Genomic DNA, 55,364 nt, shown 5'->3' with positions numbered 1-55,364 from the left:
CCCGTCTCGCAGATCTCACGCTGGACATCAACGGTGTCGAGCGAGCAGGGCGATGACGAGGCGGCACCTCGGGCGCATCACCGACCCAACCAAGATCGGTGACGGATGGATGGTGCACCAGTGAGCGAGCGCGAGGAGGACGCGACCCGTCCCATCGGCCCGTCCCGGCCCCTGCCCCCGCCCCCCGAGCCGCCCGGTCGGTCGCGTCGCCACTTCCCGGCCGCCCTGGGGCTGACCGTCCTGGGCGCGCTGGTCCCGGGGACGGCGTTCCTCGCCGCCGGCCGGCGCCGGCTCGGCGCGGTCACCCTGCTCGGTTTCCTGCTCCTGGTGGCCGGCGTCGTCTGGCTGGCCGGACCCGGGCGGCGGACCGCGGCGCGGATCGCCGTCGACTCCACCTCCCTGACCTGGGTGCTCGCCGGGGTCGTGGTGGTCGCGCTGCTGTGGACGGTCGTCGTGGTGGCCGGCTACCGGGTGCTCGTCCCGCCGCGCACGTCGCGCGGGCAGCACCTGGTCGGCGCCGTCGTCGTCCTGGCGCTGCTGGCCGGGCTCGCCGTCCCGGCCGCCACGGTGGTCGGGGCCGCCCTGGCCCAGCGGGGGCTGCTCGCCGCTCTCTTCGGCGACCACGAGTCGGCGACCGTGGTGGACCGGCCCGACCCGTTCGGCGACAAGGCGCGGGTCAACGTGCTGCTGCTCGGCGGGGACGGCGGGGAGGGGCGGGAGGGGGTGCGCACCGACACCGTCATCGTGGCCAGCATCGACACCGACACCGGCGACACCACCCTGTTCAGCCTGCCCCGCAACCTCGAGGACCTGCCGTTCCCCCCGGGCAGCCCGCTGGCCGAGGTCTACCCCGACGGCTTCGACGCCGGCAGCGAGAGCGAGAGCCTGCTCAACGCCGTCTACCGCAACGGCCCGGGGATGTACCCCGACATCCTCGGTCCGACCGACGACCCGGGGGCGGACTTCCTCAAGCTCGGCGTCGGCGAGGCCCTCGGCCTGACCATCGACTACTACGTGCTGGTCAACCTCGACGGCTTCGCCCGGCTCGTCGACGCGCTCGGCGGCATCACGGTGAACGTCAACTACTACGTGCCGGTCAACGGCGACCCGGGCACCGGCGAGCTGCCCGACGACTACATCGCGCCGGGGCCCCACCAGCACCTGGACGGCTACCTCGCCCTGCAGTTCGCCCGCGGCCGCTACGGGCTCACCGACTACGACCGGATGGCCCGCCAGCGCTGCACCATCGCCGCGATCATCGACGCCGCGGACCCGGTCACCCTGCTGCGCAAGTACCAGCAGCTGGCGGCCACGACGCAGGACATCGTGCGCACCGACGTCCCCCGGTCGGCCCTCGACGACTTCGTCGACCTGGGCTTCCTGGTCAAGGACGCCGAGGTGCGCAGCGTCGTCTTCGACACCAGCGTCATCGACCCGGCCTACCCGGACTACGCCGAGATGCGCGCCATCGTCTCCGAGGCCATCGCCCCGGCCGCGGACGGCGCCGCGACCACCCCGGCCGCCGACCACGCGGCCGCGACCACCCCGGCCGCCGACCACGCGGCCGCGACCACCCCGGCCGCCGCGCCGGCCGTGCCGTCCGGTCAGACGCCGGCACCCGCGACCACGACCCCCATCGCCGACGTCGGCGACGCCTGCGCCTACGACCCGGCCCTGGCCCAGGCCGCGCTGGCGGCCGGCGAGCCGCCCAACAAGGCCGGCTGACCGTCCGGCCCCGTCCGGGTCCTCGTGTCCCGAGCCTGCGAGGGGGGCGGCCCCCTCCCGGGTCCCGCCCCGAGCCTGCGAGGGGTGGGGAGGAGGGGGTCCTTACTCGGTGAGCAGGTCGCGGCGGCGGAAACCGGCCGACCCGGCGGCCAGCAGCACCGCGGCGACGGCGAGCAGGCCGAGCGCGGAGCCCGCCGTCGCCGCCTCGGCCGGGACCGAGGGGGTCCACGCCAGCGGGGAGGCGTCGCTGACCCACCGGGGCCAGTCGAACGACTCGGCGAACAGCGTGACCACCACGACGTAGGCCACCGCCGCCCAGGCGAGGGCGGCCGCCGCCCGCGGCAGCAGGCCGAACAGGGCCGCGGCCGCGCCGGCGAGCACCCACACGGCGGGGACGTAGGCCAGGGCCCCGCCCACCAGCCGGCCGGCGAGCGCGCCGTCACCCACCGCCGCCGCGGCGGCCAGCCCCATCGCGGCCCCGCCGACGACCAGCAGCGCCGCCGAGCCGGCCAGCGCGACGGCGAGGTGGCTGGCCAACCAGCGCACCCGGCCGGTGGCGGTCGCCAGCACCGGCTCGGCGCGGCCGGAGGCCTCCTCCCCGCGGGCCCGCAGCGCCGCGGCGACCGCGTACGCCCCGGCGAGCAGCGCGGTGATCGACAGCGTCGTGGCCAGGTAGGAGTCCACCAGGTCGGCCGAGCTCGGCAGGAACTGCCGGATGGCGGCGTTGCCGGCCAGCAGGTCCTCCACCGATCCGGCGAACCAGCCGTAGACCAGGCCGAGGACCACCAGGCCGACCGCCCAGCCGGCCAGCGCACCCCGTTGCAGGCGCCAGGCCAGCCCGAGCGGCGAGCCCAGGGCCCGGGTGGCCGTGGGCCGCCCGGGGCGGGGCTGCAGCAGGCCCGCCCCGAGGTCGCGGTGGTCGAGCAGCGCCCGCGCGACGACCGGCAGGACGACGGCCGCCGCCAGGGAGAGCAGCAGCGGGGTCCACCGGTCGTCCGACCACGGGTGCGCCGCCTGCGACCAGCCGATCGGCGAGGCCCACGACCAGCCGTTGCCCTCGATGTCGCCGACCGCGCGCAGGACGGCGGCGATGCCGAAGACGGTCCCGGTGAGGCCGAGGGCTGCGCGGGCGGAGCCGGTGACCTGGGCGGCGACGGCGGCGACGCCGGTGAACACCAGCCCCAGCGCGCCGATCGAGGCGCCGAAGAGGAACGCTCCCCCGGCGGGCAGCCCGGTGACGGCCGCGGCGACCCCGAGCCCCAGCGCCAGCGCGACGCAGCCCAGTGCTGAGAGCGCGACGGCGGCCAGCAGCGGTGCGTGCCGGCCGACGCGGGTGGCGCGCACCAGCTCGGTGCGGCCGGCCTCCTCGTCGGCCCGGGTGTGCCGGACGACGGTGGTCATCGCCATCAGCGCGGCCACCAGGGTGAAGACGAACGAGCTGCGGAAGGCCACGACGCCGCCGATGGTGTCCAACCCGACCGGCGGCCCCCCGAGCGCGATGGCCGCGGCGTTGCTGCCGATGGTCGCGCGGAACGCCGCCAGCTCCGCGGGCGTGCCGAAGACCGCCTGGTTGCCCGTCGACTGGACCGCCATGAGCACCGCCCCGCCGGCCACCCACACCGGCAGCCGCACCCGGTCGCGGCGCAGCGCGAACGCGAGCAGCGTGCCGCTGCCGGTCCGCGTCCCCTCCCCGGTGCTCACGAGCGCACCGCCTCGGGCGCGTGGTCGGGGGCGGCCTCGGGGAGGTCCTCCCCGTAGTGGCGCAGGAAGAGCTCCTCCAGCGTGGGCGGCGAGCTGGTCAGCGAGCGGATGCCGAAGCCGGTCAGGTGCCGGACGACGCCGTCGAGGGCGTCGGTGTCGGCGTCGAAGCGCGCCCGGGACCCATCGGCCCGCAGGTCGTGCACGCCGGGCAGGTCGGCCAGGCCGGTGACCGGGCGGACCGTCTCGACGGCCATGGCGGTGCGGGTGAGGTGGCGCAGTTCGCTCAGGCTGCCGCTCTGCACCGTCCGGCCGTGCCGGATGATGCTCACCCGGTCGCACAGCGCCTCGGCCTCGGCGAGGATGTGGCTGGACAGCAGCACCGTCCGGCCCTCGTGGCGCAGCCGGCGGACGTCGTCCCGGAACGCCGCCTCCATCAGCGGGTCGAGCCCCGAGGTGGGTTCGTCGAGCACGTACAGCTCGGCGTCGGAGGCCAGCGCCGCCACCAGCGCCACCTTCTGCCGGTTGCCCTTGGAGTAGGTGCGGGCCTTCTTGCGCGGGTCGAGGTCGTAGCGCTCGAGCAGCTCGGCGCGGCGGGTCGGGTCGAAGCCGCCCTGCAGCCGGCCGAGCAGGTCGATGGCCTCGCCGCCGGTGATGGCGGGCCAGAGCGTCACGTCGCCGGGCACGTAGGCCAGCCGGCGGTGCAGCGCCACGGCGTCGTGCCACGGGTCGCCGTCGAGCAGCCGCACCCGCCCGGCGTCGGCCCGCAGCAGGCCGAGCAGCACGCGGATCGTCGTCGACTTGCCCGCGCCGTTCGGGCCGAGGAAGCCGTGCACCTCGCCCGTTCCCACCTCGAGGTCCAGGCCGTCGAGGGCCCGGACCGAACCGAAGGTCTTCACCAACCCGGACACCGAGATCGCGGTGGTCATGCCGGCGAACCTACGCGCCTTTCACGAAATTGTGAACGGTGTTGAACATCCGTCGGATCGGTTACCTTGGGCTCTCTCCGGCGGGTGAGGGGGACGGGCGTGGACAGCGACGTGGACGGTGAGCGGATCGCCCTCCTGCGGTTCGTGGAGCGCTTCGCCCTCGCCCTGCGCGAGGCCGGCATGGCCCCGATGCCGGCCCGGGTGATCGCCTTCGCGCTGGCCGACGACGCCGACCGGTACACCGCGGGGGAGCTCGCCCGCGGCCTCGGCGTCAGCCCGGCGGCGATCAGCGGCGCCGTCCGCTACCTGGTCCACGTCGGCCTCCTGCTGCGCGAACGCGAGCCGGGCACCCGCAGCGACCTCTACGTGCTCGACGACCGGGACCTGTGGTCGCGCTACATGACCGCCGAGCTGGCCCTGCTGCAGCGTTTCGTCCAGATCCTGGACGGCGGCATCGAGGCCATCGGCCTCGACCGCCCCGGCGGCCGGCGGTTGGCCGAGACCCGGGACTTCATGGCCTTCCTGGACGAGGAGATGGGCGAGGCGGTGCGGCGCTGGCCGGCCGAGCGCGACCGCCGCGCCGCCGCCCGGTCGGCCGAGGCCTCGCCCGCCGGCTGAGCAGCGGCGGTCGCTGCCGACCCGGCCGAGCGCGGGTCACCGTCCCGGGCACGGCGCCACACCGGGAGCGACGTCGGTCCCGTCGAGGCCGACCCGAAGACGTCGACCTGGCTTCACGTGCCGGCGATCTGGACGAGGTTGCCGCAGGTGTCGTCGAGGACGGCGGTGGTGACCGGCCCCATGCCGGTCGGCTCCTGGGTGAAGACGACGCCGAGGCCGCGCAGCCGCTCGTACTCCTCCTGCACGTCGTCGACGGCGAACGAGGTGAACGGGATGCCGTCGGCGACGAGCGCCTCCTTGAACGGTTTGGCGGCGGGATGCCCGTCGGGCTCGAGGACCAGCTCGACGCCGTCCGGGTCCTCCGGCGAGACGACGGTGAGCCACCGGTGCTCCCCCAGCGGGATCTCGGTCTTCTTCACGAAGCCGAGCACCTCGGTGTAGAAGCGCAGGGCCTTGTCCTGGTCGTCGACGAGCACGCTGGCGAGGTTGATGCGCACGGGTCCCTCCTCAGGGGTCGGGCTCAGGGGTCGATGCGCCACCGGTCGGTGATGGCGCGCAGCGGCGAGGTGTCCAGGTCGTGGAACTTGTACCGGCCCTCGCGGCGGGTCCGGACCAGGCCGGCGTCCTCGAGCACGTCCAGGTGCTGGGAGACGGCCTGCCGGGACGAGGTGAGCCCGTGCCGGGTGACCAGCCGGGAGCACAGCTCGAACAGCGTCTGACCGTTCCGCTCGGAGAGCTCGTCGAGGACAGCCCGCCGGGTCGGGTCCGCGAGGGCCTTGAACACATCGCCCACGACAGGACCATAGGCAAGTCACCGCTTGCCTGTCTAGGGTCGTCGGCATGACCTCGCCCGGGGAGCGTCGCGAGCGGCTCGTCGCGCTGCTCGTGGCCGGTGTCGCCGTCGTCCTGCTGGTGTCCTCGCCGACCTGGTTCGCCAGCGACCAGGCCGGCGTGGGCGTCGCGCAGCTGTTCCTGGGCGTCGTCCTCGCCGGGGTGGCGGCCTTCCTGTACCGCCGCGCGCAGCGCCGCTGACGCGCTCAGTCGGCCGTCGCGGTCAGCGGCGCCTCGGCCACCACCCGACCGGCTCCGTCGAGGACCCGTACGGAGGCCGGGGCCGGTGGCAGCAGCTCGTCCGAGCGTGCGGCGACGAACGCCTCGCAGGCCGCCTCGTCCCGCGTTCCACCCGGACCCTCCCCGCCGTGACCGGATCGTGACGCGGCGGCGCGACGTTGCGGGTCCGGGTGACCGCCATCACGCTGGAGCGCGTTCATCGACGGCCGAGTGGAGGTCAGGCGTGAAGCTGGACAAGCAGGAGCTGCTGCGGGTGCTGCGCACCGAGGGCGACAACAGCACCGCGGAGAAGGTCGAGGCCCAGCTGCCCGACCAGATCGACACCGAGCGGGACGGCGACGCGTTGGCGGCCGTGGGGCTGGACCGCACCCAGCTCATGGCCAAGCTCGCCGCGGGCGGCTTCGGGTCGAGCCTGACCGCCTGACCGGAGGGGATCCGTGGGCGGTCCCCTCCAGGGCCTCGTCGAGCCCCGCCCCCTCTTTCAGCCCGCGTACGGGCGCTCCCGGCCCAGCTCCTCGCGGGCGACCGAGCGCAGGTGGACGGCGTCCGGGCCGTCGGCGATGCGCAGCGTGCGGGCCGAGGCGTAGAAGCGGGCCAGCACGGTGTCGTCGCTGACGCCGGCGCCGCCGTGCACCTGGATGGCGCGGTCGATGACGTCGCAGGCCACCCGCGGGGCGACCACCTTGATGCCGGCGATCTCGGTGCGGGCGCCCTTGGCCCCGTACCGGTCGATCAGGTCGGCGGTCTTGAGCACCAGCAGGCGGGCCTGGTCGATCTCCAGCCGGGACAGCGCGACCATCTCGCGCACCGTGCCCTGCTCGGCCAGGGGCCGCTTGAAGGCGACCCGCGCCTTGGCCCGCTCCACCATGAGCGCCAGGGCCCGCTCGGCCATGCCGATGGCCCGCATGCAGTGGTGGATGCGGCCGGGACCGAGCCGCGCCTGGGCGATCATGAAGCCGTCGCCCTCGCCGGCCAGCAGGCTGGTCACCGGCACGCGGACGTCGCGCAGCACGACCTCGGAGTGCCCGTGCTGGTCCTGGTACCCGAAGACCGGCAGGTGCCGGACGATCTCCAGGCCCGGGGCGTCGCGGGGGACCAGGACCATCGACTGCTGCCGGTGCGTCGGCCCGTCCGGGTCGGTCTTGCCCATGACGATGAAGACCTGGCAGCGCTCGTCGGCGGCGCCGCTGGTCCACCACTTGCGGCCGTTGATGACGTACTCGTCGCCGTCACGGACGATCGAGGTCTGGATGTTGGTGGCGTCGGACGACGCGACGTCGGGCTCGGTCATCGCGAAGGCGGAGCGGATCTCGCCCTCCAGCAGGGGCTGCAGCCAGCGCTCCTTCTGCTCGGGCGTGCCGAACAGCATGAGCGTCTCCATGTTGCCGGTGTCCGGCGCCCCGCAGTTGGTGACCTCGGGGGCGATCGTCGGGCTCCAGCCGGTGATCTCGGCGACGGAGGCGTACTCCAGGTTCGTCAACCCCGACAGCTCGGGGTGGAACAGGTTCCACAGGCCGCGCTTGCGGGCCTCGGTCTTCAGTTCCTCCAGCACCGGGGGGTGCTCGTGGTCGTCGTGGCCGCGGGCGGCGCGCCACTGCTCGTAGACCGGCTCGGCGGGGAAGACCTGCTCTCGCATGAAGTCCCACATCCGGCCGCAGACGTCCTCGGCTCGGGCGGACAGGGCGAAGTCCATGCCCGCAACGTAGAGGGCGGCGGGACGTGCGTCTCGCCGAGGGATCGCGGGGTGTCCGTTTCGGGCCCGGTCGACGTCGTTCCGGGGGCAGGGAGTCAGACGGGCGGAGCGGACGGCGGCGGGTCGTCGCCCGGCGGGAGGGGCCCGGGTCCGTCGGTCAGGCACCACCGGCTGACCGCCAGCGGGCAGCCGAGCAGCAGCAGCACCGCCATCACCCCGAACGCCCGCGGGCCGACGAGGAAGGGCGCGCCCACCGCCACCACGGCGCCGGCCACGAGCAGCCACAACAGGCCGCGGCCCGGCGGGCTCCGGCGTCCGGTCCCGGCGCCCGGCCCGGCGGTGAGCCGGGCGGCCAGGTCGGGGTCGTCGCGCGCCAGGTCCTCGCCCAGGGCGCGCAGGACGGGGTCGTCGTCCACGCCACGGTCCTCCCGGTCCGGCACGGGGCGGATTCAGACGCGCGTCGTGCGTGCGCGGGCGGCCGCCTGCACCGGCACGAGCGCGATCGCCAGCCCGACCAGTGCGCTGACCAGGTGCAGCCAGTTGTCCGCCCCGTTGAGGTCGAGGACGTCCCACGACCTGCCGACGGCGACGAGCCCGTAGACGAAGGCCGCGCCGTAGCCGACCGCGAGCAGCCAGCCGTAGGTGCGCGCCCCGCCGAGGGTGCGGGCCAGCGTCAGGCCGGCGACGCCGACCAGCAGGTGGACGACGTTGTGGAACGGGTTGACCATGAAGCCGAGCAGGCGGTCGCCGTGGTGGCCGAAGAAGTCGCCGACCCCGGTGACGAAGAACCCGGCGATGCCGGTGATCGTGTAGACGGCGCCGACCACCAGGGCGAGGACCTGCGGCGCGGTGGCGCCGCGGGGAGTCGGTCGATCGGGAGCGGACATGTCGTCCTCCTGGACGCCGAGGGTCGCGCCGTCAGTAGGCGACCGCTTCTCCAGGCCGTCGAGTGTCCCAGGTCACCGTGTGGGCAGGGACGTTGGGCGGTGCGCCCGGTGGCGGGGACGTCGGAGGCCGGGTCCCGTGCGGAACCCGGCCTCCGGATGATGCGTGGCGGTGTGCTCAGACGCGGGTGGAGCGGTCGGTCACCGCACCGCGGACCGGGCCCAGCGCGATCCCGAAGCCGACGATCGCACTCAGGATGTGCAGCACGTTGTCAGCAGCGTTGATGTTGAGGACGTCCCAGGACTCGCCGGCGGCGAACAGGCCGTAGACGAACAGTGCGCCGTAGGCGACGCCGAGCAGCCAGCCGTAGGTGCGGGCGCCGGCCAGCGTGCGGGACAGCACGATGCCCAGGACGCCGACCAGGACGTGCGCCACGTTGTGCAACCCGTTGACGTGGAAGCCCAGCAGGCTGTGGCTGTGGTCCATCCCGAAGAAGTTGCCGCCGGTGACGAAGAACCCGGCGAGGCCCACAAGCAGGTAGACGACGCCGAACACGAGCGACAGCGTCTGCGGCCAGGTCCGGCCCGCGGTGGTGCGGTCTGCAGCTGCAGCCATGTGAGACAACCCCCATGAGGTCAAGCCCGGCCGTGTCTCGGCGGGGCGGCCCCATGGTTGCCCACTGGTCACTCGGAGAAGTCTCCCGATGACGAGAGGTCATCAGTACGGGTGAGCCCCACGGCCTGTCGTCCCCGACCGGTGACCTTTCGCCGGCCGACGGCGGTGGCGCGGCTGAGCAGGCTGACGTCACGACCGCCCGCGGCGGGAGCAGGCGGACGCCGGGAGCCGGAAGGCCTCCGCGTCCCGGCGTCCACGGACGACCCGGGTCAGGGTTCGGGGTCGGGGGTCGGGGTCAGTTCGGGCGCGGAGTCGGCCGGGGCCGCCGGACGACGAACGGGCCGATCGCCAGCAGGTCCACCGGGGCCGAGCCGAAGCACTCCAGCGCGTCGCGCGGGTCGTCGACCATGGGCCGGCCGGCGGTGTTCAGGCTGGTGTTGACCACCACCGGCAGGCCGGTGCGCCGCTCGAAGCACTCGAGCATGCGGGCCACCAGGGGCTCCTCGGTGCGGTCGACGGTCTGGATGCGCGCCGTCCCGTCGACGTGGGTGACGGTCGGGATGCGCTCGCGCCACTCGGGGTGCACGTCGTGGACGAAGAGCATGTACCGCGACGGAATCGGCCCGCGCCCGAAGATCTCCGCGGCCCGCTCGGCCAGCACCATCGGCGCCACCGGGCGGAACTGCTCGCGGCCCTTGACGTTGTTCATCCGCTCCAGGTTGGCCTCGTGGCCGGGGTGGGCCAGCAGTGAGCGGTGGCCCAGCGCGCGCGGGCCGTACTCGCTGCGGCCCTGGAACCAGGCGACGATCCCGTTGCCCGCCAGCACCCCGGCCACGGCGTCGGCGACGTCGCGCGGCCGCTCGTAGTCGATCGCCGCGGTGATCAGCCAGGACTCGATCTCCTCGTCGGTCCAGCCGCGGCCGAGGTCGGCGCCGGGCATCGGCGCGGTGGTGTCGCCGAGCTCGGTGGCCACGGCCATGGCCCCGCCCAGCGCCGTCCCCGCGTCGCCCGCGGCCGGCTGCACCCACACCTGGTCGAACGGGCCCTCGGCGTAGATGCGGCTGTTGGCCACGCAGTTGAGCGCGACGCCGCCGGCCAGCGTCAGGGTGCGGTCGCCGGTGCGCCCGTGCAGCCAGCGGGCGAGGTCGAGCAGCGTCTCCTCCAGCCGCAGCTGGACGCTGGCGGCGAGGTCGGCGTGCGCGTCGGTCCAGTCGTCGCCCGTGCGCAGCCGCGGGGCGAACTCGGCGAAGTCGATCCGCTCGGTGCGGAAGCCGCCGTCCCCCGTGGCGTGGACGTACGGCTCGAGCTCGGCGGCGAACCGCGGCTTGCCGTAGGAGGCCATCGCCATGACCTTGTACTCGTCGGAGCTGCGCAGGAAGCCGAGGTGGTCGGTGAGGTCCTCGTAGAGCAGGCCGAGGGAGTGCGGCAGCGCCTGGCTGGCCAGCACCTCCAGCTGCCCGTCGGTGTACCGGCCGGCCAGGTGGCTCACCGCCTCCCCGCGGCCGTCGAGCACCAGCACGGAGTTGGTCGGGTACGGGGCGGCCAGGCCGGCGGACGCGGCGTGCGCGACGTGGTGCGGCACGTAGCGCACCTTCTGCGGGTCGAGGCCGGGCAGGTGGTGGGCGAGGAAGGACGGCGCCTTCTCGGCGTACGTCTTGCGCACGACGTCGCCCTCGTCGTAGAGCCCGGTCTCCTCCGGGCTCGGCATCAGCCGCGGGTCGAAGGAGTAGGCGACCGCGTCGAGGTCGGCGGGGGTCAGGCCGGCCTCCGCCAGCACCCAGGCCGCCGAGAGCTCCGGCAGCTCCCACGCGCTCCACGGCAGCGGCCGCTTGCCGTGCTTGCGCCGGCTGAACCGCTCCTCCTCCGCCGCGGCGACCACCTGGCCGTCGACCACCAGGGCCGCGGCCGGGTCGTGGTAGAGCGCGTTGATGCCGAGGACCTTCACCCGTCAACTCCTCCCGCCGGGCTGGTCCGCCCGGTCTCCTGCGTGATCATCCCCGGGCCGCCGCCGACTGCGCAGCCCGGCATCCCCCGACCGTGCACGTCCTCAGGTGCCCCGGTGGTCAGCCGTCCCGGCGGGTCAGCAGGTCGTTGTCCAGGACGGCGGCCAGCGCGAGGGTCTTGTAGCCGACCTCCTCGAAGAGAACGGTGATCCGGTCGTCCTCGACCCGCATGACGATGCCCGGCCCCCACTCGGCGTGCTCGACCGGGGCCTGGACGGGGAAGGGGGTGCCCGCGTCGGCGACCGTGGCCCCTTCCTGCGAGCGCCCGGCCGAGCAGTTGTCGCAGTTGCCGCACGGCTGCTCGAGCTGCTCGCCGAAGTAGCCGAGCAGGAACTGCCGCCGGCACTCGGTGGTCTCGGCGTAGCCGCGCATCATCTCCACGCGGCTCTGGTCCACCCGCTCGTGGTGCTCGGCGAGCTCGCGAGCGGCGGCCGCGGCGGCCGCGGGACCGGGCGCGCCGTCGGCCGGGTGGGCGGCTCCCTCCTCGTCGAGGACGACGGCCGACACCTGCTCGAGCAGGTTGAGGTCACGGGCCAGCGGGGTGGCGCCCCGGCCGGTCTCCTCGCGCAGCTGCCGGACGTCGACGCCGTCGTCGATGCCGGCGGCCTCGGCCGCCCCCACCAGCCTGGCCACCTGCTGCAGCTCCTCCTCGGCCGGGACGCCGGCGGCGAAGAACCGGCGCAGGCCGAGGTCCTCCTGGCGGTAGACCAGCAGCGCCAGCGCCGGCTGCCCGTCGCGGCCGGCGCGGCCGATCTCCTGGTAGTAGCTGTCGACGGAGTCGGCCGGCTCGGCGTGGACGACGAACCGGGTGTCGGGCTTGTCGATGCCCATGCCGAAGGCGGTCGTGGCGACGACGACGTCCAGCTCGTCGTCCATGAACGCCCGCTGGGAGTCCTCGCGGTCGGCCTTCCTGAGGCCGGCGTGGTAGGCGCAGGCGCGCAGGCCGCGGTCGGTCAGCTCGGCGGCGATCTCCTCGGTGCCCTTGCGGGTGGCGCTGTAGACGATGCCGGGGACCTGCCCGTCCCCGACGAGCTCGAGCACCCGGTCGACGACCGCCCGGTCCTTGGCCGACGCGTCGGCGTGCTGCTCCACCTCCAGCCGGATCTCCGGCCGGTCGAAGCCGGCGACGACGACGCAGGGGGCGCGCATGCCCAGGCGCTCGACGATCTCCGCGCGCACCGGCGGCGCGGCGGTGGCGGTGAGCGCGAGCACGGTCGGGTGGCCCAGCTGCTCGACGACCGCGCCGAGGCGCAGGTAGTCGGGGCGGAAGTCGTGCCCCCAGGCGGAGACGCAGTGCGCCTCGTCGACGACGAACAAGGCAGGCTCGGCCTCGGCGATCGCGTCGACGACCTCCGGCTTGGTCAGCTGCTCGGGCGCGAGGAACAGGTAGCGGACCGTTCCGTCCGCAAGCCCGTCGAGGGCGGCGCGCTGGTCGCCGACCGACAGGGCGGAGTTGAGCTGGGCGGCCTCCCCGCTGAGGCCGTCGAGGTCCTCGAGCCGGTCGACCTGGTCGCGCTGCAGCGCGATCAGCGGGGAGACGACGAGCACCGGCCCGCCGACGAGCTGGCCGGCGACCTGGTAGACGGCGGACTTGCCCGCCCCCGACGGCAGCACCGCGAGAGTGTCCTGCCCGGCGACGACGGCCTCCATCGCCTCGCGTTGGCCGGGGCGGAAGTCCTCGAAGCCGAGCAGGTCGCGGGCGACCTCCTGGATGCGGGCTGTCGAGAGGGTGTCGGTGGCGCGTCGTGGCACCGGCTCCCGCTGCCCGGACCGCGAGATCGGCAAACGGTGGGCTGGGTCCGTGCGCGTCCCCGCGGGAACGCGGCATCGCGACCGGCACGCCCGTCGGTCGGCCGAGGAGGTCGGCCGAGGAGGCCGGCCGACCGATGGGTAGGGGCGGGCGGGTCGGCATCGCCACCCCTGCCAACCGACGCGTTCCCGCGGGAACGCGCGGTCGCGCTGTCGGCACGCTCGGCCGCTCAGGGCTGCAGGGTGACGCCGGGCTGCAGGGTGACGCCGGGCTGCAGGGCGACGCCGGGCTGCAGGGCGACGCCGGGCTGCAGGGTGACACCGGCCTCGGCGGCGAGGCGGCGGACGAGGTCGCGATGACCCATGAGGACCCCCACGGCGTAACGCAGGTCCATCCGCTCACCGTTGACGGGCATCGACTCGGGGAGCGGTGGCTCACCGGACGGGAACAGCGTCCTCCCCAGCGCGGTGACCATCTCCTCGGCGGTCACCGATCGTTCGACCGGGGCCGGTCGCAGGGTCCGGCTGGGGCCGCGACCGGTGCGGCGACTACCTCGGGGGCCTGAGGAGCCGGGGTGTGTCGGAGCGGCATGGGGCCGGGCTGCGGGTCGCCCTCCTGGCACTGCCGTCGCTGCACGTCGGGGGCGTGCGGAGCCGCGGCGGGAACGGGGGACGTCGTCCGCCCGTGCCGGTGTCGTTGCCGACGACGTGGCGGGACGGCGGCCGAACGCGGTGTCGATCGGGTGGACGCCGGTGTACGGGTCGGCAGTGGTCACGCGCGGTTGGTCGTCGTGAGGGTCGTCGTGGGCGTCCGGTCGAGCGTCGAGGCCGGCCAAGCCGGTGGTGAAGGCGGCATCGGCGGTGCCCCAGACGTGGCGACCGTCGGGCGCGGTGACCACCAGCCTCCCCTCGAGGCGGCTCATCACCAGGTCGAGGTCGTGGACCAGGCCGTGGTCGGCGTCGCAGAGCAGGACGAGGTTGTCGAGGTCCGTGCGGCCGCCAAAGAGCCAGTGACGCACGTGGTGGGCGTGCAGGCGCTCGATGCGGGTCTCCGGGCAGCCGGGGCGGGCGCAGCCGCCGTCGCGGCGCAGCAGTGCCCGGAGTTGGGCCTTGCTGGCGCGGCGCCGCTTGCGGCCGAGGGCGAGGGGTTCCCGGCCCCGTTCCAGCATGGTGACCACGGTGGCGTCGCACAGCACCCGCCGAGCCTGGGCCGGCGTCAGCGCGGGGCCGCCCTCGACGTAGGCCTGGCCGGCGGAAGCGTCGTCGGCGAGGACGTCGGTGTCGACGTGGATCACGACGTCGCGGCGCGGCGGGTCGCCGGGGCGGCGGTCCAGGTCGACGCGGGCCCGGGCCAACGAGGCGAGCGCGTCCAACCGGCGGGCGGTGGTGCGCTCGCGGGCGAGCCCGGCCAGCTCCTCGTCGTCGGCGCAGCGGCGGTCGAGCTCCTGCTCCTCCCGCCAGTCGGCTCCGCCGTCCTGGCCGGCGCCTCGGGGTGGGCGGGCGGCGCGGGCCTTCTCGTTCTGGGCGCGTTCGCGGCGGGCCTCGCGTTCGGCGACCGACTCGATGGCGGCGATCAGGTCGGCACCCGGCTCGGGTCGCATCCGCAGGTTCGCGTTGAGCATCCCGTCGTCGTCCCACCAGTACTCGAAGGACTCCCTGGCCTCGGGCCGGTCCGACGGGTCGTCGTCGCCGGCGTCGGCGCGGCGCCAGGAGCGGACGAAGCGTTCCAGTTGGGCGGCGGTTGTCTCGACGGCGAGGTCCAGCAGCGACTGCTCGGTGTCGGGTTCGGCGATCCGGGTCAGGGCCCGGACCTTGGAGTAGGACAGCCGTCCGTCCGCGAACGCCGCCTCGGTGTGGGGCAGGGTGCGCGGGGCGCGGGCCACGCGGACGTGCTCGCGTGCAGCGCCCGGCGCGAGCCCGCACTGCCAGGAGAGCCAGTGCCCGCAGGACCTGATATCCCAGCCCTCCCAGCCGCCGCGTTCGTCGAACTCGGCGACCAACCGCAGCCAGGCGGCGGTGGCGGCGGCCAGCCGGACCGCGCCGGCGGTTATCGCTCGGGCCAGCTCGGGCAACGGGCTCCCCGAGAGATGGGACGCGGTGGTGGGGTCGGGCACGGCACTCCTCCTCGATCAGGTGTTCGAAGAGTAGGACTGCCTGCTGACAGAAGCCGCTGATCACGGGTGTTCGCCGTCGTAGCCGTGGCGCACGGTGGACGGTCATGCTGCCCACCACGACGTCCCCTCGGTCGGTGCGCTCCCGCGCAGATACGCGCCGGGCCGGTCGCGACGCCCCGGGGTACTCGGCGCATCCGAGTGAGGCGCTCCCGCGGAGACGTCTCCGCGGGAACGGGCCGCGGCGCCCCGAGGCCGGCGTCCTCGCGGGAACGCCGGCCTCCGGGCGACCGGTCAGCGCAGGCGCGAGCGTCGCGACCCGACGTCGGCGGACTCGGCGGCCGCGCGGCCGGCCCAGTAGCCGCCGGCGTCCATCGACGAGCGGCTGCGGGTGCTGCGGACCCGGGGGAACAGCTCGGTGAAGACGTCGTCCACCGCCTCCTGCCGGGAGCGCAGGACGGGCAGGAGGTCGACGCCCCGCTCCGCCGCGGCCGTCGCGGTGGCCTGCTCCCGGGCGCTGCGCAGCCGCTCGCCGATGCGGACCGCGTAGCCCAGCAGGAAGGCGCGGCGGAACGCGCGGGAGGCCGAGCGCCGTCCGGCCGCGCGCTCGGCCGCACCGAGGGCCCGGCCGACCTGGAGCAGCAGCGAGGTGAACAGCAGCTCGACCGCGTCGAGGTCGGCGGCCACGCCCACCAGGTTGGCGATGCCCAGGCTCTGGTACCAGACCAGCCGGACGCCGTTGGCGTCGGCGACCGCACCCAACAGCTGCACCTTGGCCCACACGTACGGGTCGTCGACGTGCACCCGCCGGGTGTCCACGCCCGCGCGTCCCGGGGCGCCGCCGCCGAGGTCCAGCAGCGCCACGTCGACGGCGTGGCGGGTCATCAACTCCTGCGCCTTGGCGGTCAGCGCCTCGGCCTCGTCGGGGAACTCCGTCGACTCGGCCTTGACCAGCAGTGCGCGGATGCGGCGGAGCGCCCGCGCGCCGTCGTCTGCGGAGACGGCCTGCTCGCGGGAGGGACCGGCACGCCAACGGGACGGCGGCGGGACCAGCCGGTCGATCCGCGGCAGCGTGCGCAGCATCGTGGCCAGCGTCAGGACCTCGCGCCACGCCTCTCCGACCGGCCGTCCCCCGGCCCGGTGCCAGGACGCGACGACCGTGGCGGCGCCGGCGGTCAGCGCGCCCAGGTCGCGCAGCTGGTCGACCCAGACCTCGGGCGCGCGGGATGCGGCGTCGGTGACGCGGGCGTCCTCGGCGATCAGGGCGACGACCAGCCGGGCCGCCCGGGCGGTCCCCTGGCGGTGGACGGCGTGCGCGACGTCGGCCGGCTGCCAGCCCCGCTCCCAGGCGTCGGCGAGGGCGGACAGCAGTGCGCGGGTCGCGCCGCCGGAGCCGTCCACCCCAGGGTCGCGTGCAGCCAGGACGGCGGCCATCCCGTCCGCATCGTCGCCGTCGGGATGCCAGTCGCCCTGGAGCAGCAGTTCGCGGAGCCAGGCGTCGTCCGCGGTCGTGGAGGTCATGTCGGGGATGCTCTCCCACTGCTCCGACGCCGACCGGCGACCCCCTGTGGACGGCGGTGGGCCGTCCACAGGCCCGCGGCCGCGTCGCGATCGTCGTCGGTACACGACACCAGGATCGAGTCGAACACGCCCCGAGGAAGGCGGAGCTGCTGTGGCCTCGACGGAGTTCATGGCGCTGCCCCCGAAGCCTGGAGCGACCCTCGGTGCGGTGTGGTTGCGGCAGAGCAACCCCGGGAGCAGCTCATGGTGTCCGACTGGACCGAACCTGCAGCTGATACCCGCCCGACGTGGAGGACACCGCCGTCGAGCTCGTCCTCGAGCAGGCCGAGCAGTACGCCCTGACAGCTCGACGACGCCAGCCGCAGTCGTCGGGCGGCTCACCTCGGACGGCGCAGCCACTCCCGCTCGATCTGCTCGGCGGCCGCCGGGTGGCCCAGCAGGAAGCCCTGGGCCTGCGCGCAGCCCAGCTCCCGCAGGCGCTGCAGCTGCTCCTCGGTCTCCACGCCCTCGGCGGTGACGGTGGCGCCGAGGTGCTCGGCGAGGGCGAGCACGGCGGAGACGATCGCGTCGGTCGGGCGGTCGTCGGGCAGCCGGGCGACGAAGGAACGGTCGAGCTTGAAGGCCTGCGGCGTCCGCTCGCGCAGCGCCGCGAAGCTGGAGTAGCCGGTGCCGAAGTCGTCCACGGCCAGCGTGACGCCCGCGGCGGTGAAGCGCTGCAGCGCCGCCCGCGCCCCCGGCTCCATGGCGCAGGACTCGGTCATCTCCAGCTCGAGGGCGTCCGGGGGCAACCCGACCCGGTCGAGCAGCGCCAGCACCCGGGCGGGGAAGTCGGCGGGCAGCAGCTGCCGCGTGGAGACGTTGACCGCCACGCGCGGGGCGGCGACGGGACCGAAGAGCCGTCGCCACTGCGCGGCCTGGGTGCAGGCCTGCTCGAGCACCTGCATGCCGAGCTCGTGGATCAGCCCGGTCTCCTCGGCTGCGGCGATGAACTCCGCCGCCGGGACCTCCCCCCGCTGCCCGTCGCGCCACCGGGCGAGCGCCTCCACGACCACGAGCCGGCCGTCGGCCACCCGCACGATCGGCTGGTAGACGACGGTCACCGCGCCGGCCCCGACCGCCCGGCGCAGCGCGGCGCGCAGCCCCAGCCGGTCCCGGGCCTGCCGGCGCAGCGGTTCGTTGAACAGCTCGTAGCGGTGCCCGCCGGTCGCCTTGGCCCGCTGCAACGCCAGGTCTGCGGCCCGGAGCACCTCCTCGGCGTGCCCGTCCTCCCGGGACCCGACCGGGTCCTCCCGCTCCCCGCGCAGCTGCGGCCCGGCCAGGCCCTCGGCGTCGGCGACCGCCACCCCGATGCTCACCGTGACGACGACCTCCCGACCGTCGAGCGCGTACGGCTCGGCCAGCGCCGCGAGCAGCCGCTCGGCCACCCCGGCCGCCTCCTCGACGCCGGTCACGCCGTCGAGCAGGACGGCCAGCTCGTCGCCGCCGAGCCGGCTGACCAGGTCCCCGGGCCGCACCGCCTCCTCGAGCCGGCGCGCGACCGCGACGAGCAGCTCGTCCCCGGCGTCGTGCCCGAGCAGGTCGTTGACCCCCTTGAACCCGTCCAGGTCGCAGTAGAGGACCGCGAACCGGGCCTCGGGGGTGCGCTCGGCCCGGTGCGCCGCGGCGGCCACGCGGTCCATCAGCAGGACCCGGTTGGCCAGCCCGGTCAGCGAGTCGTGGACCGCCGCGTGCTCGGCGGCCGCGATGTTGGCCTGCCGGCCGGTGACCAGCGCGCCGAGGGTCAGCCCGGCCAGGGTGAGGGTCACCAGGCCGAGCTGCAGGCGCAGCGGGCTCTCCACGACGTCCCGCCCGACCAGGGTCACGGCGAGGGCGTTCGCGACCAGGACGGCGAACGCCGTCCGGGGCAACCCGCCGCGGACGGCGATCCAGATGAGCGGGACGTACACCAGGTAGGCCAGGTCCAGTCCGCTGACGTCGAGCTCGCCGTAGGCGAGGTACACCGTGGTGAGCAGCAGCGCGGCCTGGCCGACCAGCTCGAGCCGGCCGTCGTGCAGCCGGTCGACCAGCCGGCCCAGCCACCGCGGCCGGAGGCGGTCCGGCCAGGCGGCGCCCTGCGCCGTCCGCCGACCGCCGACGCGGGGAGGGCCGGGCAGCGGGGGCCGGTCGCGCCAGAGCGCGGGCAGCCGCCGGCTGGCGATGAGCAGGGCCGGCGCCAGCACCCCGACGCCGGTGGCGCGGCCGGACCAGAAGCCGAGGACGCCCCGGAAGAACTCGCCCCAGGTCAGCAGCCCTCCGACGGTGTACTGCAGGACCTGCCCGACGGCGACGACGAGCGGCCCCGCGACGGCGGCCAGCCCCAGGAACCAGGCGACGTCGCGCTGACCGGGCAGCCGGGGGTCGATCCGCAGCCGGCGCAGCAGCAGCCAGGCCACGGTCGTGTAGACGGCGGTGCCCAGCGTGCTGCTGAGCCACTCGCCGAGCCAGCTCACGTCCGGACGTCCCCGCACCAGTGCGTTCAGCGGCTCGGTCAGCAGGAGCAGCGGGGCGTAGCGCAGCCCGCACACGAGGAGCAGGACGAAGCTCAGCCCGGTCGGGGGGTACCACAGCGACACCCCCTGCCGGGCCTGGAACACGCTGGCGATGGCGTCCAGGCCCAGCCAGAGCCCCAGGTACACCACCGAGACGATCAGCGGACCGCGCCACCGGCGCATGCTCGTCGCGCCTCCTGTCCCCGACGGCCGCACGCGCCGGATGCTCCGCCACCCTGCCCCAGGCCCGGCGTCCTACACCCCGGGGCGCGCGGTCCGTCGGCGATCGGCCCGCCCGCGCCCCGGCCGAGGGAGGGCTGCCGTGCGCCGAGGAGCTCCGGCCGGGTGCCCGACGGCCCGCTGTCGGCAGCGTGGTGACGGCTCGGCCTCCCTGGGGAGCGCCTTAGCCTGCTCCGGTGACGACCAGCTACCGGATCGCCGAGGCCGCCGAGCTGCTCGGCGTGAGCGACGACACGGTGCGCCGCTGGATCGACAGCGGTCGGCTGCCCGCCCACCGCGCCGGCGGCCCGGCGCAGGTCGACGGCGCCGACCTCGCCCGGTTGGCCACCCGCCTGCACGAGGCCCCGGAACCCGGCACGACCCGGCACTCGTCGGCCCGCAACCGGCTGACCGGGATCGTCACCCGCGTCCTGCGCGACACGGTGATGGCCCAGGTGGAGATCCAGGCCGGCCCGTTCCGGGTGGTCTCGCTGATGTCCCGCGAGGCGGCCGACGAGCTCGGTCTGGACGTCGGCGTCCGGGCCGTCGCCACCGTGAAGGCGACCCAGGTCAGCGTCGACGTCGGCTGACCGCAGGGGCATTGCAGCGAGCGCCGACAAGCGGGAGCGGCCCCCTCCCGGGCACCGCCGGCCCCGTCCCGGCGGCCCTCCTGCAGGTGGAAGGACCCCCTCCTCCCCACCGCTCGCACGCTCGCGGCGGTGCCCGGGAGGGGGCCACGAGTGGCGGGGGCAGGGGGGTCCTTGTTCAGTCCTCGACGGCGAGCATGACCTCGGTCGACTTGACCAGGACGACCACCGGGTCGCCGACGCCGATCCCCAGGTCCTCCACCGCCTCCCGGGTCACCGCCGCGGTGACCTCCTGGCCGGACACGTCGACCTTCACCGTGGCCATCACCGACCCGGGGTTGATCGCGGTGACGGTGCCGGTGAGCTGGTTGCGGGTGGACAGGCGCACGGGTCCTCCTCGGGTCAGGGCTGGTCCGGTAGCCTACGCACCTTCGGAGACCGAGGGCGACCCGAGTGCGCAGACGCGCAGAGCCATGGGCTACTGTCCCGCAGTCGCGGATCGTCATCCGGGCCGGTCCGGGCGAGCGGGAGGTCCCATGTCCAGGCGGGTTCGGCTGGCGCTGTCGGTCGCTGCGGTGCTGGCCCTGACCGCCTGCGGCGGGACGTCGGCCGGCGACGCGGCGTCGAGCGCCTCGTCAGCGGCGGCGTCGTCGGCGGCGTCGTCCTCAGGGGAGGACCTGACCGGCACGCTCACCGTCTTCGCCGCCGCCTCGCTGACCGACGTCTTCACCGACCTCGGCGACCGGCTGGAGGCCGACCACCCCGGCCTCGACGTGCAGTTCAACTTCGCCGGGAGCTCCCAGTTGGCGACGCAGCTGACCCAGGGGGCGCCCGCGGACGTCTTCGCCAGCGCCAACGAGGCGCAGATGGAGGTGGTCACCGACGCCGGGCTGCAGGCCGCCGACCCGACGGTCTTCACCGAGAACGTCCTGGAGATCGCCGTCCCGAAGGGCAACCCGGCGCACGTGACCGGCCTGGCCGACTTCGCCGACCCCGACCTGACCCTCGCCGTCTGCGCGCCCGACGTGCCGTGCGGCGCCGCGGCGCAGGAGGTCTTCCAAGCGGCCGGGATCGACGCGCAGCCCGACACGCAGGAGGAGGACGTCAAGGCCGCGCTGACCAAGGTGCAGCTGGGCGAGGTGGACGCCGCGCTGGTCTACGCCACCGACGTCCAGGCGGCCAGCGGCGACGTCGAGGGCATCGAGTTCCCCGAGGCGGAGCAGGCGGTCAACCAGTACCCGATCTGCACGCTGGAGGCGGCGCCGAACCCCGACGCGGCCCAGGCCTTCGTCGACCTGGTGGACTCCGATGAGGGGCAGCAGGCGCTGGAGGACGCCGGCTTCCGCGCACCCACCTCGTGAGGCGTCCCGGCGGGAGCGGCGTCCCGCTGCCGCTGCTCGTCCCCGCGGCGATCGGCACGCTCTTCCTCGTGCTGCCGCTGCTCGGGCTGGTGGTCCGCGCGCCCTGGTCGGACCTCGGCGCGCGGCTCGCCGAGCCCGGCGTCGGCCAGGCGCTGAGGCTCTCCCTGCTCAGCGCCACCCTGGCCACCACCGCCTCGCTGGTCCTCGGCGTACCGATCGCGTGGGTGCTCGCCCGCACGCGCACGCGCGGGCGGTCGGTGCTGCGCGCGCTGGTGACCGTGCCCCTGGTGCTGCCGCCGGTGGTCGGCGGGGTCGCGCTGTTCCTCGTGCTCGGCCGGCAGGGCATCGTCGGGCGTTGGCTGTTCGAGACGACGGGCGTCACCATCCCGTTCACCACGCTGGCCGTCGTCATCGCCGAGACCTTCGTGGCCATGCCGTTCCTGGTGATCAGCGTCGAGGGGGCGCTGCGTGCCGCCGACGCCCGGTTCGAGGACGCCGCCGCCACCCTGGGCGCCGACCGGTGGACCACCTTCCGCCGGGTCACCCTGCCGCTGGTGGCCCCCGGCATCGCCGCCGGCGCGGTGCTGTGCTGGGCCCGGGCGCTCGGCGAGTTCGGCGCCACCATCACCTTCGCCGGCAACTTCCCGGGGACGACGCAGACGATGCCGCTGGCGGTCTACCTGGCGCTGCAGAGCGACCCGGAGGCGGCGATCGTCCTGTCCCTGGTGCTGCTGGTCGTCTCGCTGGCCACGCTGTTGTTGCTCCGCGACCGCTGGCTCACCCGCTCGGGAGCCGCGGCGTGAGTTCCCTGGCCGTGCGAGGACTCCCGCGCGACCGCTGGCTGTCCCGGGCGGTCACGTGACGCTCTGCGCCGACGTCACCGTGGCGCGCGGCGCGCTGACCGTCGAGCTCGACGTCGAGGTGGCCGACGGGGAGGTGCTCGCCGTCCTCGGCCCGAACGGCGCGGGCAAGTCCACGCTGCTGCGGGTGCTTGCCGGGCTGCTGCTCCCCGACGGCGGCCGGGTCGCCGTGGGGCGGGCCGGTGGGGAGCACGACGTCTGGGACGACGTCGCCGCCGGGGTGCACGTGCCCGCGCACGAGCGCCGCCTCGGCATGGTGTTCCAGGACCACCTGCTGTTCCCGCACCTGTCGGTCGCCGACAACGTCGCCTTCGGCCTGCGCACCCGCGGGGTGCGCAAGGCGCCCGCCCGCGCGGCAGCCCGGGACTGGCTGGCCCGGGTGGGCCTCGCCGAGCTCGGGGACCGGCGGCCCGGCCAGCTCTCCGGCGGGCAGGCGCAGCGGGCGGCGCTGGCCCGCGCCCTGGTGGGGGAGCCGGCGCTGCTGCTGCTCGACGAGCCGCTCTCCGCGCTGGACGCCCGCACCCGGCTCACCGTCCGCGCCGAGCTGCGCCGGCACCTGGCCGAGTACGCCGGCAGCACCGTGCTGGTCACCCACGACCCGGTCGACGCGCTGGCGCTGGCCGGCCGCGTCGTCGTCGTGGAGGAGGGCCGGGTGGTGCAGGCCGGGACGCCGGCCGACGTCAGCCGCCACCCGCGCACCGACTACGTCGCCCGGCTGGTCGGGCTGGCCCTGCTGCCCGGCACCGGCGACGGTCCTGTCGTCCGGCTGGACGGCGGGGGCGCCGTCGCAGTCGCCGAGGAGACCGCGGGGCCGGTGTTCGTCGCCGTCCGCCCCGAGTCGGTCGCGCTCTACCTGGACCCCCCGCACGGCAGCCCGCGCAACGTCTGGCCGGCCCGGCTGGTCTCGGCCACCCCGCACGGGTCGACGGTGCGCTGCGAGCTGGACGGGGAGGTGCCGCTGGTGGCCGACGTCACCGCGACCGCCGTCGCCGAGCTGGGCCTGACTCCTGGGACGCCGGTGTGGGCCGCGGTCAAGGCGTCCGAGGTCGCCGTCTACGCGCGGTGACCGATGGTCACGGCTCGATCAGCAGCGCGACGTCCGGGTGCAAGAGGGCCAGAGCCCGGTCGAGGGTGGCCAGCCGGCCGCTCCGGGCCCGGGCGAGCCCGGCGAGGTAGGCGTCGGTCACCTGCCGGTGGCCGACGACGCCGCGGAGATCGATCTCGCCGTAGCCGAGGTCGTCCGGCCAGAACTCGTGCCGCTCGTCGGAGGTCACGCTGCTCAGCACCTCGGTGGCCTCGTTGGCCTTGGCGCCTCGGCGCAGCGCGTGCCGGACCAGCGCTCCCTGCGTCACCGGGCAGGTGGCGAAGGACGGCGAGCTGTTGGCCAACCAGTGCCTGACGGTCTCGTAGTGGACGTGCTGGTCATCGCCGAGGGCGATGAGGACACTGGTGTCGAGCAGATGCGTCACTCCTCGTCGTCCAGCGACCGCACGTCCTCGCTGGTGACCGGGCCACCTCCCAGAGAGAGGACACGCAACCCGGTCACTTCGTCGGTTTTCACCCGGCTCGGACCGGGAGTGTCGAGCGCCGAGCGCAGCAGGCGAGTGACGGTCTCGCTCAAGGTCGTGCCCGCATCGCGGGCAATCGCGGTGGTCAGCCGGTGGAGGTCCTCGGGCAGGTCGATGGTCGTCCGCACCGCTCCATGGTGCGCCGCTGGCCCCATGTGCATCAAGATGTCGGCCTCTCTGCCAAGGTGGCCGGCATGAGCACGGTCGCCGGGTTGGTCCTCGCCGCCGGGGGTGGACGCCGCTACGGCATGCCCAAGGCGCTGGTCGAGTACGGCGGCAGCCTGCTCGTCGAGCGGGTGGTGCGGACGGCGCGGGCGGTGTGCGACCCGGTGCTGGTCGTGCTGGGTGCGCGGGCGGTCGACGTCTGGCGGACAGCGGACCTCGACGGCGCCACCGTGCTGGCCAACCCCGACTGGGAGAGCGGCATGGCCTCCTCGCTGCGCACCGGCCTCGACGGGCTGCGGGGCTGGCCCGTGGCGGCGGGGCGGTGGGGCGGGGGAGCGATCGACGCCGCGCTCGTGCTGCTGGTCGACATGCCCGGGCTGACGCCGGCCGCCCTGGAGCAGCTCGCCGCCCGCGCCGCGCCGGACGCGCTGGCGGTCGCCACCTACGCCGGCGTCCGCGGGCACCCGGTGCTGCTGGGCCGCGACCACTGGGCCGGCGTCGCCGCGACCGCGACCGGCGACGAGGGTGCCCGCCGCTACCTCGCCACGCACCCGGTCACCGAGGTGGACTGCACCGGCCTGGCCGACCCGACCGACCTCGACGTGCCGCCCGGCGGGGTACCGTCGGCGCCGTGATCGCGCAGGTCGTCGACGCACCCCTCTCGGTCGCCGAGCACGAGGACGCCGTGGCCGACAAGGCGGCCGGCGCGGTGGTCTCCTTCGCCGGCGTCGTCCGCGACCACGACGGCGGCCGGTCGGTGACCGAGCTGGAGTACGTCGGCCACCCGAGCGCGCAGCAGGTCCTCGTGGAGCTGGCGGCGGAGTTCGCCGCCCGCCCCGACGTGCACGCCGTCGCGGTCTCCCACCGGGTGGGCCTGCTCGGCATCGGCGACGTGGCCCTGGCCTGCGCGGTCAGCTCCTCCCACCGCGGTCAGGCGTTCGCCGCCTGTGCCGAGCTGGTCGACCTGGTGAAGGAGCGGCTGCCCGTCTGGAAGCGGCAGGTCTTCACCGACGGTGAGGAGGAGTGGGTCGCCTGCCCCTGAGGGCCCCGTCCCGCGTCCCCGGCCCCCTGCAGGGCCCTCGTCGGCCCCGTCCCCGGCCCCGCCCTGAGCTTGCGAGGTGGAGCAAGGACCCCTTGCCCCCCACCGGAGAAGGACCCCCTGCCCCCCACCGCTCGCAGGCTCGCGGTGGGACCCTGCAGGGGGCCGCGGCGGGACCCTGCAAGGGGCCGGGGTCCTTCTCCCGCTCCGAGGCGTGGGGGGGGGTCCTCTTTCAGGCGCCGTGCTCCAGCCGGGCCCGGACGATCTTGGTCGCGCCGGCGGCGCGGGTCTCGACGTCCTCGGCGCGCTCGCGCACGCGGTCGAGCATCTCGGTGTCGCTGATCGGCATCGTGGCAACCAGCCGCTCGGCCTCGTCCACGTACGGGTGCTCGAGCACCGCGTCGACGAGCCGGGTGCGGGTGCCCATGGGCAGGTGCCCGGACTCGACGTGCATGTCCGAGGCCACGACGCCCGGCTCGTCGGTGGGGTGGACCTCCGCCTCGGCCAGCACCCGCCCCTCGGCCCGGACCTGGACGGTGGCGCGGTCGGCTGATCCAGTCATCGCTGAGCTTCTCTCCGTAGTTCGGATCTGAGTTCGGGGACGGGTCGGCCCGGGAGGGCTCGTGGGAACGGCCCTGCATCCGCGGCCGGCGACGGTACGGCATCGGACGTCGCCCCCTCCAGCGTGGCGCGTCCTCGCCAGGTCGTACACGAGGCTCCCGCGGCACGCCGCGGCCGAGCCGACCCAGGCGCCGGCCAGGATGCGTTTCACCACTGGAAGTTCTGGCTCAGTTGCTCTCGGTCATCACAGAGTCCGGCCGCGGGGTAGAGGGCTCCGGAGCGGCGATCGACCCGGAAGGGGTCATCCCGGTGGCCAGCAGGGTGCTGAGCAGCCGCGCCACCATCTCGACCAACGGCAGGTCGCGGGCGGCGCTGCGCGGTCGGGCGCGGAACCCGAACCCGCAGAGCGTGCCGAACACCTCCCCGTCCGCGGTGACCAGCGGAACGCCGATGTAGGCCGCGATCCGCGGGCCCGGCCCGGTCGTCTGCCCGGCGTAGGCGGGAACGGCGGCGGTGACCGTGGCCGCCCTCGGGGCGTCTCCGGCGATCATGTGCCGGCAGAAGGTGTCCGCCCACGGCAGCCAGGTGCCCGGCCGGACCATCTGGGGTGGATGGGCGTGCAGCACGATCTGCCGGTCGTCCACCACCCGGGTCACCACCCACACGTCCCAGCCGAGGTGCCCGTGCAGGGCGGCCAGCGCCCCGCAGGCCGCGGCCGGGAAGTCCTGCCACGGGACGACGTCCCCGACGGCTGAGGGGGCCATGCCGGGGATCGTCCCTCCTCCGCGCCGGTGACGGAACGAGATCGTGCGCGACCTCAGTGCAGCGCCGCCCCGCCCTCCGGTTCCTGCCGCTCTGCCTCCGTGCGCTCGGCGGCCTCCTCCTCGGCCTCCTCCTCGGCCTCGCCCTCCAGACGCCGGGCCTCGCCGGCCACCTGCGCCGCGGCGTCGCCGTGCGACTCCCCGTAGACCTCCTCGGCGCGGCCGATCAGCTCCTCGGCCCTGGCCTTCGCCCTGTCCCAGATGCTCATGCGCCCATTCTCGGGCCCGGGCACGGCCGGCGGCGTCCGGTCACCGGTGTCCGCCGTCGCGGATCTCCCCGACCGGTCCTCGAGGACGTCCTCCAGGGCCGCCGCGCCGACCCCGACGAGCGACCATCCGCTCATCGGGTCGTGGGGGCACGGGGACGGGGAGTGCGGGCGATGGTGGGGGGCCGTCACCGGACGGGGATCAACCTCCGGCGAACGGGGGCAGCACGTCGACGACCGCCCCGGGCTGCAGGACCGACGACCGGTCCCGCGTCTGCGTTCCGTCGACCAGGAACGAGCAGGCGGTCAGCACCCGCTCCAGCCGCTCGCCGTGCGCGGCCACGAGCTGCGCGACGAGCTCGTCGAGGGTGCCCGCGTCCCGCGTCTCGGTGTCGACCCCCGCGGCGGCGCGGGCGCCGGCGAAGAAGCGGACGGTCACGGCCACGGGGACGGCGCTCCCCGGTCTGCTCCCGTGGTCGCTGCGCTCCTCGCTGGCAGAGCTCGCCGCGATGCCCACTCGTCGTCGGCTCACGTCAGCCGCCGATCGCCGACATCGGCCGGGACGGCTGCAGGAAGCTCGGGTCGTCGATGCCGTGCCCGGGCAGCTTGGCCAGGGTGGCGATCCGCCAGCGGTCGGCCAGCTCCTCGTCGGTGGCCCCCTCGCGCATCGACGTGCGCAGGTCGGACTCCTCGCGGGCGAACAGGCAGTTGCGGACCTGCCCGTCGGCGGTCAGCCGGGTGCGGTCGCAGGTGCCACAGAACGAGCGGGTCACCGACGCGATGACGCCGACGGTCGCCGGGCCGCCGTCCACCAGCCAGCGCTCGGCCGGCGCGGAGCCGCGCTCCGCGGTGTCCGGGGTGAGCGTGTGCGCCGCGGACAGCCGCTCGAGGATGTCCTCGGCGGTGACCATCTCGCCGCGGGTCCAGGCGTGGTGGGCGTCGAGCGGCATCTGCTCGATGAACCGCAGTTGGTAGCCGCGCTCGAGGCAGAAGTCCAGCAGCGGGACGGCGTCGACCTCGTTGATGCCGCGCAGCAGGACGGCGTTGACCTTGACCGGGGTCAGCCCGGCGGCCTGGGCGGCGGCGAGACCGGCCAGGACGTCGTCCAGCCGGTCGCGGTGGGCCAGCTGCTTGAACCGGTCGCGGTCGAGGGTGTCGAGGCTGACGTTGATCCGGTCCAGCCCGGCCTCGGCCAGCGCGGGGGCGACCCGGGCCAGGCCGATCGCGTTGGTGGTGAGGCTGACCTCCGGTCGCGGCTGCAACGCGGTGGCGGCCCGCACGATGCCGACCAGCCCGGGGCGCAGCAGCGGCTCGCCGCCGGTGAAGCGCACCTCGCGGATGCCGAGCTGCTCCACGCCGATGCGCACCAGCCGGGTGACCTCGTCGTCGGTGAGCACCTCGACCTTGGGCAGCCAGGCCAGGCCCTCGGGGGGCATGCAGTAGCTGCAGCGCAGGTTGCACCGGTCGGTCAGCGACACCCGCAGGTCGGTCGCCACCCGGCCGTGCCGGTCGACCAGCCCGCCGGTGCCGGGGACCGGGTCGGGGCGGCGCAGCACCGGGTCCGGCAGCGGGCTCGTCGTGGTCACGCTCTCGAATGTAGTGGTGGGAGCCGACCCCTCGCCGCTCTTCGGGCGGGCGACCGGGCCGCTCTTCGGGCGGGCGACCGGGCCGGTGGCGGGTCGCCGGGAACAGAACGCGGCGGCGGCGCCGGCGACGTCGTTGCTACCGTCGACGGGCCACCCGAGAGACCGGCGGGCTCACCCGCACTCGCCCGCGGCCAGGAAGAGCGACAGTCCCGTGTCCCCCCGCACCGTCTTGCGCCCCTATGCCCGCCTGTTCACCGTGCCGGGCTCGGCAGCGTTCTCCTTCGCCGGCTGGGTCGCCCGGCTGCCCATCCCGATGCTCGGCCTGGGCGCGGTGCTCCTGGTCGCCGGCGAGACCGGCAGCTACGGCCTGGCCGGCGCGGTCTCCGGCACCCTGGCGCTGAGCTTCTCCGTCGCCAGCCCCCAGTGGGCGCGGGCGATGGACCGCCGCGGGCAGGGCGTCGTCCTGCGCCGGGCGATGACCTCCTACCTCCTCTCCGGCTTGGGCTTCGTCGCGGCCGTGACCGCCGGGGCGCCGCGGTGGAGCTGGTTCGTGCTGGCCGCGGTGGTCGGCGCCAGCGGTCCCAACATCGGCTCGCTGGTGCGGGCCCGCTGGGCCGCGGCGCTGGCCGACGCCGACCGCCGGCAGACCGCGTTCGCCCTCGAGGCCGTCGTCGACGAGGTCGTCTTCGTCGTCGGCCCGCCGCTGGTGACCCTGCTGGCCACCCTCGCCGCCCCGCCCGCCGGCTTCCTCACCGGCATCGTGCTCGGCGCGGTCGGCGGCTTGTGGCTGGCCCGCCAGCGCGCGACCGAACCGGCCGTCCACCCGGTGGACGCCGCGGCGCCGGCCCGGCGGTGGGCCGCGGTCAACCTGACCGTGGTCGTCGTGGCCGTCACCTACGTCGCCGTCGGCGCCGTCTTCGGCGCGATGGACGTCGTCGTGGTCGGGTTCGCCGACGCGCAGGGCGCCCCGGCGCTCGCGGGCGTGGCGCTGGCCGTCTACGCGTTCGGCAGCCTGGTGGCCGGGCTGCTCTACGGCGTCCTCCGGCTGCCCGGGACGCTGAACGCCCGGTTCCTGGCCACCGCGGCCGCGTTCGGCCTCGCCGCCCAGCTGCTCTGGGGCGTGGGGTCGCTGGGAGTGCTGGTGGCCGCCGGCTTCGTCGCCGGGCTCACCATCGCCCCCGTGCTGGTCTCGGGGACGTCGCTGGTCGAGTCGCGGGTGCCGCGGACGGCGCTCACCGAGGCGCTGTCGTGGACGACGACCGGCCTCACGCTCGGGGTCACCGCCGGTTCCGCGCTGGCCGGGGCGGCCGTCGACGGCTGGGGCGCGCAGGCCGCGTTCGCCGTCCCGGCGCTGGCCGCGGCGCTGTCCGCCGTCGTGGCGCTGGCCGGTGCGCCGCTGCTGCGCCGTCCGGCGGCCTCCCCGGCCGGCCTGGCGGGGACGGCGACCGGGAGTGCGGCGTGACGGTGACGGTCCGTCCGCTCGACGACGGCGAGCTGCCCGCGGCGTGGGAGCTGGGCCGGGTGGCCTTCGGCGGGCCGTCCCAGGCGCCGGAGGCGGCGCTGCGCCCGCTGCCCGGGGTGCTGCGGCTGGGCGCCTTCGACGAGCGCGGACGGCTGGTCGGCAAGGCCACCGACACCGGCCACGGGCAGTGGTGGGGCGGCCGGGAGGTGGCGACGGCGGACGTCGGCGGGGTCGCCGTCCTGCCGGAGTACCGCGGCGCCGGCGTCGCCCGGGCGCTGCTCGCCGACCTGCTGGCCCGGGGCCGGGAGCGGGGCGCCGCGGTCAGCGCCCTGTTCCCGACCGTCTCGGCGGTGTACCGCGCGCTCGGCTGGGAGGTCGTCGGCGCGCTGGAGCGGGCGGACCTGGAGACCGCCGCGCTGCCCGCGACACCGGTCCCGGCGGTGCGGGTGCGCCCGGGCGACCCGGCCGACCTGGCGGGAGTCGCCGAGCTCTACGAGACGCTCGCCCGGCCGCGCAGCGGGCTGCTCACCCGGCGGGGAGGGGTCTTCGACCTGCCGCACCCGGTCCCGTGGCCGGAGGGGGTGGACGGCGTCACGGTGGTCGAGCAGGACGGCCGGCCGACCGGCGCCCTGGTCTACGAGCGCGGCACCGGGTACGGCCCCGAGGCCCGGCTGACCGCGCACGACCTGCTCGCGGTCACCCCGGAGGCTGCGCGGGCCCTGGTCGGTGTGCTGGCCGGCTGGCGCACGGTCACCCGCACGGTCCGGGTGCCGCTGCTGGCCGGCGACGCGGTGTCCGGCGTCCTGCCGCTCGAGCGGTCGCAGGCGGGCCCCGCCACGGCGTGGATGCACCGGCCGGTCGACGTCGTCCGCGCGGTGTCCGACCGCGGGTGGCCGGCGCACGTGCGGGGGCGGGTCTCCTTCGAGCTGGTCGATCCGGCAGCGCCGTGGAACGCCGGGGTCTGGGAGCTGGAGCTCGCCGACGGCGCCGGGGAGCTGCGGCGGACCGACCGCGGAGCCGGGCTGCGGCTCGACGTCCGCGGCTTCGCGCAGCTGTACTGCGGCACGACCACCGGCCGGGCCGCCGCGCTGGCCGGGCTGGTGCACGGCCCGGACGACCCGGCCGGGCTCGACCTGCTCGCGGCCGGCCCTCCGGCGCAGCTCCTCGACTACTTCTGAGCGTCGGGTTGAGCCCCGGGATGCCGGGTAGCCGGTCTGCGGCGAGCCGCGCGTCCCCCGTCGCGTGCGGCGCCCCCATCCGTCAGCGAGAGGAGCACCCGTGGCACCCGTGCCCATGACCCGGCTGAACAACGGCGTCGAGATCCCCCAGCTGGGGTTCGGCGTGTACCAGGTCCCGCCGGAGGACACCGCCGACGTCGTCGCCACCGCGCTCGAGGTCGGCTACCGGCACATCGACACCGCCGAGATGTACCGCAACGAGAAGGGCGTCGGCGAGGCCATCGCACAGGCCGGGGCCCGCTCGGGCCTCGACCGCGGCGAGGTCTTCGTGACCAGCAAGCTGAACAACGGGTACCACCGCCGCGACGACGCGCTGCGCGCCTTCGACCAGAGCCTGGCCGACCTCGGCTTCGACCACCTCGACCTGTTCCTGATCCACTGGCCCCTGCCGGGCATCGACGTCGACTACGTCGAGACCTGGAAGGCGCTGGAGGAGATCTACGCCAGCGGCCGGTGCCGCGCTATCGGCGTGTCGAACTTCAACCCGCACCACCTGCGCCGGCTGTTCGCGCAAGCCGAGGTGCGGCCGGCGGTCAACCAGATCGAGGTGCACCCCTACCTCGCGCAGGACGACGTCCGGGCGTTCGACGCCGACCACGAGATCGTCACCGAGGCCTGGTCGCCGATCGCGCAGGGCAAGGTGCTCGACGACCCGGTGGTGGTGCGGGTGGCCGAGCGCTACGGCCGGACGCCGGCGCAGGTGGTGCTGCGCTGGCACGTGCAGCGCGGTGACGTCGTCTTCCCGAAGTCGGTCTCCCGGGAGCGCATGCAGGAGAACTCCGCGCTGTTCGACTTCGAGCTCGACGGGGACGCGATGGGCGACATCTCCGCCCTCGACCGCGGCGAGCGCACCGGCCCGGACCCCGACACCTTCGACTGGACCCCCCGCTGAGCGCTGGATCCCCCGCTGAGCGCTGAGGGCAGCCTGCTGCGATCATGGAGTTCGGGGCGCGACACGCCGTCCGGAACCGGCGTGTCGCCTCCTCGACCCCGTGATCGCGGCGAGTCGTCGAGCGGGGTGGTCCGGAGGATCACGGTGTCACCGTGACGAAGTCGATGAGCTCCTCGACCCGGCCGATCAACGCGGGCTCCAGGTCGGTCCAGGCGCGCACCCGGGCGAGGATCCGCTGCGCCCAGACGTGGCCGGTGTCGTCCTCCCAGCCCAGCGCGCGGCAGACGCCCTCCTTCCACGGCTGCCCCTTCGGGACGGTCGGCCACGCCCGGATGCCCACGACGGAGGGCTTGACCGCCTGCCAGATGTCGACGAACGGGTGGCCGACGACGAGCACGTGCTCGCCGGTCACCCCTGCCGCGATCCGCGACTCCTTGGACCCCCTCACCAGGTGGTCGACCAGCACGCCGAGCCGTCGTCCGGAGGCGGGGCGGAAGTCGCGCACGATCGCCGACAGGTCGTCGACACCGTGCAGCGGCTCGACGACGACACCCTCGATGCGCAGGTCGTGACCCCAGACCTTCTCCACCAGCTCGGCGTCGTGCTTGCCCTCGACATAGACCCGCCCTCCGCGGGCCACCCGCGCCCGCGCACCCGCCACGTAGGTCGAGCCCGACGCGCTGCGGGCCGGCGCGGTCGGCGCCTGCGGCTTCGGCCGGACGAGCACGACCGGTCGCCCGTCCACCCAGAAGCCGGGGCCGAGCGGGTAGGCGCGCACGCGGCCGAAGCGGTCCTCGAGGTGGACGACGTCCTTCTCGCAGCGCACCACGGCGCCCACGAACCCCGAGCTCGGGTCCTCGACGACGAGGTCGCGCTCGGCCTCGACCTGCGGGGTGGGCTTCCTGACGGTGCGCGGGTGGACCAGGTCGTCGTACGGCGAGCGGGGAGGCACGCGGTCCAGCTTGACCACCTCGCGCGGCCGTGCCGCGGACGACGCGCCGCACCACCTCGGCTGCGGCCCGTCACCGCCCCGGCTCCGACCCGTTGCCCGATTGGATCAATCGGTGCCTCTCGCGTTTCGCCTCACCGTGGAGTGGTCACCCACGTTGCCGACTGAGTCACCACGATCCAGAAGAGGGAGTGACAGCGAGCATGATCGGCACCGACAGCATCAGCCAGGTGATCGGCAAGGACGTCCACGACCCGTCGGGCGACAAGATCGGTTCCGCATCGGAGGTGTACCTCGACGACGAGACCGGCCAGCCGGAGTGGGTGACCGTCCGCACCGGCCTGTTCGGCACCAAGGAGTCCTTCGTACCCCTCCAGGGCGCGGACCTGACCGGGGACGGCCTGCGGGTCAGCGTCACCAAGGACCAGGTCAAGGACGCCCCCCGGATCGACACCGACGGGCACCTGTCGCCGGAGGAGGAGCAGGAGCTCTACCGCTACTACGGCCTGGGCATGGGCACCAGCGGTACGCAGACCACCGGCCGCACCGACACGATGACCACCACGACCGACACCACCACGGCCGGCATGGCCGGCATGGCCACGACCGACACGGGCACGCGCGGCACCGTCGGCCGGGACACCTCCGGCCCGACCACCGACGACGCGATGACCCGCTCCGAGGAGCGGCTGCGCGTCGGTACGCAGCGCGTCGAGACCGGCCGGGCGCGGCTGCGCAAGTACGTGGTCACCGAGAACGTGACCCAGACCGTCCCGGTCACCCGCGAGGAGGTCCGTGTCGAGCGCGAGCCGATCACCGACGCCAACGTGGGCCGGGCCATGGACGGACCGGCCATCTCCGAGGAGGAGCACGAGGTCACCCTCCACGCCGAGCGCCCGGTGGTGGAGAAGGAGGTCGTGCCGGTCGAGCGGGTCCGCCTGGACACCGAGACGGTGACCGAGCAGGTCCCGGTCAACGAGACTCTGCGCAAGGAGGAGATCGAGGTCGACACCGACACCGACCCCGGCACCGGTACGACCCGGCGCAGCTGACCCGTTCGGCCCGGCAGCAGCTCCGGGTGCTCCGCGCAGCGGTGGCCGGCCGCGGACGTCGTCCGCGGCCGGCCACCTGCCGTCCGGGGGCGGACGGCCTGTTCCCGGTGGGATGCTCGGCGACGTGAGTGAGACCACGCTGCGGCCGGTGACGTCTCCGGACGGCGGCCCCAGGAACCCCGACGAGCTCGCCGCCGCTCTGGAGGACAGCGGCTACCTGCCCGACGAGGGCCTGGCGACCGCGGCCTACCTGGCGTTTGCCATGCACCGGCCGCTGTTCCTCGAGGGCGAGGCCGGGGTGGGCAAGACCGCGCTGGCGCGGGCGCTGGCCCAGGTCACCGGCCGGCCGCTGTACCGGCTGCAGTGCTACGAGGGACTGGAGGCCAGCCAGGCGCTCTACGACTGGGACTTCGGCCGCCAGCTGCTGCACCTGCGCGCCGCCGAGGCCGCGCACGCCACCGGCTCCGCCGGCTCCCCGGACGACGTGGCGACCCTCGAGGCCTCCCTCTACGACCGCCGCTTCCTGCTGGCCCGCCCGCTGCTGCAGGCGCTGGAGGACTCCCCGAGCGTGCTGCTGGTTGACGAGGTCGACCGCGCCGACGACGAGTTCGAGGCGTTCCTGCTCGAGGTCCTCTCCGACTTCACCATCTCCATCCCCGAGCTGGGCACGATCCGGGCGCAGACCCCGCCGCTGGTGGTCCTCACCTCCAACCGCACCCGCGAGGTGCACGACGCCCTCAAGCGGCGCTGCCTCTACCACTGGCTGGCCCACCCCGACTTCGACCGCGAGGTGGCCATCCTGCGCCGCCGGCTGCCCGAGGTGACCGAGCAGCTGGCCCGCGAGGTGGCCCGGGCGACCGCGAAGCTGCGCACCCTCGACCTGCTCAAGTCGCCGGGGGTCGCCGAGGCGATGGACTGGGCGACGGCGCTGCACACCCTGGGCGCCCGCGAGCTGGACCCCGACGTCGCGGCCCGCACGCTGGGCGCCGTCCTCAAGTACCGGGAGGACACCGACCGGGTGCACGCGCTGGCCCGAGGGGCGCTCTTCGGTGGCTGAGGAAGGACCTCGTCCTCCCCACCCCTCGCACGCCCGGGGCGGGACCCGGAACGAGGCTGCCCCGGGCGCGGGGAGCGACACCCCCCGTCCCGGAGCTCGTGACGCAGGTGACGCTCGCCAGGTCTCGGAGGCGCCGCGGCGGGACGTCGTCGACACGGTGCTCGGCTTCGCGCGCACCCTGCGGCACGCCGGGGTGGGCGCCTCCCCCGACCGGGTCGAGGCGATGCTGGCCGCCGTCGGGGCGCTCGACGTCCTCGATCCCAGCGACGTGTACTGGGCCGGTCGGCTGACCCTGTGCGCGGGGCCGGACGACCTGGACCGCTACGACGCCGCCTTCGCGGCCTACTTCGCCGGCGAGGCGCCGCGGCCGGCGCGCCCCGCGGGGCAGCCCGAGCAGCGGGTCGCCGCCGCGGCGCCGCTGGACGCCGGGTCGGGGGAGGGCGACGAGGGCGAGCAACCCCCGGAGACCGCCGGTCGGGCCAGCGCCGACGAGGTGCTCCGCCACCGCGACGTCGCCGAGATGACCGTCGCCGAGCGCGAGCACCTGCGCCGGCTGTTCGCGCTGCTGGTGCCGGCGTCACCGATGCGCCCCTCGCGGCGCCGCCGGCCGAGTCCGCACGGCGCCGTGCACGCCTCCCGCACCGTGCGGCGCGCCCTGCACGACGGCGGCGAGGTCACCCGTCTGCTGCACCGCCGGTCCCGGCCCCGCCCGCGCCGCGTAGTCCTGCTGGTCGACGTCTCCGGGTCGATGAGCCCCTACGCCGACGCGCTGCTGCGCTTCGCGCACGCGGCGGTGCGGGCGCACCCGGCCGCCACCGAGGTGTTCACCGTCGGCACCCGGCTGACCCGGGTGACCCGGGAGATGCGGCTGCGCGACCCGGACGAGGCGCTGGCCGCCAGCGGCGCGGCGATCCCCGACTGGTCCGGCGGCACCCGGCTGGGCGAGGTGCTCAAGGCCTTCCTCGACCGGTGGGGGCAGCGGGGCACCGCCCGCGGGGCCGTGGTGGTGGTGTGCAGCGACGGCTGGGAGCGGGGCGGCACCGAGCTGCTGGCCGAGCAGATGGCGCGGCTGCGGCGGCTGGCGCACGCGGTCGTGTGGGTCAACCCGCACAAGGGACGCACGGGCTACCAGCCGCTCACCGGCGGGATGCAGGCGGCGCTGCCCGCGGTCGACTCCTTCGTGGCCGGGCACAGCATGGCCGCGTTCGAGGAGCTCGCGGGAGTCATCGAGCGTGCCTGAGGTGTTGATGGAGGCCGAGAGCGGAGGAATCCTCGGCTCTCGGCCTCTGGTGGGGAAGGAGCCCTCCCGTGCGTGACGTGCTCGAGGACCTGGTCGGCTGGTGGCAGGCGGGGCAGACCGTCGGGATGGGGACGGTGGTCGCCACCTGGCGCTCGGCGCCCCGGCCCGCCGGCGCCTCGATGCTCGTCGGCCCCGACGGCACCGCCGTGGGCAGCGTCTCCGGTGGCTGCGTCGAGGGCGCGGTCTACGAGGAGGCCAAGGACGTCGTCGAGACCGGCGTCCCCACCCTCGAGCGCTACGGGGTCAGCGACGACGACGCCTTCGCCGTCGGGCTGACCTGCGGCGGCATCCTCGACGTCTTCGTCGAGTCGGTGTCGCGGGAGTCGTTCCCCGAGCTCGGCGAGGTCGCCGAGAGCGTCGCCGGGCACGAACCGGTCGCCGTCGCCACCTGCGTCGCCGGGCCCGCGGACCGGGTGGGCCGGCGGGTGGTGGTCTGGCCCGACCGCAGCTCCGGCACCCTCGGCCTGCAACGGCTGGACGACGCCGTCGTCGCCGACGCCCGCGGCATGCTCGCCGCCGGGCGCACCGGGATGCTGCACGTGGGCCACGACGGCGAGCGCCGCGGCGACGAGCTGTCGCTGTTCGTCAACGCCTTCGCCCCGCCGGCGCGGATGGTCGTCTTCGGCGCGATCGACTTCGCCGCCGCCGTCGCGCGCGTGGGGGCCTTCCTCGGCTACCGGGTCACCGTCTGCGACGCCCGCCCGGTGTTCGCGACGGCCAAGCGCTTCCCGGACGCGCACGAGGTGGTCGTCGAGTGGCCGCACCGCTACCTGCAGGCGGAGGTGGACGCCGGCCGGATCGACGAGCGCACCGTGCTCTGCGTGCTCACCCACGACCCGAAGTTCGACGTCCCGTTGCTGGAGGTCGCGCTGCGGCTGCCGGTCGCCTACGTCGGGGCGATGGGATCGCGGCGCACGCACGGGGAGCGCCTCGCCCGGCTGGAGGAGGCGGGGCTCTCCGAGGAGGAGCTGGCGCGGCTGTCCTCGCCGATCGGCCTGGACCTCGGCGCGCGGACGCCGGAGGAGACGGCGATCTCCATCGCGGCCGAGGTCATCGCCGGGCGGTGGGGCGGTTCGGGGGAGCGGCTGACCGGCACCGAGGGCCCCATCCACCGCACCGCCGAGCGCTGAGGGCGTCGTCCCGCCTCGGGCGGCCCGCCCCGAGGCGATCATGGGGTTGTCGCCGCTCGCGTCGGCGTGTCCGCGCGTGTCGCCTGCAACAACCCCATGATCACGGCAGAGGGGCGGCGGCCATAGCGGAGAAGCGATACCTTCTCTGCTATGCCGTCGTCGTCCGAGCCCCGCCGCAGCGCCTTCCCCGGTCTGCAGGACCTCGCCGACCGCCGGCGCGGGCTCATCGAGGAGCTGGTCCGCGCCCGCCGGGAGAGCGACCTGAGCCAGACCGAGATCGCCGCCCGCATGGGGACGTCGCAGTCGGCGGTCGCCCGCCTGGAGAGCGGGGGGCTCGACGCGCGGCTGTCCACCCTGGAGCGCTACGCGGCCGCGCTGGGCCGCACCGTCGACTGGCAGGTCCGACCGTCCGAGGAGTCCCGATGAGCCGACCCATGGGCACCTGGCCACCCGTGCCGCCCCGTCCTCCCGACCCGCCGTTCCCCCCGCGGACACCCGAGTGGCCGCGCACGCCGTGGCAGCCCGAGCCGCGCCCGCCGGCGACGACCCCGTCGTCGGCGTCGGCCGCGGTCGTCGTCGGCACGGGGGACTGGCTGGCCGAGCGGCTGCTCGAGCAGCGGGTGCTGACCCTCGCCGGCGAGCTGGACGCCGAAGCCGTCAACCGGGCGGTGGCCGAGCTGGCGCTGCTCGACGCGACCGGGGACGGACCGGTCCGCCTCCAGCTGTCCGGGGTCGGCGTCGACCTGGACGGCGCGCTCACCCTCGTCGACGCCCTCGACCTCGTGGGCGCGCCGGTGCACGCCACCTGCCTGGGCACCCTCACCGGCCCGGCGGTCGCGGTGCTCGCCGTCGCCGACCGGCGGGCCGCTGGAGCGCACGCGACGCTGCGGCTGCGCGAGCCGCGGGCGCCGCGCGGCGTGCCCGGGCACGAGGTGCAGGCCTGGGCCGACGAGCACGCCCGACAGGTGCGCCGCCTGCAGGAGCGGCTGGCCGACGCGTGCGGACGCCCGGTCGAGCAGGTCGCCGCCGACATGCGCGAAGGGAGGCTGCTCAACGCGGCGGAGGCCCGCGAGTACGGCCTGCTCGACGCGGACGAGCCGGCCCGCTGACGGGCGTCATCCCGGCGGATCTCCTCCGCTCAGCCGAGGAGGGTGCGGACGGCGGCCGGCGCCTGGGTCGGCCGCAGCAGCGGGGCGACCCGGCCGTCCCCGGCGGCGGCCAGTGCGGCGCAGTTGGCCACCGACTCCGGCTCCTCCGACAGCGACAGCACGTGCAGGTGGGCGCCGGCGCGGGCCAGCGCCGCGGCCGAGGGCAGCGGGTCGGGGCTGTCGGTCGGCAGACCGTCGGAGAGCAGCAGCACGTCGCGGGCCGCCGCGCGGGACCGGGCCAGCTGCGCGGCCGCCGTCCGCAGGCCCAGGTCGAGGTCGGTCGTCCCGCCGCCGGCGAGGTCGAACAGCCGGTCGACCACGACGTCGGTGCGCGGGTCGGCCGACAGCGGGCGCAGCACGACCGCCTGCGACCAGAACGCGACGACGGCGTACTCGTCGCCCGGCCGCATCCGCTGGGCCAGCGCCGCGGCGGTCAGGACGGCGACCGCGAGCTCGTCCCCGGCGACCGAGCCCGAGGCGTCGACGAGCAGCACGCAGGCCCGACCGGTGGCGCGCCAGCCGCGGGTGTGCAGGTGCGCCGGCTGCCAGTGCGGCTCGGCGCCCCGGGCGGCGAGGGACGCGTCGAGGTCGACGTCGCTGCCGGTGTCGTCCCGCCGGGTCACCATCCGCCGGGTGCCCGGGCGGTCGGGGACGCCGGTCCGCGGGGCGCCCACGGGCAGCCGGCAGGCCAGGGCGCGGGCGGCGGCCCGCAGCCCCGGGTCGAACGCCCGGCCCATCGCCGCCAGCAGCCGGGCGGCCGCCTCCGGGTCGCGGGCGGCGAGGTCGCTCATCGCCTGCTCGTCGAGCTCCCCGAGCTGTGGGGAGACCTGCCGGAACTCCGGGTGCGCCCGGGCCAGCTCGTCGCGGCCGGCGCGCCGCGCCGCGTTCTGCCGGAGCACCCGCTCGACGTCCTCCGGGTCCTCCACCGGCGCCGGCCGGGGCGGACGGCGTCCCGGTGGGTCGGCCAGCCCGCCCGGGCCCGGTGGCGGCGGCACCCCCGGCTCCTCGGGGGTCAGGCTTTTCCCGGCTCCTCACCCGCACTCTGCAGTTCGAGACCTGCTCTGTGCCAGATGTCGGCGACGACGTCCTCCACCGGCCGGGCCGTGCCGTCGGCGAGGGTCACCTTGCCGGTGAGCGCGGCCAGCGCGGCGTCCAGGCCGGCGGTGTCGTCGACCGGGTCGGCGGGGGACGCCGCGTCGCCGCGGACGGTGGCCAGCTCCCGGGCGATGAGCACCGTGTCGATCGCGCCGCGCACCGAGGCGCCGATGCGCAGCTCGGGGTGGTCGCGGGTGATCCGCACGGTGCGCACCGCCTGCGCGACCAGGTCGACCGGGCCGCCGGTGGCCGCGGCGACGACGGCGAGCTCGGCGTCCTCGTCCTGGTAGCCCATGGCCACCCGGCAGGAGCGGTCGTAGAGCGCGGGGGTGACCCGGGCGGTGCCGACGGCGTCGAACGGGTTCATCGCCGCGACCAGCCGGAAGGTGGGCCGGGCGGTGACCCGGCCGTAGCGGGGCACGTGCATCTCCCGCTCGGACAGGACGCCGAGCAGGACGTTCATCGTCTCCTCGGGCACCCGGTTGAACTCCTCGACGTAGAGGAGCGCGCCGTCGGTCATCGCCCGGGTGAGCGGGCCGGGCACGAAGTTCTCCGCGCGGTAGTCCTCGGTGAGCACCCGGGAGGCGTCGTGGTGGCCGACCAGCCGGGCGGGGGTGAGCTCGGCGTTGCCCTCGACCAGCACCAGGGGGACGCCGGCGCCGTCGGCCAGCGAGCGCAGCAGCGTCGTCTTCCCGGTCCCCGGCGGCCCCTCGAGCAGGACGTTGCGGCCGGCCGACAGCGCCGCGGCGACGACCTCGGCCTCCCGGAGGCGGGCGACCACCCGCTCCCGGGCGACCCGGACCATGCCGCCCACGTCCAGCCGCCGGGCGGCGGCGCTGTTGTCCACGGGTGTGCGCTCCTCGAGGGGTGGTGGGACACGCGACCGGGGCGCTCCCGTGCTGAGGACGCCCCGGCCCCGGTGACGTGCTGGAACGGCCCCCTTCCCGGGGCCCGCCCCGAGCGTGCGAGGGGTGGGGAGGAAGGGTGACGTGCTGGAACGGCCCCCTTCCGGGGGCCCGCCCCGAGCGTGCGAGGGGTGGGGAGGAAGGGGGTCCTTTCTCAGTCGTAGACGATCACGCCGCGGATGTTCTTGCCGGCGTGCATGTCCTCGTAGCCCTGCTGCACCTCGTCGAGCGTGTACCGCTTGGTGACCAGCTCGTCGAGCTTGAGGTTCCCCTCCTGGTAGAGCCTGAGCATCTTGAGGATGTCGGTGTGCGGGTTCGAGTCGCCGAACAGAGCCCCCTTGAGCTCCTTGGCGAAGAGGGTGAGCTCGCCGATGGAGATGGGCAGGTTCTTGTCGGTGATGTCGCCCAGCCCGGTGACGACGATGGTGCCGGCCTTGCGGGTGGCGGAGAAGGCCTGGGCGACGTGCTCGCCGGTCGTGACCCCGATGGTGACCACGGACTTGTCCGCGCCCTGCCCGTTGGTGACGCTCTTGGCGAACTCGTCGGCCTCCTCGATGCTCTCGAAGGCGTGGGTGGCGCCCAGCTCCTGGGCCTTCTCCCGCTTGAAGGCGACGGGGTCGACGGCGATCACGTGGCTGGCGCCGGCGTGCGCGGCACCCTGGACGGCGTTGATGCCGATGCCGCCGATGCCCATGACGATCACCGTGTCGCCGGGCTCGACCCCGGCCGCGATCACCGAGGAGCCCCAGCCGGTGCCGACGCCGCAGCCGGTCAGGCAGGCGACGTCGAGCGGGATGTCCTCGGGGATCTTCACCGCCGAGTCGGCGCTGACCGTGGTGACCTCGGCGAAGGTGCCCAGCCCGCACATCTGGCCGACGGGGGTGCCGTCGGAGGTGGTGAACCGGAAGCTCTCCGGGTCGTCGAAGCGGGCACCGGTGAGCAGGCCCGCGCCCAGGTCGCACAGGTAGCTCATGCCGGCGGCGCACCAGCGGCACTTGCCGCAGGCGGGCAGGAAGGAGAAGACGACGTGGTCGCCCTCCGCGAACCCCTTGGTGCCCTGCCCGACGGCCGTGACGACGCCGGACCCCTCGTGCCCGCCGCACATCGGGTAGTGCGCCACCGGGATGTCACCGGTGGCGATGTGGTCGTCGGAGTGGCACATCCCCGACGCGGCCATCTTCACCTGGATCTCGCCCGGGCGGGGGTCGTCGGCGACCAGGTCGACGACCTCGTACTTGCCGGGGGCGGAGCGCACGATCGCTCCGCGGGTGTTCACGGGCACAGGAGACCTCCTCGTCGCCCTCACCGCTGAGGGCATGTCCGCATGGACCGGCGCACGGCCGTGCTCGGCACGTTATGGCGCGGACCACACCAGGGGAAGGGCGGTGCAACGTCGCCGCCACCTCCTGGTGCGCCGGCTGGGAGGGTGGACCGGTGTCGAACACCCCGGTGGTCGTCGTCGGCGCCGGGCCGGTCGGGCTGACGGCGGCGCTGCTGCTGGCCCGCCGCGGGGTGCAGGTGCTCGTCCTCGAGCGGCAGCCGGCGCCCTACGGGCAGCCCCGCGCGGTGCACCTGGACGACGAGGCGCTGCGGGCCCTGGCCGACGCCGGGGTGGCCGACGACTTCCTCCGGATCGGCCGGCCGGTGCGCGGGCTGCGGCTGCTCGACGGCCGGTTGCGCACCCTCGCCGAGTTCCGCCGCTCCGCGGCCGCGGGGGCGCACGGCTGGCCGCAGGGCTCGATGTTCCACCAGCCCGACCTGGAGGACCTGCTGCTGGCCGCCGTCGGCCGGACGCCGGGGATCACCCTGCGCGCCGGCGCGGAACTCGTCGACCTGGCCCGGGACGACCGCGGCGCGGCGCTCACCGTGCTCGACCGCGCGTCGGGCACCCGCTCCCCGCTGGCCGCCGCCGCGGTACTCGGCTGCGACGGCGCCCACAGCACGGTGCGCCGGCTCGTCGGCGCCCGCATGCGCGACCTCGGCCGGCCCGACCGCTGGCTGGTCGCCGACCTCCGCTCGGCCGCGCCGCTGCCGGTGTGGCCGGGCGTGCACCAGGTCTGCGACCCGCACCGGGCGGCCACGTTCATGCCGGTCACCGGCGACCGCTACCGCTGGGAGGCCCGGCTGCGTCCGGGGGAGATGCCCGAGGAGCTCGCGGCCCGGCTCCCGGCGCTGCTGGCACCCTTCGGCGCGGCGGGCGCCGAGGTGGTGCGGGTGGCCGAGTACACCTACCGCGCCCAGGTGGCCGACCGCTGGCGCAGCGGGCGGGTGCTGCTCGCCGGCGACGCCGCCCACCTCACCCCGCCGTTCATCGGGCAGGGGCTCGGGCTGGGGTTGCGCGACGTCCACCAGCTGGCCTGGAAGCTGGCCGCGGTGCTGACCGGGACCGCCGACGAGGCGCTGCTCGACACGCACCAGGCCGAGCGGGAGCCGCACGCCCGGGCGATGGTGCGGCTGGCGCTGCTGGTCGGCCGGCTGATGACCGGCGGCGGCCGGGGCGCGGCGGGCCTGCGCCGCGGGGTCCTCGCCGTCGCCGGGCGGGTCCCGGCGGTCGCGGCGTTCGCGACCGACAGCCGCACGCCGCCGCTGCGCCGCGGCCCGCTGGTGGCGCGCCGCGGCCGGGCGGGGCGGCGGCTGGCGGGCACGCTGCTGCCCCGCGCCCCGGTCCGCGTCGGCGACCGCGGCTGCCCGGTGGACGACGTCCTCGGGTCCGGGACGGCGCGGCTGCGGCTGCTCGCCCCGGGGCGGCTGGCGGTCCGCCCCGAGGGCGGGCCGGAGACCGAGGTGGTCGACGTGGGCGGCGCGCTCACCGCCTGGCTGCGGCGGGGGCGGGCGGGCAGCGTCGTCGTCCGGCCCGACCGCATCGTGCGGTCGGCGACCCGAGCCGACGCAGAGCGCCGTCCGCGCGACCCGGCCGCAGGGGAGGGCGGCCCGGCATCCTGACCGGGTGAGCTACGACGTCGACGCCGTCCGCGCCTGCTTCCCCGCCCTGCGGTCCGGGACCGCCCACTTCGACGGGCCCGGGGGGTCGCAGGTGCCCGGGTCGGTGGCCGCCGCGGTCGCCGGGGCGATGACCGCGCCGATGGCCAACCGCGGGCGGGTCACGCAGGCCGAGCGCAACGCCGACGACATCGTCCTCGCCGCGCGCCGGGCGGTCGCCGACCTGGTCGCCGGCGACCCCGGTGGCGTCGTCTTCGGCCGCAGCACGACGTCCCTGACCTACGACTTCTCCCGGGTGCTGTCGGCCGGCTGGGGTCCGGGGGACGAGGTGGTGGTGACCCGGCTGGACCACGACGCGAACGTCCGCCCGTGGGTGCAGGCCGCGCGGGCCCGCGGCGCCACGGTGCGCTGGGCGGCGTTCGACCCGGCCACCGGGGAGCTGGCGCCGGAGCAGGTGGGCGCGGTGCTGTCCGACCGAACCCGCCTGGTCGCGGTCACCGGCGCCTCGAACCTCATCGGCACCCGGCCGGACGTCGCCGCGATCAGCGTCCTCGCCTCCGCCGCCGGGGCGCTGACCTACGTCGACGGAGTGCACCTCACCGCGCACGCCGCCGTCGACGTCGAGGTACTCGGCGCCGACCTCTACGCCTGCTCGCCGTACAAGTTCCTCGGCCCGCACTGCGGCTGCGTCATCGCCCGGCCCGACCTGCTGGAGACGCTGCACCCGGACAAGCTGCTGCCCTCGACCGACGCCGTCCCGGAGCGCTTCGAGCTGGGCACGCTGCCCTACGAGCTGCTGGCCGGCACGACCGCCGCGGTCGACTTCCTCGCCGGGCTGGGCCCCCCGGCCGGCAGAGCCGCCGGGCTGGGCCCCCCGGCCGGCAGAGCCGCCGGGCTGGGCCCCCCGGCCGGCAGAGCCGCCGGGCTGGGCCCCCCGGCCGGCAGAGCCGGCGACGGGGGCTCGGAGGGGGACCGCCGGGGCCGGCTGGAGGCCGGGATGGCCGCGGTGGAGGCGCACGAGGACCGGCTGCGGGAGCGCGTCGAGGACGGCGTCCGCGCGCTACCCGGCGTCACCGTGTGGTCCCGGGCCCGGCGGCGCACCCCGACCCTGCTGATGACCTTCGCCGGCCGGGACGCCGCCGACGCCCACCGCTTCCTCGCCGGAAGGGGCGTCAACGCGCCGGCCGGGTCCTTCTACGCGATCGAGGCCTCCCGCTGGCTCGGGCTGGGCGACACCGGTGGCCTGCGGGTCGGGCTGGCCCCCTACACCGACGCCGCCGATGTCGAGCGCCTGCTGGCCGGGCTGCGGGAGTGGCTCGCGTCCTGAGCACCTCGATGGAGGCGCTGACACCTGTGGAGCTGCGCCGGGCGGTGCAGGACGACCTGGACCAGCTGGGGCTGGACGTGCTGGACGTGCTGGACGTGGTCACCCTGCGGATGCCGGGGCTGGGCGAGGCAGAGGAGCGCTCCCTCGCCGAGCCGTTCGCGGCGCTGGCGCAGCTGCAGCAGGAGGGGCTCCTCCGCCACCTCGGGGTGAGCCACGTGACCCCTGCCCAGGTCGGCTGCTGGCCCGTTCCCCCAACCTGCTGCTGATCCCGGGCGCCACCTCGGTGGCGCAGCTGGAGGCGAACCTCGCGGCGGCCGCGCTGCTGCTCGGCCTCGACGACCTGGCCGAGCTGGACCGCCTCGGCGCCGGAGCACCCGGCAGCTGACCCGCCTGACCCGCGCCCACGGGTCCCCGGACGGTGGTGCGGCCCCGGCCCCGCCCCCGGCTCCGGACGGCGTCAGGCGGCGCGGGTGCGCAGGCCGGGGAAGCCCAGGGCGAGCTGGTCGAAGGCGGCGTGCAGGTCGTCGGCGAGGGACGTCGTCCCGTCGGCCAGCCAGACCTCGAACGCCGTCGTCGCGGCCGCGCGCGTGCTCGTGGCGACCAGCCGGGGCAGCAGCGCGCCGGGGGTGAGGCCGGCGCGCCGGGCGACGTGCTCGGCCACCACCCGGTCGACGTCGGCGTAGCGGACCTGCGAGTGCGCCTGCAGGGCCGGCTCGCCCAGGACGAGGGTCATCCGCTGCCGCAGCATCGGCAGGTCGGCCACCGCGTAGTCGTTGACCTCGACGTAGGCCGCGCAGATCGAGGCGAGCACCGGTTGGTCGGGGCGGGTGGCCGACAGCAGCCGGTCCAACCGGTCGACGTGCGACCCGAAGTCGCCCCACACCGCGTCGGCCTTGGTCGCGACGTACCGGAAGAACGTGCGCCGGCTGATCCCCGCGGCGTCGGCGATCTCGTCGGTGGTGACCTGCTCGAAGCCCCTGCGCGTGAACAGGTCGAGGGCGGCCTGCTCGATGCGGGCGCGGGTCTCCGTGCGTGCGTCGGGTAGCAGGTCGGTCACGCACACCATCTTGGAGCACCCGGTGCCGTGGACGGCCGGACCGCCACGTCGGCGTCCCCGGATCGGTGTTGCCGCTGGCACTGGGTGTCACTAACGTCCCGTCCGACCCGTAACCCCGATCACAGGAGGCGCCGTGCCCGAGACCACCGATCCGCAGGCCACCGGCGACGAGGGCACGGCTCCCGCCGCCGAGGAGGTGCTGGTCGAGGAGTCGCTCGTCGAGGAGGTCTCCATCGACGGCATGTGCGGGGTGTACTGATCGAGGCCCCCCTCGCGGCGCCGGCCGAGCCGGTGGGTGACACCGGCGCCGCTCCGCCTCCCGGGATGCCCGACCCCGCACCCTTCGACCCGTCGCTGCCCTGGCGGCGGGCCCGCTCGGTGGCGCTGCGCCCCGAGCCCTTCGGCGCGCTCGTCTACCACTTCGGCAACCGGAAGCTGTCCTTCCTGAAGTCGCCGACGCTGGTCAGCGTCGTCGAGACGCTGGCCGACCACCCCAGCGCCGAGGCCACCCTCGTCGCCTGCGGGGTCCCCGAGGCGCAGCACCCCGCCTACGTCAAGGCCCTGGCCGACCTCGCCCGTTCGCAGATGATCGAGCTCCGGGAGTCCCCCGCATGACCGCCGTCCTGCCTGCCCGCCCGCTGCGTCCCGCCGTGCCGGCCGCCCGCCCCACCTCCCCGACGGGGCGGTTGATCGACCAGTTCGAGTACGGGCTCGACGCCCCGATCTGCCTGACCTGGGAGCTCACCTACGCCTGCAACCTGGCCTGCGTGCACTGCCTGTCCTCCTCCGGACGGCGGGACCCGCGCGAGCTGTCCACCGCCGAGGCCGAGCGCGTTCTCGACGAGCTGCAGCGGATGCAGGTCTTCTACGTCAACGTCGGCGGCGGCGAGCCCACCGTCCGGCCGGACTTCTGGCACCTGCTCGACTACGCCATCGGCCACGACGTCGGGGTCAAGTTCTCCACCAACGGCGTCAAGCTCGACCGCGCCCGCGCCGAGCAGCTGGCGGCCACCGACTACGTCGACGTGCAGATCTCCCTCGACGGTGCGACCGCCGAGGTCAACGACCGCGTCCGGGGCGCGGGCTCGTTCGCCACCGCCGTCCGGGCGCTGGAGAACCTGGCCGAGGCCGGGATGCGCGACTTCAAGGTGTCGGTCGTGGTCACCCGGGAGAACGCCGGGCAGCTCGACGAGTTCAGGGCGCTCACCGACCGCTACGGCGCCCAGCTGCGGATCACCCGCCTGCGCCCCTCCGGCCGCGGCGCCGACGTCTGGGACTCCCTGCACCCGACCCAGGACCAGCAGCGCGAGCTGTACTCCTGGCTGCTGGCCCACGGCGACCGCGTGCTCACCGGCGACTCGTTCTTCCACCTGTCGGCCTACGGCCAGGCGCTGCCCGGGCTGAACCTGTGCGGCGCCGGGCGGGTGGTCTGCCTGATCGACCCGGTGGGCGACGTCTACGCCTGCCCGTTCGCCATCCACGAGCAGTTCCTCGCCGGCAACGTGCGCTCGCCCGGCGGCTTCCAGCGGGTCTGGCGGTCCTCGGAGCTGTTCGCCGAGCTGCGCAGCCCGCAGACCGGTGGCGCGTGCACCAGGTGCGCGCACTTCGACGCCTGCCGCGGCGGCTGCATGGCGGCCAAGTTCTTCACCGGCCTGCCGCTCGACGGCCCCGACCCCGAGTGCGTGCAGGGCTACGGCGAGGCCGCGCTCGCCGCCCGCGCCGCCTCCACGGTTCCGCCGAGGAGCTCCCTCGACCACTCCCACACCGGCCCGGTGCGCGGCCAGCCCACGCTGCTGGGCATGCCGTCGATCCCGAAGGCCCCGGCGAAGACCTGCGACGAGTCCCCGCTGGCCGGGCTCGACCTGCGCTGACCTCGCTGCTCGACCCGCTGGTCCTGGCGGGCCGGACGGCGCCCTCCCGGGTGCTGTTCGGCCCGCACGAGACCAACCTGGGCCGGGGGCGGGCGCTCTCGGCGCGGCACGTCGCCTACTACGCCCGCCGCGCGGGCGGGGGGTGCGGCATCGTCGTCGTCGAGACCGCGTCGGTGCACGCGTCCGACCACCCCTACGAGCGGGCGCCGCTGGCCGCCGAGTGCGGGCCGGGCTGGGCGGGCGTCGTCGCCGCCTGCCGTCCGCACGGCGCGCTCGTGCTCGCCTCGCTCGGCCACACCGGCGCGCAGGGCAGCTCGGCGTACGCGCAGACCCCGCTCTGGGCGCCGTCCGCGCTCCCCGACGTCGCCACCCGCGAGGTGCCGGTGGCGGTGGAGCGGCCGGAGATCGACGCGCTGGTGGACGGCTTCCGGGCGGCTGCGGGCACCGCGGTGGCGGCGGACGCCGACGGCGTGGAGGTCGACGCCGGGGCGCGGTCGCTGCTGCGCCAGTTCGCCTCCGGGCTGACCAACACCCGCACCGACGGCTACGGCGCCGACCGGCTGCGGCTGCTGCGCGAGGTGCTGGCCGCCGTCCGCGCGGCGCTCGGGGACGGGCGGGTGCTCGCGCTGCGGCTGTCCTGCGACGAGCTGGCGCCCTGGGCGGGGATCACCCCGGCGGTCGCGGCGTCGTCCGTGAGCACGCTGGCCCCGCTGGTCGACCTGCTCGTCGTCGTCCGGGGCAGCGGCCTGGCGCCTGCGGCGTACCGGCCGGACGGGCACACCCCACCCGGGTCCAACGCCGACCTCACCCGGCGGGTGCGGGCGGCCGCCGGAGGGACGCCGGTCGTCCTGCAGGGCTCGGTGGTGGACGTCGGGATGGCCGAGGCCGCGCTCGCCGACGGCGTCGCCGACGCCGTCGAGATGACCCGCGCCCAGATCGCCGACGCCGACCTGGTGGCCAAGGCGCGGGCCGGGACGCCGGTGCGGCCCTGCACGCTGTGCAACCAGGCCTGCCAGGTGCACGACGTCCGCAACCCCCTGGTGAGCTGCGTGGCCGACCCGCGCAGCGGCCACGAGACCGAGGAGCCCGACCCGCTGTCGGACAGCCTTCGTGGCCACTTCGGCCCCTCCCCCGGGGGCCGAAGTGGCCACGAGGGCCCCTCGGGGGAGGTGACCGTCGTCGGCGGCGGCCCGGCGGGGCTGGAGGCGGCGCGGGTGCTCGCCGCGGCGGGGGTCGAGGTCCGGCTGGTGGAGCGCTCCGGCCGGCTGGGCGGCGCGCTGCCGCTGGTCGCCGCGCTGCCCGGGCGGGCGCGGTTCGCCGACCTCGCCGGCTGGCTGGTCGGCGAGGTGGCGCGGCTCGGCGTCCGGGTGGAGCTGGGGACGGCGGCGGACTCCGGCGACGTTATCGCCACCGGCGCCCGGCCCCGGCCGCCCGGGTACGTCGTCGCCGGGGAGGCGTGCGTGCTGACCGCCGCCGACGTGCTCGCCGGCGCGGCCGTGCCGCCCGGGCCGGTGGTCGTGCACGACCCCGTCGGCGGGCCGGTCGCGGTGGGGGTGGCCGAGCTGCTCGCCGCGGCCGGCCGCGAGGTCACCGTGGCCACTCCCGACGAGGTGGTCGGCGTCCGGCTGGGCGGTGACCTGGCCCCGGCCAACACCCGGCTGCTGCGGGCCGGGGTGCGCCGGGAGACGGCGTCCGTGCTGCGCGCGGTCGGCGACGGCGCGGCCGTGCTCGCCGACCGCTGGACCGGCGAGCGGCGCGAGCTCCCCTGCGCCGTCCTGGTCGACGCCGCCCCCGGCCTGCCCGGCCGGGTGCCCCCGGGCGCCGTGGCAGCGGGGGACGTCGTCGCGCCGCGCACCGTGCTGGAGGCCGTCCTCGAGGGCCGGCGCGCGGCCCGCACCCTCCTCGGAGCGTGACCGGGCAGGGGTCGGCCCCGGCGGGAGGGCGCCTGCGCTCTCGGCCACGAGCGGGGCCCGGTGGTTGACCTCGACCCCGCGCGACGGGCAGGTTCGCGGGACAGCCGTGGGTACCCCGGCGTCCCGGTCGGTCATCCGTGCGGCCGGTCGCCGCCACCCGTTCCAGGTCGTCGAGGAGGACCGTCATGGGCAAGCTCGAGGGCAAGGTCGCCTTCATCACCGGCGCGGCGCGGGGGCAGGGCCGCTCCCACGCCATCCGGCTGGCCAGGGAGGGCGCCGACGTCATCGCCGTCGACCTCTGCGCCCAGATGGAGACCATCGCCTACCCGATGGCCACGCCGGAGGACCTGGCGCAGACCGCCGAGGAGGTGGAGGCGCTCGACCGGCGGATCGTCACCCGGCAGGCCGACGTCCGGGACGCCGCCGCGCTGCAGACGGCGCTCGACGACGGCGTGGCCGAGCTCGGCCGGGTCGACATCGTGCTGGCCAACGCGGGCATCTCGGCCGCGGGCACGCCGGAGCCCGACCCGCTGCGCACCTGGGACGACGTCATCGGCGTGAACCTGACCGGCGTCTGGCACACGGTGCACGTCGCCGCACCCCGGATGATCGAGCAGGGCCAGGGCGGGTCGATCGTGCTCACCAGCTCGACCCAGGGGCTCACCGGCCGCGGCGGTGACGGCAGCGGCGCCGTCACGGCGTACGCGGCCGCCAAGCACGGCGTCGTCGGCCTGATGCGCAGCTTCGCCCACTGGCTGGCGCCGCACTCCATCCGGGTCAACAGCGTGCACCCCACCGGTGCGGCCACCCCCATGGTCGAGAACGAGGTGCTGAAGAACTGGCTCGCGGCCAACGAGGAGTCCGCGGGGATGCTGGCCAACCTGATGCCCGTCGAGCTGATCGAGGCGGTCGACATCAGCAACGCGATCGCCTGGCTGGTCAGCGACGAGGGCCGGTACGTGACGGGCGTGACGCTCCCGGTCGACGCCGGGTTCACCGTCCGCTAGCCGCTCGCCGGGCCGCACGGTCGCGTCGCGGGGCGGCACGGTCGCGTCGCGGGGCGGCGCTGTTGCGCACACCACACCGCGGCCCCTAGGTTCGGCGATCCAGGCGCATGGTTCCACGCGGGTCGGGCGGCCGACCGTGGCCCGCTCCACGGTCGAGGGTGGCGCGGCGAGAGGAGCGGTCATGGGCAGGATGGACGGCAAGGTCGTCTTCATCACCGGCGCCGGGCGGGGGATGGGCCGCAGTCACGCCGTCCGGCTCGCGCAGGAGGGCGCCGACGTCATCGGGATGGACGTCTGCGGGCCGATCCCGAGCGCCACCGGCCCGGTGACCACGCCCGACGACCTGGCCGAGACCGTGAAGGCGGTGGAGGCCCTCGACCGGCGGATGGTCGCGTTCCAGGCCGACGTCACCGACGAGGAGGCGCTCACCGAGGGCCTCGCCGACGGGGTCGCCCAGCTGGGCCGGCTCGACGTCGCCGTCGCCAACGCCGGCATCGGCGTCCCGCCGCACGAGGTGGCCGAGACGCCGGTCCAGGAGTGGCGGGACATGCTCGAGGTCAACCTGACCGGCGTCTTCCTCACCGCCAAGGCCGCCGTCCCGCACATCCGGGCCTCCGGGAACGGCGGCGCGGTCATCCTGGTCAGCTCGGCGCTGGGGCTGCGCGGCATGCCGAACGTGGCCTCCTACGTCGCCGCCAAGCACGGCGTCGTGGGGCTCATGCGCAGCCTGGCCCAGGAGCTGGCCCCGGACCGGATCCGGGTCAACTCGATCCACCCCACCAACGTGGACACGCCGCTGATCCAGAACGAGAACGTGTACCGCCTGTTCCGGCCCGACCTCGAGCACCCCACCCGGGACGACGTCCGCGACGTCTTCCAGTCGCTCAACCTGCTCGAGACGCCGTGGGTGCAGCCCGAGGACGTCAGCGAGGCCGTCCTCTACCTGGCCGCGGACTCCGGCCGCTTCGTCACCGGGACCCGGCACACGGTCGACGCCGGCTGGACCACCAAGTGACCTGACCGACCACCAGCGAGCGAGGGGAGCAGCACCCATGGCCGGACGTGTAGAGGGCAAGGTCGCGTTCATCACGGGGGCCGCGCGCAGCCAGGGGCGCAGCCACGCGGTGCGCCTGGCACAGGAGGGCGCCGACGTCATCGCCGTCGACCTGTGCGGGCCGGTGGAGAGCATCCAGATGTACCCGCCGGCGACCGCGGAGGACCTCGCCGAGACGGTGCGCCAGGTCGAGGAGCTGGACCGGCGCATCGTCGCCACCCAGGCCGACGTCCGGGACAGCGCCGCGCTGAAGACCGCCGTCGACGAGGGGGTGGCGCAGCTCGGCCGGCTCGACATCGTGCTGGCCAACGCGGGCGTGTTCGAGATCCAGCCCTCGCTCGAGCTCACCGACGAGGCCTGGCGCGAGATGATCGACATCAACCTCACCGGCGTCTGGAACACCTGCAAGGTGGCGCTGCCGCACCTCGTCGACAACGGCGGGTCGATCGTCATCACCAGCTCGACCGCCGGGCTCAAGGGAACGCCGAACACCATCCACTACACCGCGGCCAAGCACGGCGTCATCGGCGTCATGCGGACCCTGGCCAACGAGTTCGGCAAGCAGTCGATCCGCGTCAACTCCGTGCACCCCACGGGGGTGGACACGGTGATGATCCAGAACCCGAAGACCTGGGGGCTGTTCACGCCCGACGACCCCGAGCCCAACCGCGAGAAGTTCGCCGAGCTGTTCGAGACGCTGCACCCGCTGCCGGTGCCCTACGTCGACCCGGTCGACATCTCCAACGCGATCCTGTTCCTCGTCTCCGACGAGGCCCGCTACATCACTGGGGTCACCCTGCCGGTGGACGCCGGCTACACCATCCGCTGAGCCGCACGAGCGGGCCCGGCCACGGCATCCCGTGGCCGGGCCCGGTCAGCGCAACGGAGCGACGAGCCCGGCGCCGCCCCGGGGGAGCAGGACGGGCGAGAGGTCGGCCAGCGTCAGGACGGCGAGGAAGACCAGCAGGACGACGATCGCGAGCATCGGGACACCTCCAGGTGGACGCTCTCCACGGTGGCGCGCCCGCCTGGGTGCCCGGTCGACGTCGGCTGCCGGTCGGCTGTCAGAGGTCGACCTTCTGGTGCTCGCCGGTGTCGGGCTTCTGACCGGTGGCCTTGGCCTTGACGAAGCTGAACGCGGTGGCCAGCCGGTTGCCGGGGCTGTCCCAGTACTCCGCGGAGTCGCCGTCGACCTCGACCAGCACGACGGAGGGGTCCTCCGGGCCCTGCGGCAGCCACGCCTCCACGGCGCTGTTCCACAGCTCCTTCTTCTTCGCCGTGTCCTCGACGACGGCGGCCATCCCGGTGAGCGACACCCAGGTGCCGCCCGAGCCGATGCCGACGTTGACCTGCGGCGAGGTGGCGATGTGGCCGAGCCACGGAGCGGTCCGCTCGGCGAAGAACCACAGGTCGCCGTCGAACTCGACCTCCTGCAGCGCCATGGGGCGGCTGGTCAGCTTCCCCTGGGGGGTCACCGTGGTGAGGAAGCCGATGCGCTCCCCCTTGATCAGCTCGGCGACCTTGCGGGTGTCCTCGGTGGTCATGTCCGTCCTCTCGGAGTGCGGGTCGGGTCGGCCCCCTCCTGCCCAGGACGCCGGACCCCGACACGCGGGCGGCGGCGTGGGGCCGGCCGCTCGCTGCGACGACTGCTCCGCCACCCCGGCCACCGAGACCTGCGGCACGGTGCACGGGCTCGCCTCCGCAGAGCAGCCTCGAGGAGGCGTGCTCCCGAGTCTCTACTGTCGCCGGGAGGCGGCATCCCGGGGACAGGGGAGGTGGTGCGGGTGGGCTGCGAGCGCCTGTCCACCCCGCTGTGGGTCGGCCCGGTGACGCTGCCCAACCGGGTCGTCTTCCCGGCCCACCTGACGAACTTCGCCATCGACGGCCTGCCGACGGCCCGGCACGCCGCCTACTACGCCGCTCGCGCGGCCGGCGGAGCCGGTCTGGTGGTCACCGAGGAGTGCTCGACCGACCCGGCCGACCGCCCCTACGAGAAGCTCCTCCGCGGGTACGACCCGGCTGTCCTGCCCGGGTACCACCTGGTCACCGACGCCGTCCACGCACATGGCGTACCGGTGTTCGCCCAGGTCAACCACAACGGGGGGCAGTCGGACTCCCTGCACACCCGGGCCCCGGTGGTCGCGCCGTCGCCCGTCCCCGACCCGCTGTTCGGCGAGGTCCCCCGCGAGGCCGGCACCGCCGATCTCGCCCGGCTGGTCGCCGGCTACGCCGACGTCGCCGCCCGGTGCGCGGCCGGGGGATTCGACGGCGTCGAGGTTCAGGGCTCGCAGTCCTCGCTGGTCCGCCAGTTCCTCTCCCGCGCCACCAACCGGCGCACCGACGGCTACGGCGGCCCTCTGGAGCACCGCGCCCGCTTCCTCGTCGAGGTGCTCACCGCCGTCCGGGAGGCGGTCGGGCCGGCCCACGCCGTCGGCGTCCGGCTGGCCGGCGAGGAGGGCGTGGACGACGGGACGACGCTCGCCGAGGCCGTGGCCACCGCGCGGCTGCTCGCCGAGCGCGGGCTGGTCGACTACCTGAGCACCACGGTCGGCGTGGCGACGGCGACCCTCGAGCGCGTGATCCCGCCGATGACCACCCCGCCCGGTTGCGCCCGCTGCGTCTCCGCCGCGATCCGCGCCGCCGTCGACGTGCCGGTCGTCGGGGTCGGCCGTTTCCTCGCCCCGGCGCAGGCCGAGCGGGCGCTGGCCGACGGCGACTGCGACCTGGTCGGCGTCGTCCGCGGGCAGATCGCCGACCCGGAGTGGGCGGGCAAGGCCGTCGCCGGGCGAGCCGCGGAGATCCGCACCTGCCTCGGCTGCAACCAGGAGTGCGTGGGCCGGGTCGGACGCAACCGCCCGCTGGGCTGCGTGACCAACCCGCGGGCCGGCCGCGAGGCCCCGCTGCCGGTGCCGGAGCGCCGCCGGCGGGTGCTCGTCGTCGGGGGTGGGCCGGCCGGGCTGCGCGCCGCCGCGACCGCCGCCCAGCGCGGGCACGCGGTCACCGTGTGGGAGCAGGACCCGCGCACCGGCGGCTCGATCCGGACCGCGGCGTCCGCCCCCGGCCGGGCGGGGCTGCGCCCGCTGGTCGACGACCTCGCCGCCGAGTGCGCCCGGGCCGGCGTCGACGTGCGCACCGGGGTGCGCGCCACCGCCGACCGGGTGCGCGCCGAGGCGCCGGACGTCGTCGTCCTCGCCACCGGCGCCCGCGCCGTCCGGCCGGCGTGGGCCGGGGAGTGCGACCGCGTCGTCGACGTGCGCGACGTGCTCACCGGGCGGACGTCCCCGGCCGGCGAGGTGCTGGTCGTCGACGACCTCGGGACCGCCGCGGCGACCGCCACGGCGGAGCTGCTCGCCGGCCGCGGCTGCGCGGTCGAGGTGACCACCGCGGCGATGGCCGTCGGGCAGGACCTCGGGCTCACCCTGGACCGACCCGGCTGGGAGGGGCGGGCAGCCCGGCTGGGCATCCGGCGGTCGCCCGATCGGCTGGTGACCTCGGTGGCGCCCGGCGCGCGGCCCACCGTCCGGCTGCTGCACCACCCGACCGGCGCCGCCGAGGAGCGGACCGTCGACTGGGTGGTGGTGGCCGCGCCCGCGGCGCCGGACGACGAGCTGTGGCACGCCCTGCACGGCAGCGGGCTGGAGGTCCACCGGGTGGGCGACTGCCTCGCCCCTCGCCGGGCGGGGGCGGCGACCCTGGACGGCGAGCGGGTGGGCGCCGCGGTCTAGTACTACAGGGCTACAGCCTTGGCGTGGCAACGCGGTGATCGTGCTCCGGCGTGCTGCTGTTCAGGATGCGGTGCTGCCGAGACAATGATGCTGTGTCGTGCACAGACCTGCAGGATTGGTCGG

57 protein-coding genes are annotated in these 55,364 nt (G+C 75.6%); 30 read left to right on the top strand and 27 right to left on the bottom strand.

What is annotated here, in order from left to right; all coding sequences use genetic code 11:
• The first annotated feature begins 120 nt into the window (after positions 1-120).
• Positions 121-1,725: an LCP family protein gene (locus DQ238_RS19560; RefSeq protein ID WP_113782908.1), complete on the top strand. Its 1,605-nt coding sequence runs from the start codon at positions 121-123 to the stop codon at positions 1,723-1,725.
• Between the two features lie 102 nt (positions 1,726-1,827).
• Here the strand turns inward: DQ238_RS19560 and DQ238_RS19555 are convergent, their stop codons facing one another.
• Positions 1,828-3,426, bottom strand: a complete 1,599-nt coding sequence (locus DQ238_RS19555) for an ABC transporter permease (protein ID WP_113782907.1) — start codon at positions 3,424-3,426, stop codon at positions 1,828-1,830.
• Positions 3,423-4,352 carry an ABC transporter ATP-binding protein gene (locus DQ238_RS19550; protein WP_113782906.1) on the bottom strand — a complete coding sequence of 310 codons (930 nt, stop codon included), beginning with the start codon at positions 4,350-4,352 and terminating at the stop codon, positions 3,423-3,425. Before DQ238_RS19550 ends, DQ238_RS19555 begins: the two co-directional genes overlap by 4 nt.
• Positions 4,353-4,451: 99 nt before the next feature.
• Here DQ238_RS19550 and DQ238_RS19545 point away from each other — a divergent pair, with 99 nt between their 5' ends.
• Positions 4,452-4,970, top strand: a complete 519-nt coding sequence (locus DQ238_RS19545) for a GbsR/MarR family transcriptional regulator (protein WP_199506462.1) — start codon at positions 4,452-4,454, stop codon at positions 4,968-4,970.
• Positions 4,971-5,083: 113 nt separating this feature from the next.
• On the opposite strand, the gene DQ238_RS19540 is transcribed toward DQ238_RS19545, so the two are convergent.
• Both DQ238_RS19540 and DQ238_RS19535 read right to left on the bottom strand, forming a co-directional pair.
• Positions 5,084-5,467, bottom strand: coding sequence for a VOC family protein (locus DQ238_RS19540; protein WP_113782905.1), 384 nt, complete (start codon positions 5,465-5,467; stop codon positions 5,084-5,086).
• 23 nt (positions 5,468-5,490) lie between these two features.
• A complete protein-coding gene (locus tag DQ238_RS19535; RefSeq protein ID WP_113782904.1) occupies positions 5,491-5,763 on the bottom strand; it encodes a helix-turn-helix transcriptional regulator in 273 nt (90 codons plus the stop codon).
• Positions 5,764-5,810: 47 nt separating this feature from the next.
• Here DQ238_RS19535 and DQ238_RS19530 point away from each other — a divergent pair, with 47 nt between their 5' ends.
• Together DQ238_RS19530 and DQ238_RS19520 are read left to right on the top strand one after the other, a co-directional pair.
• Positions 5,811-6,002, top strand: a complete 192-nt coding sequence (locus tag DQ238_RS19530; RefSeq protein WP_113782903.1) for a hypothetical protein — start codon at positions 5,811-5,813, stop codon at positions 6,000-6,002.
• Positions 6,003-6,264: 262 nt separating this feature from the next.
• Positions 6,265-6,465 carry a hypothetical protein gene (locus DQ238_RS19520; protein ID WP_113782901.1) on the top strand — a complete coding sequence of 67 codons (201 nt, stop codon included), beginning with the start codon at positions 6,265-6,267 and terminating at the stop codon, positions 6,463-6,465.
• Positions 6,466-6,522: 57 nt separating this feature from the next.
• Here DQ238_RS19520 and DQ238_RS19515 read toward each other — a convergent pair whose 3' ends face one another.
• The 9 genes from DQ238_RS19515 to DQ238_RS19475 form a co-directional block, all read right to left on the bottom strand.
• A complete protein-coding gene (locus DQ238_RS19515; protein WP_113782900.1) occupies positions 6,523-7,734 on the bottom strand; it encodes an acyl-CoA dehydrogenase family protein in 1,212 nt (403 codons plus the stop codon).
• Between the two features lie 95 nt (positions 7,735-7,829).
• The gene (locus DQ238_RS19510) at positions 7,830-8,150 is read right to left on the bottom strand and encodes a DUF3040 domain-containing protein (RefSeq protein WP_158550849.1); all 321 of its coding nucleotides are present in this window, start codon (positions 8,148-8,150) and stop codon (positions 7,830-7,832) included.
• A 33-nt stretch (positions 8,151-8,183) separates the two neighbouring features.
• Positions 8,184-8,621, bottom strand: a complete 438-nt coding sequence (locus DQ238_RS19505; RefSeq protein ID WP_113782898.1) for a DUF4383 domain-containing protein — start codon at positions 8,619-8,621, stop codon at positions 8,184-8,186.
• A 175-nt stretch (positions 8,622-8,796) separates the two neighbouring features.
• On the bottom strand, positions 8,797-9,234 hold the full coding sequence (locus DQ238_RS19500) for a DUF4383 domain-containing protein (RefSeq protein ID WP_113782897.1): 438 nt from the start codon (positions 9,232-9,234) through the stop codon (positions 8,797-8,799).
• Between the two features lie 295 nt (positions 9,235-9,529).
• The gene (locus DQ238_RS19495; protein ID WP_113782896.1) at positions 9,530-11,179 is read right to left on the bottom strand and encodes a carbamoyltransferase C-terminal domain-containing protein; all 1,650 of its coding nucleotides are present in this window, start codon (positions 11,177-11,179) and stop codon (positions 9,530-9,532) included.
• A 118-nt stretch (positions 11,180-11,297) separates the two neighbouring features.
• Positions 11,298-12,989: an ATP-dependent DNA helicase RecQ gene (locus tag DQ238_RS19490; protein WP_113782921.1), complete on the bottom strand. Its 1,692-nt coding sequence runs from the start codon at positions 12,987-12,989 to the stop codon at positions 11,298-11,300.
• 227 nt (positions 12,990-13,216) lie between these two features.
• Positions 13,217-15,100, bottom strand: coding sequence for an HNH endonuclease signature motif containing protein (locus tag DQ238_RS19485; RefSeq protein WP_113782895.1), 1,884 nt, complete (start codon positions 15,098-15,100; stop codon positions 13,217-13,219).
• A 291-nt stretch (positions 15,101-15,391) separates the two neighbouring features.
• Positions 15,392-16,618, bottom strand: coding sequence for a DUF2786 domain-containing protein (locus DQ238_RS19480; RefSeq protein WP_199506461.1), 1,227 nt, complete (start codon positions 16,616-16,618; stop codon positions 15,392-15,394).
• Positions 16,619-16,995: 377 nt separating this feature from the next.
• Positions 16,996-19,329: a bifunctional diguanylate cyclase/phosphodiesterase gene (locus DQ238_RS19475; protein ID WP_113782894.1), complete on the bottom strand. Its 2,334-nt coding sequence runs from the start codon at positions 19,327-19,329 to the stop codon at positions 16,996-16,998.
• A gap of 233 nt (positions 19,330-19,562) precedes the next feature.
• On the opposite strand from DQ238_RS19475, the gene DQ238_RS19470 reads away from it, so the two are divergent.
• Positions 19,563-19,955, top strand: a complete 393-nt coding sequence (locus DQ238_RS19470) for a molybdopterin-binding protein (RefSeq protein WP_113782893.1) — start codon at positions 19,563-19,565, stop codon at positions 19,953-19,955.
• Between the two features lie 175 nt (positions 19,956-20,130).
• Here DQ238_RS19470 and DQ238_RS19465 read toward each other — a convergent pair whose 3' ends face one another.
• A complete protein-coding gene (locus tag DQ238_RS19465; RefSeq protein WP_113782892.1) occupies positions 20,131-20,340 on the bottom strand; it encodes a molybdopterin-binding protein in 210 nt (69 codons plus the stop codon).
• A gap of 148 nt (positions 20,341-20,488) precedes the next feature.
• On the opposite strand from DQ238_RS19465, the gene modA reads away from it, so the two are divergent.
• Genes modA through DQ238_RS19450 form a run of 3 tightly spaced genes read left to right on the top strand, consistent with a single transcriptional unit; the run spans position 20,489 to position 23,239 of the window.
• Complete coding sequence (gene modA / locus DQ238_RS19460) at positions 20,489-21,313, top strand: molybdate ABC transporter substrate-binding protein (protein WP_113782891.1); 825 nt, start codon at positions 20,489-20,491, stop codon at positions 21,311-21,313.
• Positions 21,310-22,116, top strand: a complete 807-nt coding sequence (locus DQ238_RS19455; protein WP_113782890.1) for an ABC transporter permease — start codon at positions 21,310-21,312, stop codon at positions 22,114-22,116. Before modA ends, DQ238_RS19455 begins: the two co-directional genes overlap by 4 nt.
• A 55-nt stretch (positions 22,117-22,171) precedes the next feature.
• Entirely contained in the window at positions 22,172-23,239 is a 1,068-nt protein-coding gene (locus tag DQ238_RS19450) for an ABC transporter ATP-binding protein (protein ID WP_113782889.1), read from the top strand.
• Between the two features lie 7 nt (positions 23,240-23,246).
• Here the strand turns inward: DQ238_RS19450 and DQ238_RS19445 are convergent, their stop codons facing one another.
• Positions 23,247-23,642, bottom strand: coding sequence for a TA system VapC family ribonuclease toxin (locus DQ238_RS19445; RefSeq protein WP_113782888.1), 396 nt, complete (start codon positions 23,640-23,642; stop codon positions 23,247-23,249).
• Positions 23,639-23,869 (bottom strand): antitoxin, encoded by a 231-nt coding sequence (locus tag DQ238_RS19440; RefSeq protein WP_113782887.1) that lies wholly within the window; start codon positions 23,867-23,869, stop codon positions 23,639-23,641. Before DQ238_RS19440 ends, DQ238_RS19445 begins: the two co-directional genes overlap by 4 nt.
• Positions 23,870-23,935: 66 nt before the next feature.
• Here DQ238_RS19440 and DQ238_RS19435 point away from each other — a divergent pair, with 66 nt between their 5' ends.
• Both DQ238_RS19435 and DQ238_RS19430 read left to right on the top strand, forming a co-directional pair.
• The gene (locus DQ238_RS19435) at positions 23,936-24,541 is read left to right on the top strand and encodes an NTP transferase domain-containing protein (RefSeq protein ID WP_113782886.1); all 606 of its coding nucleotides are present in this window, start codon (positions 23,936-23,938) and stop codon (positions 24,539-24,541) included.
• Positions 24,538-24,948, top strand: coding sequence for a molybdenum cofactor biosynthesis protein MoaE (locus tag DQ238_RS19430; RefSeq protein WP_113782885.1), 411 nt, complete (start codon positions 24,538-24,540; stop codon positions 24,946-24,948). The genes DQ238_RS19435 and DQ238_RS19430 overlap by 4 nt, the downstream gene beginning before the upstream one ends.
• A gap of 229 nt (positions 24,949-25,177) precedes the next feature.
• On the opposite strand, the gene DQ238_RS19425 is transcribed toward DQ238_RS19430, so the two are convergent.
• The 5 genes from DQ238_RS19425 to moaA all read right to left on the bottom strand — a co-directional run bounded on the left by DQ238_RS19425 (position 25,178) and on the right by moaA (position 28,119).
• Positions 25,178-25,507 carry a hypothetical protein gene (locus DQ238_RS19425; protein ID WP_113782884.1) on the bottom strand — a complete coding sequence of 110 codons (330 nt, stop codon included), beginning with the start codon at positions 25,505-25,507 and terminating at the stop codon, positions 25,178-25,180.
• Between the two features lie 226 nt (positions 25,508-25,733).
• Complete coding sequence (locus DQ238_RS19420) at positions 25,734-26,270, bottom strand: GAF domain-containing protein (RefSeq protein WP_233496117.1); 537 nt, start codon at positions 26,268-26,270, stop codon at positions 25,734-25,736.
• A 53-nt stretch (positions 26,271-26,323) separates the two neighbouring features.
• Complete coding sequence (locus tag DQ238_RS19415; protein WP_113782919.1) at positions 26,324-26,536, bottom strand: hypothetical protein; 213 nt, start codon at positions 26,534-26,536, stop codon at positions 26,324-26,326.
• 199 nt (positions 26,537-26,735) lie between these two features.
• Positions 26,736-26,978, bottom strand: a complete 243-nt coding sequence (locus tag DQ238_RS19410; RefSeq protein WP_113782918.1) for a MoaD/ThiS family protein — start codon at positions 26,976-26,978, stop codon at positions 26,736-26,738.
• An 88-nt stretch (positions 26,979-27,066) separates the two neighbouring features.
• Complete coding sequence (moaA, locus tag DQ238_RS19405; protein WP_199506460.1) at positions 27,067-28,119, bottom strand: GTP 3',8-cyclase MoaA; 1,053 nt, start codon at positions 28,117-28,119, stop codon at positions 27,067-27,069.
• A 211-nt stretch (positions 28,120-28,330) separates the two neighbouring features.
• On the opposite strand from moaA, the gene DQ238_RS19400 reads away from it, so the two are divergent.
• The 3 genes from DQ238_RS19400 (at position 28,331) to DQ238_RS19390 (ending at position 31,711) form a co-directional block, all read left to right on the top strand.
• Positions 28,331-29,581, top strand: a complete 1,251-nt coding sequence (locus DQ238_RS19400; protein ID WP_113782883.1) for an MFS transporter — start codon at positions 28,331-28,333, stop codon at positions 29,579-29,581.
• Positions 29,578-30,759 carry an enhanced intracellular survival protein Eis gene (gene eis / locus DQ238_RS19395; RefSeq protein ID WP_113782882.1) on the top strand — a complete coding sequence of 394 codons (1,182 nt, stop codon included), beginning with the start codon at positions 29,578-29,580 and terminating at the stop codon, positions 30,757-30,759. The genes DQ238_RS19400 and eis overlap by 4 nt, the downstream gene beginning before the upstream one ends.
• A 100-nt stretch (positions 30,760-30,859) precedes the next feature.
• Positions 30,860-31,711 (top strand): aldo/keto reductase, encoded by an 852-nt coding sequence (locus DQ238_RS19390; RefSeq protein ID WP_199506459.1) that lies wholly within the window; start codon positions 30,860-30,862, stop codon positions 31,709-31,711.
• Positions 31,712-31,850: 139 nt separating this feature from the next.
• Here the strand turns inward: DQ238_RS19390 and DQ238_RS19385 are convergent, their stop codons facing one another.
• Entirely contained in the window at positions 31,851-32,663 is an 813-nt protein-coding gene (locus tag DQ238_RS19385; RefSeq protein WP_113782915.1) for a DUF3097 domain-containing protein, read from the bottom strand.
• Between the two features lie 200 nt (positions 32,664-32,863).
• Between DQ238_RS19385 and DQ238_RS19380 the strand changes: the two genes are divergently transcribed.
• From DQ238_RS19380 to DQ238_RS19355, 6 genes are all read left to right on the top strand, one after another.
• On the top strand, positions 32,864-33,712 hold the full coding sequence (locus DQ238_RS19380; protein WP_113782881.1) for a DUF2382 domain-containing protein: 849 nt from the start codon (positions 32,864-32,866) through the stop codon (positions 33,710-33,712).
• A gap of 112 nt (positions 33,713-33,824) precedes the next feature.
• Positions 33,825-34,769 carry an AAA family ATPase gene (locus DQ238_RS19375; RefSeq protein WP_370447527.1) on the top strand — a complete coding sequence of 315 codons (945 nt, stop codon included), beginning with the start codon at positions 33,825-33,827 and terminating at the stop codon, positions 34,767-34,769.
• A 157-nt stretch (positions 34,770-34,926) separates the two neighbouring features.
• Complete coding sequence (locus DQ238_RS19370; protein ID WP_113782880.1) at positions 34,927-36,009, top strand: VWA domain-containing protein; 1,083 nt, start codon at positions 34,927-34,929, stop codon at positions 36,007-36,009.
• Between the two features lie 68 nt (positions 36,010-36,077).
• On the top strand, positions 36,078-37,199 hold the full coding sequence (locus DQ238_RS19365) for an XdhC/CoxI family protein (RefSeq protein ID WP_113782879.1): 1,122 nt from the start codon (positions 36,078-36,080) through the stop codon (positions 37,197-37,199).
• Positions 37,200-37,349: 150 nt separating this feature from the next.
• Positions 37,350-37,625: a helix-turn-helix domain-containing protein gene (locus tag DQ238_RS19360; protein ID WP_113782878.1), complete on the top strand. Its 276-nt coding sequence runs from the start codon at positions 37,350-37,352 to the stop codon at positions 37,623-37,625.
• On the top strand, positions 37,622-38,308 hold the full coding sequence (locus DQ238_RS19355) for an ATP-dependent Clp protease proteolytic subunit (RefSeq protein WP_199506458.1): 687 nt from the start codon (positions 37,622-37,624) through the stop codon (positions 38,306-38,308). Before DQ238_RS19360 ends, DQ238_RS19355 begins: the two co-directional genes overlap by 4 nt.
• Positions 38,309-38,337: 29 nt before the next feature.
• Here DQ238_RS19355 and DQ238_RS19350 read toward each other — a convergent pair whose 3' ends face one another.
• From DQ238_RS19350 to DQ238_RS19340, 3 genes are all read right to left on the bottom strand, one after another.
• Positions 38,338-39,342 carry a VWA domain-containing protein gene (locus DQ238_RS19350; RefSeq protein WP_233496116.1) on the bottom strand — a complete coding sequence of 335 codons (1,005 nt, stop codon included), beginning with the start codon at positions 39,340-39,342 and terminating at the stop codon, positions 38,338-38,340.
• A gap of 17 nt (positions 39,343-39,359) precedes the next feature.
• Positions 39,360-40,289, bottom strand: coding sequence for a MoxR family ATPase (locus tag DQ238_RS19345; RefSeq protein ID WP_233496115.1), 930 nt, complete (start codon positions 40,287-40,289; stop codon positions 39,360-39,362).
• A gap of 212 nt (positions 40,290-40,501) precedes the next feature.
• Positions 40,502-41,623 carry an NDMA-dependent alcohol dehydrogenase gene (locus DQ238_RS19340; protein ID WP_370447526.1) on the bottom strand — a complete coding sequence of 374 codons (1,122 nt, stop codon included), beginning with the start codon at positions 41,621-41,623 and terminating at the stop codon, positions 40,502-40,504.
• A gap of 158 nt (positions 41,624-41,781) precedes the next feature.
• Between DQ238_RS19340 and DQ238_RS19335 the strand changes: the two genes are divergently transcribed.
• Genes DQ238_RS19335 through DQ238_RS19325 form a run of 3 tightly spaced genes read left to right on the top strand, consistent with a single transcriptional unit; the run spans position 41,782 to position 44,880 of the window.
• On the top strand, positions 41,782-43,290 hold the full coding sequence (locus tag DQ238_RS19335; protein WP_113782875.1) for a bifunctional 3-(3-hydroxy-phenyl)propionate/3-hydroxycinnamic acid hydroxylase: 1,509 nt from the start codon (positions 41,782-41,784) through the stop codon (positions 43,288-43,290).
• 4 nt (positions 43,291-43,294) lie between these two features.
• A complete protein-coding gene (locus DQ238_RS24285; RefSeq protein WP_113782874.1) occupies positions 43,295-44,614 on the top strand; it encodes a cysteine desulfurase-like protein in 1,320 nt (439 codons plus the stop codon).
• Positions 44,599-44,880 carry an aldo/keto reductase gene (locus DQ238_RS19325; RefSeq protein ID WP_158550847.1) on the top strand — a complete coding sequence of 94 codons (282 nt, stop codon included), beginning with the start codon at positions 44,599-44,601 and terminating at the stop codon, positions 44,878-44,880. The genes DQ238_RS24285 and DQ238_RS19325 overlap by 16 nt, the downstream gene beginning before the upstream one ends.
• 191 nt (positions 44,881-45,071) lie before the next feature.
• On the opposite strand, the gene mftR is transcribed toward DQ238_RS19325, so the two are convergent.
• A complete protein-coding gene (gene mftR / locus DQ238_RS19320; RefSeq protein ID WP_233496114.1) occupies positions 45,072-45,671 on the bottom strand; it encodes a mycofactocin system transcriptional regulator in 600 nt (199 codons plus the stop codon).
• 133 nt (positions 45,672-45,804) lie between these two features.
• Here mftR and mftA point away from each other — a divergent pair, with 133 nt between their 5' ends.
• The 7 genes from mftA (at position 45,805) to DQ238_RS19285 (ending at position 52,345) form a co-directional block, all read left to right on the top strand.
• Positions 45,805-45,930, top strand: coding sequence for a mycofactocin precursor MftA (mftA, locus tag DQ238_RS23930; protein ID WP_233496113.1), 126 nt, complete (start codon positions 45,805-45,807; stop codon positions 45,928-45,930).
• Between the two features lie 65 nt (positions 45,931-45,995).
• Positions 45,996-46,286, top strand: a complete 291-nt coding sequence (gene mftB, locus DQ238_RS19310; protein ID WP_113782910.1) for a mycofactocin biosynthesis chaperone MftB — start codon at positions 45,996-45,998, stop codon at positions 46,284-46,286.
• Positions 46,283-47,542, top strand: a complete 1,260-nt coding sequence (gene mftC, locus DQ238_RS19305) for a mycofactocin radical SAM maturase (RefSeq protein ID WP_113782872.1) — start codon at positions 46,283-46,285, stop codon at positions 47,540-47,542. Before mftB ends, mftC begins: the two co-directional genes overlap by 4 nt.
• Entirely contained in the window at positions 47,503-49,455 is a 1,953-nt protein-coding gene (locus DQ238_RS19300) for a mycofactocin system FadH/OYE family oxidoreductase 1 (RefSeq protein WP_370447528.1), read from the top strand. Before mftC ends, DQ238_RS19300 begins: the two co-directional genes overlap by 40 nt.
• Before the next feature lie 185 nt (positions 49,456-49,640).
• The gene (locus DQ238_RS19295) at positions 49,641-50,462 is read left to right on the top strand and encodes a mycofactocin-coupled SDR family oxidoreductase (RefSeq protein WP_113782871.1); all 822 of its coding nucleotides are present in this window, start codon (positions 49,641-49,643) and stop codon (positions 50,460-50,462) included.
• Between the two features lie 181 nt (positions 50,463-50,643).
• Positions 50,644-51,477 carry a mycofactocin-coupled SDR family oxidoreductase gene (locus tag DQ238_RS19290; protein WP_113782870.1) on the top strand — a complete coding sequence of 278 codons (834 nt, stop codon included), beginning with the start codon at positions 50,644-50,646 and terminating at the stop codon, positions 51,475-51,477.
• A gap of 37 nt (positions 51,478-51,514) precedes the next feature.
• The gene (locus DQ238_RS19285; RefSeq protein ID WP_113782869.1) at positions 51,515-52,345 is read left to right on the top strand and encodes a mycofactocin-coupled SDR family oxidoreductase; all 831 of its coding nucleotides are present in this window, start codon (positions 51,515-51,517) and stop codon (positions 52,343-52,345) included.
• Positions 52,346-52,580: 235 nt separating this feature from the next.
• Here the strand turns inward: DQ238_RS19285 and DQ238_RS19280 are convergent, their stop codons facing one another.
• Positions 52,581-53,060 (bottom strand): pyridoxamine 5'-phosphate oxidase family protein, encoded by a 480-nt coding sequence (locus tag DQ238_RS19280; RefSeq protein ID WP_113782868.1) that lies wholly within the window; start codon positions 53,058-53,060, stop codon positions 52,581-52,583.
• Positions 53,061-53,300: 240 nt separating this feature from the next.
• Between DQ238_RS19280 and DQ238_RS19275 the strand changes: the two genes are divergently transcribed.
• The gene (locus tag DQ238_RS19275; RefSeq protein ID WP_233496111.1) at positions 53,301-55,241 is read left to right on the top strand and encodes a mycofactocin system FadH/OYE family oxidoreductase 2; all 1,941 of its coding nucleotides are present in this window, start codon (positions 53,301-53,303) and stop codon (positions 55,239-55,241) included.
• Positions 55,242-55,364: the final 123 nt, after the last annotated feature.

The organism is Geodermatophilus sp. TF02-6, assembly GCF_003319115.1.
Taxonomy (GTDB): Bacteria; Actinomycetota; Actinomycetes; order Mycobacteriales; family Geodermatophilaceae; genus Geodermatophilus.
This window is presented reverse-complemented; position numbering and strand designations above follow the sequence as displayed.

What these genes read in the sequence shown, in the direction of transcription:
- DQ238_RS19550 (WP_113782906.1), bottom strand. Translation starts at nt 4,352, where the DNA reads ATGACCACCGCGATCTCGGTGTCCGGGTTGGTGAAGACCTTCGGTTCG.
- DQ238_RS19530 (WP_113782903.1), top strand. Translation starts at nt 5,811, where the DNA reads ATGACCTCGCCCGGGGAGCGTCGCGAGCGGCTCGTCGCGCTGCTCGTG.
- DQ238_RS19515 (WP_113782900.1), bottom strand. Translation starts at nt 7,734, where the DNA reads ATGGACTTCGCCCTGTCCGCCCGAGCCGAGGACGTCTGCGGCCGGATG.
- DQ238_RS19505 (WP_113782898.1), bottom strand. Translation starts at nt 8,621, where the DNA reads ATGTCCGCTCCCGATCGACCGACTCCCCGCGGCGCCACCGCGCCGCAG.
- DQ238_RS19500 (WP_113782897.1), bottom strand. Translation starts at nt 9,234, where the DNA reads ATGGCTGCAGCTGCAGACCGCACCACCGCGGGCCGGACCTGGCCGCAG.
- DQ238_RS19480 (WP_199506461.1), bottom strand. Translation starts at nt 16,618, where the DNA reads ATGACCTCCACGACCGCGGACGACGCCTGGCTCCGCGAACTGCTGCTC.
- DQ238_RS19475 (WP_113782894.1), bottom strand. Translation starts at nt 19,329, where the DNA reads ATGCGCCGGTGGCGCGGTCCGCTGATCGTCTCGGTGGTGTACCTGGGG.
- modA (WP_113782891.1), top strand. Translation starts at nt 20,489, where the DNA reads ATGTCCAGGCGGGTTCGGCTGGCGCTGTCGGTCGCTGCGGTGCTGGCC.
- DQ238_RS19435 (WP_113782886.1), top strand. Translation starts at nt 23,936, where the DNA reads ATGAGCACGGTCGCCGGGTTGGTCCTCGCCGCCGGGGGTGGACGCCGC.
- DQ238_RS19425 (WP_113782884.1), bottom strand. Translation starts at nt 25,507, where the DNA reads ATGACTGGATCAGCCGACCGCGCCACCGTCCAGGTCCGGGCCGAGGGG.
- DQ238_RS19420 (WP_233496117.1), bottom strand. Translation starts at nt 26,270, where the DNA reads ATGGCCCCCTCAGCCGTCGGGGACGTCGTCCCGTGGCAGGACTTCCCG.
- DQ238_RS19415 (WP_113782919.1), bottom strand. Translation starts at nt 26,536, where the DNA reads ATGAGCATCTGGGACAGGGCGAAGGCCAGGGCCGAGGAGCTGATCGGC.
- DQ238_RS19380 (WP_113782881.1), top strand. Translation starts at nt 32,864, where the DNA reads ATGATCGGCACCGACAGCATCAGCCAGGTGATCGGCAAGGACGTCCAC.
- DQ238_RS19375 (WP_370447527.1), top strand. Translation starts at nt 33,825, where the DNA reads ATGCTCGGCGACGTGAGTGAGACCACGCTGCGGCCGGTGACGTCTCCG.
- DQ238_RS19360 (WP_113782878.1), top strand. Translation starts at nt 37,350, where the DNA reads ATGCCGTCGTCGTCCGAGCCCCGCCGCAGCGCCTTCCCCGGTCTGCAG.
- DQ238_RS19355 (WP_199506458.1), top strand. Translation starts at nt 37,622, where the DNA reads ATGAGCCGACCCATGGGCACCTGGCCACCCGTGCCGCCCCGTCCTCCC.
- mftB (WP_113782910.1), top strand. Translation starts at nt 45,996, where the DNA reads ATGCCCGACCCCGCACCCTTCGACCCGTCGCTGCCCTGGCGGCGGGCC.
- mftC (WP_113782872.1), top strand. Translation starts at nt 46,283, where the DNA reads ATGACCGCCGTCCTGCCTGCCCGCCCGCTGCGTCCCGCCGTGCCGGCC.
- DQ238_RS19295 (WP_113782871.1), top strand. Translation starts at nt 49,641, where the DNA reads ATGGGCAAGCTCGAGGGCAAGGTCGCCTTCATCACCGGCGCGGCGCGG.
- DQ238_RS19290 (WP_113782870.1), top strand. Translation starts at nt 50,644, where the DNA reads ATGGGCAGGATGGACGGCAAGGTCGTCTTCATCACCGGCGCCGGGCGG.
- DQ238_RS19285 (WP_113782869.1), top strand. Translation starts at nt 51,515, where the DNA reads ATGGCCGGACGTGTAGAGGGCAAGGTCGCGTTCATCACGGGGGCCGCG.
- DQ238_RS19280 (WP_113782868.1), bottom strand. Translation starts at nt 53,060, where the DNA reads ATGACCACCGAGGACACCCGCAAGGTCGCCGAGCTGATCAAGGGGGAG.